This window comes from Natronorubrum sediminis, from assembly GCF_900108095.1.
Taxonomy (GTDB): Archaea; Halobacteriota; Halobacteria; order Halobacteriales; family Natrialbaceae; genus Natronorubrum; species Natronorubrum sediminis.
This window is the reverse complement of the sequence record NZ_FNWL01000002.1, coordinates 962,402-1,017,208: the sequence shown is the minus strand read 5'-3', so window position 1 is coordinate 1,017,208 and position 54,807 is coordinate 962,402. Positions and strand designations below refer to the sequence as shown.

Sequence of the window (54,807 nt, the reverse complement as noted above, 5' to 3'; positions counted from 1 at the left end):
CAGTTGGTCGTCGATATCCTCGAGTACCGTCGCCAGCGGCGCGAGGTCCTCGGTGACGGCGTCCTCGCCCGCGCCGAACTTCGCGATGCCATTGAGCGTCCGATCCCACGACTGTTCGTCGTAGTTCTCCGCTCCCTCGATGTACTCGAGGAGGTGCTCGACGTCTCGCTCGAGGTCGATTTCGCCGGGATCCCAGTGGCGTTCGACTGCGTTTCGATAGTAGCGATTGGACCGGGACTCCCGGTTCATCATCTCGGTCGGTGTGTACGATGTTGTCATAGTACAACATCCCTGCCCTATCCCTTAACTGTGATTACACGATCAACTGATAGGAACCGTGGCGCCGTTGTCGAGTACGGAAATCAGTCGACGTGCCGGTGTTCTTCGTGGTTGTTCCCGTGATTCGACTTCCGTGTGTATTCGTCCGAGTGCAAGAGCGTCTCCTGTTCAATTTCCACTGTGCTCAATCGTCACCGTGTTCTCCCGACGTATCGACTCGTTCGTGGACGTCGAGCGTCGTCATCGTCCGGTAGACCGCCGCTCGGTCGCTATTCCGCAGCCGATAGCGATAGTAGCAGTACGCGAGGATGAACCAGCCGATCAAGACGATGCCGACGACGGGTTGCTGGAAGAGCGTGACGAGCCAGAACGCGCCCGTAACGACCCCGCCGCCGACGACGGCGAACAGGAGTCCGCGGTATCGGCGGAGTCTGAACGGGGCGTTCGCGTAGTGCTCGGGGAATTCTCGAGGAAGGTTCCAGAGGCCGATCGCACAGAAGAAGTACGCCGTGAGACTGGCGAGACCGATGAACGTCGATAGGCCGACGATTTCGCCGGCGAGGGGCACGAGCACGAACGGCGGGAGACCGAGGACCAAAATCGCGTAGTGGGGCGTCTCGAAGCGCGGGTGGATCGTCGCGAGGAACTCGGGGAAGATGCCGTCGCGACTCGCTCGCATGAGCGTTCTCGAGAAGACGAGCAGCGTCGTGTTCACCGTGGTCACGACCGCGAAGAGTGCGCCAGTGGCGACGACGTACTCGCCCCACCAGGGGAGGAACGTCGCGGCGGCGAGCGCGAGGTCGGCTTCGCTGCCGAGATTCGTGTAGGGGACGACGCCGACGAGAACCGCGATGAGCGACACGTAGAACAGCGCGACGATCCCGATTCCGAATCCGAGGACGAGGGGAATCGTCCGGCCGGGGTCTTCGATCTCCTCACCGAGTTCGATGAGCAAGCCAAAGCCCAGAAACGGGTAGAACAGGGCGACGACGGCGAGCGCGAACGCGCCGTAATCGGGGAAAAATGGCGTGTAATTGGCCGTCTCGACGGACCCCAGCCCCGGGACGATGAAGACGAGCAGGGTGACGACGAGTCCGAGGAAAAATAGGATCTGTACCTGTGCGACCATCCTGAGTCCGATCAGGTTGATCACGAGTACGAACCCGAGCAAGACGTAGATGAGCAACAACGACGGCACGTCGAAGAAGATGCGCGTGTACTCGGCGAACCCCGTCGCCGTGATCAGAAGCGACGCCCACGCCACGAGCGGGATCGTAAACGGAACCAGAAACCCCCAGTAGGGCGCTGTCAGCCGCGAAATATAGACGTACAGACCCCCAGCGACAGGCATCGCTGAGCCGAGCAACGCGTTGTACAACACGACGAAACTCGCCGGAATCGCCGCCAGCACGATGGCCAACACGAGCGAGGGTCCCGACGTCCCGGCCAGTGGACCCGGTAACACGAAGATCGGCACGGCGATCGCGTTTCCGACGAGCAACGCGAGCACGCCCACCAGCCCGATGCTCGAGGAGAGCGTCGTCGACCCGCTGTCAGTGGTGTCGCTCATGCTCGAGGCGGCGTTTTGCCAGCCGACGGCGTATCTTGTAGTCTCTGAGCCGACGCCCGAGTGCGAAACCGAGTATTCCTCCCACGAGCGGGGCGAACAAGAGAAGGATCTCGGCGAGTGCCAAGGGGAGCACGATGCCGATGCCGAGTCCGACGACGAGGCCACCTTCGGGGTACTGTGCAGCGGCGACTTCGCGCTCGATTTCGTCCATCTCGGCGGGGATGTCACGGTATCGGCCAATTGCCATGCCATGACTCACCATGATATGGGCCAAATACCTTTCGGACGATTTGACATGAGTTCTCCCCACGTCCGACTCGAGTCCGCGTTCGGACTCGAAAACGAGGGTTTCCTCGACCGAAACGGTCGTTCGAAGATAGGTGGTTGGGCCGTACGCAGATAGACGACTGCCCGGTTCGCAGATAGACGACTGCCCGGTTCGCAGATAGATGACTGCCCCGTTCGCCGATTACGATCGCTGGGGTGCCGAGCCGATCTCGAAGAGTTCCTCGTAGAGGCTCTCGGCCAACGCGTCGATGTTTTCTTCCGCTTCGCTCGCGGCCATCGAGTCGCCGACGCCCTGCCACTCGACGAAAAATTGCGCGACCGGAACCAGTGCGATTCCGCCGACGGTAACCTCGCCGTCGGGCGTCTCGATCGTCCACTCCGTCCGCATCCCCGCCGACGTGCGCGTCACGTCGGTAATCTCGCCGCCAGCGGCGACCCAGCGCTCGACGAGTTCGTCCGTAATTCGACGCAGTTTCCGCTCGCCGAGGAGGTGAACGACGACGCCCGCACTCGCGAGCAACGCGAAGGCTGCGAGGGCAACCATCACGCCACCAGCGGGGATGTTCACGGATGCAGCCACTCCCGCGGTCACTACCACGAGTCCGAGAATTCGCGCATCGATCGCGCTGGGAACCGTCCCGTCCCAGCGAGCCTGTCCCGACTGCGTCGGCTCACGTGCCGACTGCTCGAGTTCCATCGTATGCGTGGATGCACACGAATCAGGGGTAGTCGTTTCCCTGTCCCAGTGTCGGCTTTATCCGTGGGACTCGGGCGTTACTCGTCCTCGAGTAACTCCTCGTCTCCGTGCACCTCTCGGAGGCGCTCGAGTTCGGTTCGCTGTTCCTCGAGTCGCGGAGTGGGTGTCTCGTAGGTGTACTCGAATAGCTCTCGAGGATCCGCGTGGGCCCCTTCGGCCTGCTCGAGGAGATCCTCGAGCGTCGTGTCGATCTCCTCGTCGATCGATTCGATCCGATCGTCGGTGAGCAGGTCTCGATTGCGCAGGTAGGCTTCGAACCGGTCGATTGGATCGCGCTCGCGCCACTGTTCGACCTCGTCGTCGTCGCGATAGGCCGACGGGTCGTCGGCGGTCGTGTGCGCGCCGTATCGATACTGGATCGCTTCGATCAGCGTCGGGCGTAACTGCCCGTCGCCGGGTTCGAGCGCCTTTTCTCGGGCGGCTGCCGTGACGACGTAGCTCGCGAGAGGGTCCATGCCGTCGACCTGGACGCCCGCGAAACCGTAGGCGTCGGCCTTCTGGGCCAGCGTTGCGCTGGCTGTTTGTGCCCCTCGCGGGACCGAAATCGCCCACTGGTTGTTGTTACAGAAGAAGACGGTCGGCGTATCGAAGACGCCCGCGAAGTTCATCGCCTCGTGGAAGTCGCCTTCCGACGTAGAGCCGTCTCCGAAGTGGACGACGCTCACGCGCTCGTCGTCGTTTCGCTTCGCCGCCCACGACCAGCCGACGGCGTGTGGGAGGTGCCCGCCGATGGAGATATTGAGCGGGAAGACGTCCAGTTCGGCGAGCGCCGTGTTGCCGTCCTCGTGCCCCATCCAGTAGAGCAGGTACTCCCAGGGGAGCTCTCGAGCGATAACTGCGCCGTGTTCTCGGTACTGGTAGGACAGCAGATCGTCGTCCGCGAGCGCGTACGTCGAGCCGATCTGGGAGCCTTCCTGGCCGGCGAGCGAGGCGTACGTCCCCAATCGTCCCTGTCGCTGCAGGCTGATCATTCGCTCGTCGAATCGACGGGAGAATCGCATATCCCGGTACATCCAGAGCAACGTTTCGACGTCGAGATCCGGCTCGAGGTCGGGCGAGACGACCTCGCCGTCGCTGTCGAGCACCCGAATTGGGTCGTCCGGGGCTCGCTCGAAGAGCCCGCTCTCGAGGACGTCCTGTGACATACCTCGACCGTGGTGGTCGGAGACCATAACGGTACCCGTCGATTCGTCCGCGTCTCGGCTGGGTTTTAGGGAGGTCTCGAAGGCCCCTCGAGTGTGGATCGAACGCGCCTTTGTGCCGAATCGAGGTGACAGAATCACCGACGGGTGGTTACGCCACCGTATCGCAGTAGACGAATCGCTCGAGCACGAGTACGACCTCGTCGTCGCTTCGGCCGTCGTTTGCTTTCGTCCGTGTGGACCGTTTCACTCGATTCTTGCCGGGATTTCCGTCGCCTTTCGAACGGCCACGCCCCGGTTCAGCGTCCTCGTGCTTGCCACGGTCGATATCGACGCTCTCTCCGTCGGTTTCCTCAGCCTCGAGGCCGTTGTCTTCGGCCTCGAGCGAGGCGACGGTCGTCGCCTCGTCGGGTTCCTGGTCGACCGTGATTGGGACCGATGCAGAACGCGACTCCGTTCCGTCCTCGAATGGCACGTCGACGCGGCAGGTGAGCGACTCGTTCTCGCCGGACTCGAGGCGAATCACGCGGTGATTCGGGAGCTGGTCCCGAGGAACGCTTCCGCTGACCGACCCATTTTGCAGGGGTTCGGGCATCCGTGGAACGCGAACCGTTCGTTCGTCGACGACAGAGTCGTCCTCGTCGTAGGGTGTCAGTAACACCGTCACCGTCCGCGGGTGAGCGGTGTTGTTGAACACCTCGAGTTCGATCGGATTTGGATTCATCGTGCGTCACCCCAGTAGGAGATGCTACAGCCAGTCCAGCGCATCAAGAACGCGTCGCGGTCGCCGATTCCACAGCCACACTCGCTAGTCGATGCGGTCGGATCGGCGAGCGGACTGACCGCCGTCGTCGGAACGAACCCGCCCGAGGCGGTCGTCGCGCCGCCGACGTTGTGCACGTCGTAGCCGTCGTTCCCGTGTGTGGCCCCCGCCTCGCCGTTCGTCATCTGGAGCGTGTGACCCAGTTCGTGAAGCACCGTGTGCATGCCGTTTGCGCCGGCATTCGGTGCGGAGACGATCTCGCTGTACGTCTCGCCGGCGTCCGCCGCCGCCCGACCGGTGTACGCGACGGCCATATTACCGCCGCGGTAAGCCCGGCCGCCGCTCAGCAGTCGATTTCCAGCGGTGCTCAGCGCCGCCGTGAGCAACACGTTCGAATCGGCCGCGAGCGGCGACTCGAGTTGACACGCGTAGTCTCGCCACCACTGGAGCACCGACGGGTAACACGTCGTTGTCGAGCCACACGGGTTTTGCACGCACACTGCATCCGAACCGCGGATAATCTCGGCCGGCGCGGGGATCACTTCGTTGGTCGAGAGAACCGTGACCTCCTGGTTGACCTGATCGAAGGCACCTTCGATCCAGGTCTCGGCCCGGTCTCTCGCGCGGAATCCGTCGCCGTACTGTTGAGCGCAGTGCTCGTAGAGCGCGTCGGTGACGAACACCTGTACCTCGTAGCGTTGTCCCGCAGGTTCGGGTTGGCAGGTTGCACTCGCGGTTCCGGCGACGCCGGCGAGACCGAGGCCGCTAGCGCCGACTGCTCTGAGTACGTTTCGTCTCGAGTGAGGGATCATCAGACCGAACGATCACGCCTTCTGTGGATAGTTGTTCAGTGACTTCCCACTGTTGCACCAATTCCGACTGTCGTGTCACTCGATCAAGCGGTATTTACACTGAGGGTGGTAGCGACCCACGGCCCAACGATCAGCGTGTGACGTGACGTGTTAAAACACGCTACGTGCTGGCCCCGAAATCCCGGCGTCTGTCGAGACCATCGTGCGCCAGTACGACGGCCCGAACGCCCTCGAGACCGACTCGTTCGACGTCCATCGAGCGGCAAGATTCAACGCCGCGCGCTTCGCGACGAGAAGGAACGAGACGCTCGCACTTCCAGCGACGTGACAACTGAAGTCGGTTTTATTAGCTCGCTGTGTGAATGCTTCGCTATGCACCGCGTTCTCATCCCCGTCGACACGAACGAAGATCGAGCGCTCGAACAGGCATCGTACGTCGCCTCACTGCCCGACGCGAGCGAAATCGTCGAGGCCTACGTCCTCTTCATCTTCGACGAGGAGAGTGCGGACTTACCACAGGAGTTCGAGCAGTACAAATCCGCGTCCCGGATCGGATCCGTTCGACGGGCAAACACCCACCTCGAGGACAACGGTGTCGACGTCACCATCCTCGAGAAAAGCGGTACCGTCGAAGACGGCGACATCCTCGAGACGGCCCAGGAGTACGACGTCGACTCCATCGTTCTCGGCGGCCGCAAACGCTCTCCCGTCGGAAAGGCCGTCTTCGGCAGCGTCACCCAGTCGGTGATCTTGAACACCGACCGTCCGGTCGTCGTGACGGGCGGCGGATAGGGCTCTCAGGTACACGTCACGCTACTTCTCCGGGTGGGAACGACACCACAAACGGTCGGTACCAACCCTCGAGTACGCCCAGCGCGCCGCTAGAACTACGTCGATCGGTCCCGTCGTGGGAAACGAGGATCGATGGGACGGAGAGAGACCGACCGGATCTTCGGCTATCCCCGCCGGAGCGTCGTGCTCGAGTCGACTCGAGTAGCCTATTCGGTCGGGATTACCGCCGCGGTGATGATTCTGGTCGTATTCAGCGTTTCCTGGCTCAGACCGGAGGTGCTCGAGTGGGTCGATCCCGCGATCAGTGCGGCCGTCGTGGTGATCTTCCCGGCCGCCCTCACGCTTGGACTGTACATCTACGACCGTCGCCACGAACGGGACCTGGTCATCGCCGACGCAGCGTTGTACGTGGTCCGCCCCATCGCCGCGGTGATTCGACTGTTTCGGGGCGGCGGATCGTGACCGTCCCGACACCCTCGAGGCGAAACCGCGTTACTCCTGAACGGAAATCGCGTCCGAATCGAGCGACGAGACACCACCCTCGAGCAACGGCGAGTCCGTCTCGAGCGACGAGACACCCGGCTCTGGGGCCATCACCGCTGCTGGTTCAGCGGGACCTGTGCCCCCGCTCTCGGTGTCACCGTCCGTCTCCTCGATGACGTAGCGCTGGCCGAGCATCGGATCGAGCAGCGTGTCGACCTCGCCGCGGTCGTCCCGGAGCACAGGCGCGTCGGCGTCGTGGTCCCCGAGTTTGTTGTCGATGGCGTCCGCGAGATCGACGCCGATCTCTCGCTCGTCGTTTCGCTCGCGGAGGTCGTCCGCAGAAAGGCCCGTTTCGTCGTTGGTCGCGACGACCTGAATGTTCTGGATGGAACTCGAGTCTGACGTCCGAAATGCGTACGTATCGGGGAAGACGGCGTCCATCGTCTCCTGTTGTGCGTGATAGAACTCGGCGGCTGAGCCACTCGGTGCGGCGATCACGTTCGCGTGTAAGACGCCGTCATCGGCCAGTCGATCGGAGACGAGTTCCATGAACTCCTCCGTCGTCAGGTGAAACGGCACCTGATCTTGTTTGTATGCGTCGAGGACGATCACGTCGTACGTCTGGTCGGTATCCTGGAGGAACTGCCGGCCGTCTTCGGCGTGGGAGGTCATATTCTCGCCGTGCTCGAGGCCGAAGTAGTCCTCGGCGGCGTCGGTGACTTCGGGATCGATTTCGACCACGTCGACGTCCGCATCGTAGTGTTCTTCGAAGTCCTGTGGACCAGTGTAGCCGCCGCCACCGATGAACAGGACGTCGTCGACGTCGTCGGGATCGTCGTTCACGAGCATCGGCAGGTGAAAGTACTCGGTGTAGGCGAAGACGTGTCGGTCGGGATCTTCGAGGTCCATCGCGCTGTGGCGGGCCCCATCTAAGTACATCGTTCGCTCGTCGCCGTCGTCGACGACCTCGAGTTCCTGGTGGGCCGTCTGGGTCTGGTAGACGACGTCCCCGCGGTGATCGATCGCGACGGGGCCGGCACCGGTCGCGGCGACGAGTAAGACCACGACGACGACGCTCGTGAGGACGGGCTTTCGAGGGAAGGAAGGCGAGACGAGGATCAGTGCGGTTCCGACGAGCATCACGCCGAAGAGGAGGCCGATGCCGTCGATGCTGAGCTGTGGGATGAGGACGAACGTCGTCGCTCCGGATCCGAGGATGCTTCCGATCGTCCCGAGGGCGTAGACGTGGCCCGAGGCTTCGCCGGTTCCGCGTTTCTGTGAGAGTTCGGCAGCGTAGGGGCTGATGAACCCGAGTAAGTACGTCGGCGGGCCGAAGAGGATGATCGCGGCGGGGAGCGACGCGTACCGGGGCGGCAACGCGAGCGTCGCCGTGTACTGCATGAGGAACTCGCTCGCGTAGATGACGACGGCGACGTAGACCGCCGTGGCGAGCATGAGCCACGACATCTCCCGGTTCGTCGCGGTGGCGGCCCGTTTGCCACCCTGCCAGTAGCCGAGGCTCAACGCAGCGAGGACGACCGTGAGGATGCCACCGACCGTGTAGATGTGATTGCCAAACTGCGGGGCGATGAGGCGAACGGCGAGAATCTCGAGGCCCATACTGGTGACACCCGAGACGAAGACGGCGAGTTCGGGTTTCGTGGGCCGATAGTTCGCGACGGTCCGCGCGTCCATTGCCTGTTCGAAAACGGTCGGGCGGTGAGTACCTGTCGGCTCGACGCGACGGGCGCGAACGCGGTACTCGGGTATGACACCTCACCCCACCCCACCAGCTGCGCTCTGAGATCGGCGCTCAGCTACTTCGCGTCATGACGTGCGTGAGGAGGAACACGCCGATTGCGACGACGATCACGTTCGTGGCGGTGAGCGAGGCGATGCCGACGATATCGCTCGCGAACACCGCGAGCCAGGCGAACAACGTCGAGAGGATCGCGTTGATGACGGCCAGTATGCGAGGGTCGCCTCGAGAGGACTCGAGCCCGTCGCGAAAGCCGCGTTGGTTGTTGTCGGCACTCGTCATGGCTGAATACGGGTCCGTCTCCCACTTAGCCGTTTCCCTGCGCGGATTCGGCCGCCGGCATTTATATCGGCCGAGTCGAATAGTGACGATATGCGGGAAGTTACGGTGTCTCGAGCGGTCGACGCTTCAGCTGCAGCGGTTTCAGCGTGGCTCGAGCCGGAGACGATCGTCGAAGCGGAGGGGAGTTTCACCGTCGACCACGTCGAGGACGCCGACGACGAGGACGCGACGCTCGTCGTCGCCAGTGGGCCGGGAATGCAATTGCCGCTGCGATTCGAGGACCGTGAGGGAGCCATCTACTACACGCAGGAGGGCGAACGCGGGCCGTTTTCGCACATGGAGACGTGGATCGAACTCGAGGAAGAACGGGCCGGAACCGTCGTCACGATTCGCTCGTCGGTCTCGCTCGCCGCTCCGCTGCCCTTTGGCGACCGAATCGCTGCCTGGAAGCGCACGGGCGAGTTGAACCGCGCACTCGAGGAACTCGAGGCGGCGTTCAGCTAAGTCCGGGTCAGCGGCCGAAAGCGAGGTGGTGGATACCCGTCCTCAGGGCTCGCGAACGACCACTTCTTCGTCCGCCTCGCCGGGGAACGGGTTCTCGAGGTCACTCGCGTCGTTCCACTCCTCGTCGATGACAAGACAGTCCTCGAGGTGGGCTCGCAGCGCGTCTTCCTCGGGTTCGGTGCCGATGAAGACCAGTTCTGTCTGTCGGTCGCCGTGATCGTCGTGCCACTCGAGGCCGGGTCGATTCGATCGATAGAGCTGTTGGTCGGCATCCGAGAGCGAGGCGATCCACGGACCGATGACGCTCGCGCGGATGGACGGCCCAGCCTGCGAGAGTTCGACTTTCACGTCTCGGCCGGCGATCCACGCGGTTCCCTTGGATCGAACGATCTCCTCCGGGAGCGCTCGGAGGAAGGCGTCGAATCGGTCCGGGTGGAACGGGCGACGCGATCGGAAGACGAACGATTCGACGCCGTAGACTTCGTCGGGGTGGCGGTGGCCGTGATCGTCGTGGTCGCTATGGCCCTGCTTGGAATGGTCCTCATGACCGGGCTTGGAGTGGTCGCCATGCTCGTGGTCGTCGTCCCCATTTTCCTCGAGCGCGCGTTGCCAGCCCGCCAGTTCGCCCATTCGGTCGGCGTCGAACAAGTCGACGCCGAGGAGGCGATCCGGATCGACGGCGCTGAACTCGGTGCGAATCGTCTCGATATCGGGCTGGAGCGCTCGGACGAGCGCCGTGGCTTCCTCGAGTTCGTCGTCGGTACAGAGATCGCTCTTGTTGAGCAAGACGAGGTTCGCTACCTCGAGTTGCTCGATGAGGAGGTCCGAGAGGGGACGTGGTTCGTTCTCGGCAGCCTCGGCGTTCGCATCGACATCGGCTGCCTCGGGGTCGACCTGCCGTTCTGGGACGTCCTCGCCCGCGAAGGCGTCGAGAAAGAGCCGGGTGTCGAGGACGGTGACGAGCGCGTCGAGGTCGTAACTCGCGGCCACGCGTGAGGACGTCGTAAACAGTCGGGCGACGGGTTCGGGCTCCGAAATGCCTGACGATTCGACGAGCAGGTGGTCGAACTCCCTGTTTCGGGCGAGTCGAACGACGGCGGTCTCGAGGTCGTCCTGAAGTTCACAGCAGATACAACCGTTCGAGAGTTCGGTGACGCCGTCCGTATCGAGGTCGGAGCCTTCGGCGACGAGTTCGGCGTCGACGTTCACTTCACCCATATCGTTGACCAACACGGCGAGGTCGTGATCGCCTGCGGTTTCCAACAGGTGATTGAGCAGCGTCGTCTTCCCCGCACCGAGGCTGCCCGAGAGCACGGTGACGGGAATCCCACCGGAGTCGAGTTGCATACCGTGGCGGTTGTGACTCGAGCGTCAAGAACTGTGGTATTCGTGTCACCGTCTTTTCACCTCGACGGTTTCGGTTTCGACGCAGTGGCGCGTCTCTGGCCCTCGAGGCCGAACGCACGCGACATCTTTTTGTCTTCGGGGCCGAGCATGACCGACGATGACACTCGCCAACCGGATCGCCGCGTTTCGAACCGACCTCGAGGAGTGGCTCCGCGGGCTCTATCACGGAATGTTCTCTCACCCTGCCTACGAGAAGATCGAAGCGGCAGCCGAGGATCACGAGGATACGTTCATGTTGGCCTGTTTCCCGGACGCCTTCGGCGTTCCGTCGCCCGTCTCCTACTACACGTCGGAACTGCTGCCGTACTTAGAGGACGAGTTCGAAGCCTGGGAGCGTCGACTGTGGGATCGAGGGTCGCTCGTCGAGCGCAAAGGTCGCCAGTATCACTTCTAATGGACCGACACGTCTTCTTCGGTGGGAAGGGTGGTGTCGGGAAAACGACGGTTTCGGCCTCGTACGCACACAAGTGTGCCGATGCTGGCCTCGAGACGCTGGTCGTGTCGACCGATCCGGCGCACTCGATGGGGGACCTCTTCGAACAGTCGTTCGCCGACGAACCGCGAGCCGTCGACGGCGTCGAGAACCTCCACGTGATGGAGATCGATCCGGAAGAGGAGGTGTCGAATCATCTCCAATCAGTCAAGCGACAGCTCTCGGAGCAGGTGTCTGCGGCGATGGTCAACGAAGTCGACAGACAGATCGAGATGGCCCACGGTACGCCGGGAGCGTACGAAGCGGCCCTGTTCGATCGGTTCGTCGACGTGATGCGCGAGGCCGACGCCTTCGACCGAATCGTCTTCGACACGTCGCCGACCGGGGGGACGTTGCGCCTCCTTTCGCTACCCGAATACCTCGAGGGCTGGATCGACCGGCTGATGGCCAAACGCCGCAAGAGCATCGATCTCTACGAGAAGGCCGCACTGGGGAATCGAGAGCCCCGACGAGTGCTCGAGGGTGATCCCGTCCTCGCCCATCTCCAAAATCGAAAGGAGTTCTTCGAGTACGCCGGGGAGACGCTGCGCGAGGACGCCGCGTTCTTCCTCGTATTCAACCCGGATTCGCTCTCGATTCGGGAAACCGGCCGCGCGATCGACGAACTCGACTCACACCGCCTCGAGGTCCGAGGACTCGTCGCGAACAAACTGACTCCCGAGCCCGACTCCGACGAGGAGGGACGGGGTGCACGTTATCTCCGATCGCGAGTCGAAACCGAGCGAGATCGCCTCGAGACCGCCCGGACGACACTCTCGCCGCCGGTCGTGGCCGAAATCGAATCGCGCGTCAGCGAAGTACGCCGCGATTCGTTGGCGACTGTCGCGTCAGAACTCGAGATCGACACCTGAGCTCCGAGATTTCTGATTATTCCCCGATCGGTGTTTCTAGTATCAACTTCTGTGAGAGTCGAACGACTCGTTGTACCACACGATTTATATTGTGCTACTCTAATCCACTGTGTGGAAACCTATGACAGGGGTAATCTGGATCGTCGCGACGGTGGTCGTGTTGTTCACCGTCGGCTACATCGGATACGGGAGGTATCTCTCGCGATTCGTCGAACTCGACGACTCACGTGAGACGCCGGCCCACAAGTATCAAGACGGACAAGAGTACGTTCCGGCGAAAAAACCGGTCTTGCTGGGACACCACTTCTCGAGCGTCGCGGGTGGGGCACCGATCGCTGGCCCGGTCACCGCAGCACTCGTCTGGGGATGGCTCCCAGCGCTGTTGTGGGTCGCGATCGGAAACCCGCTGATGGGTGCCGTCCACGACTTCATGGCACTGTCCTCGAGCATTCGCCACGAGGGGAAGTCGATCGGATTCGTGATCGGCGAGTACATCGGGGAACGGGGGAAGAACATGTTCCTCTGGTTCGCGTTCCTCGTGATCATCCTCGTCGTCGCCGTGTTCTCACTGCTCGTCGCAGTGATTCTGGACGCCTACCCACCGGCGGCGACCGCGAGCCTGTTGTACATCACGCTGGCGCTGTTCGCCGGCGTTTGGCTGTACCAGCTCAACCTCTCGTTCATCGGCGGGACGGTCCTGTTCGTTCTCGGTGTGTTCGCGAGCATCTGGGCGGGGATTCAGTTCCCGATTGCACTGTTCGAGCCGTCCGGATTCGCCGGCGACACCACGGTACTCCTGCCGGCCGACCTGGCGTCGTGGGTGCCCGGTGAAGCGCTCTTCGGCGCGAACACCGCCGCGTGGATTATCGTCTCGCTGGGCTACGCGTTCGTCGCGAGTATCCTTCCCGTGTGGATCCTGCTCCAGCCGCGAGATTATCTCTCGTCGTTCCTGCTCTACGCGGGTGTCGGCGGAGCGATCACCGCAGTCTTCGTCGGGACGGCGTTCGGAACGTCCGAGGAACCGCTGACGGCCGAACTTCCTGCATATACGAGCTTCATGGGCGGCGACCTCGCACCCGCTGCGATGCCGTTGTTCCCCCTGTTGTTCATCACCATCGCCTGCGGGACGATCAGTGGCTTCCACTCGCTGGTCTCCTCCGGGACGACGGCGAAGCAACTCAACAAGGAGAGCGACGCACGTCTGATCGGTTACGGCGGCATGCTCGCCGAGGGGCTGCTCGCGGCAACGGCGCTCGCAGCGGTGTCCGTCGTCGCGATTACGGACGTCGACGACATCGGCGGCATCGACGCCGCACTCCCGAACTTCGCGGAGGGTGGTGGACTCATCCTGACGAGTCTCGGCATCCCCTTCGAGTACGGTGAGATTTTCATGGCGCTCGTCTTCGTGAGCTTCCTGTTGACCAGCCTCGACACCGGCCTTCGACTCGGTCGGTACATGATCGAAGAACTGGTCGGCACGCCCGAGACGGGAGTCGAAGAAACGGCCGCGAACAAGTACGTCAACACCGGCCTGGCGACGTTCGCCGCCTTCTTGCTCGTCTCGAGTGGACAGTGGGAAGAACTCTGGCCGCTCTTTGGCGGTGCGAACCAGCTCCTGGCCGCACTTGCCTTGCTGACAGCGACCATCTGGCTGGCGAACTGGAAGGACACGAAACAGCTACTGAGCACTGGGATCCCGGTTGCCGTGATGACGGTCATCACGATCATCGGACTGCTCTGGCTCGTCGTCTACGAGAACCTCTTCCAGATGTTTCTCGACGCCGACGCACGGGCCGACGCGACGATACTCGAACTCGTCTCGAGTGGCCTGCGAATGGCTATCGCACTCGTGTTAATCTGGCTCGCGATCGCGATCATCCGACTGGGATATGCGAACCTGCAAGAACAACGAGACGACCTCCTCGACTCCGATCCCGGTAGTCAAGCGCCGGGTGCAGACGACGACGACTAACGGAAGACAGCTGCTCGCAGCTGTTCGAACACGCTTCTTTTGTTGTCGATTCGCTCCCAGAGTCGAAACGCGTCGTCGATCTCCGTGCGTTTGCTCGCGACGAGTCGTTTTTCCTCGGGTGCGACGACACAGCAATGAATCTCGTAGTGACCGTGAAACCCGAAACGAAGGAGCGTTCGGTCCGTAAATCCCCTGACGAACGAGTGGACGTCCTCAGAAATTTCCGGCACGATTAGGACGAACGTAAACTCCGTCGCTCGATGTTGGTCGTTGGGTTCGACGCGTTCGTCCGCCAGTTCGTGGCCGAACTCGACGAGGCGTTCGAGGTCGGCGAGCGAGACGCTCGAGCGACGATCCGCGTAGAGATACTCACGCATGTGGTGGTTCGCGTACTGAACTGAGGGGTGAAACAGGTGTTTGCTGCTCTCGACGCGAAGTTCCCCATACAGGTCGAATGACTCGCCGTCGACTTGGACGTCCTTCTCGAGGTCGTAGGTGTGCATGAGCCGGTCGCTGACGCGATCGAGGTACTCGTCGTCCCAGACGGGGACGTTTTCGACGACTTCGGGTGGGACCGTCGACTCGTCCCACTCGGTTTCCTCAGACCCAGTCTGCTCGGACGCCTCGTGTTCGACCGGCGAGTCGCGGTCGGTTCCGTCCATGGCTGGTGATACCACGGGGAGGGGAAAAGTGCGTCGGCGTCGGGGCTTAAGGGAAATCTAAAATGTAGTTGACAGCTATTGTTGTCGTGATCGTCTGGGAATCGATACAGAATGTTGACTGGGACACAATGGTTTTGCTTCGAGCGAGCGTACGTCCGATATGGCACCCGACCGTGAATCGTGTGGCCGCTGTTCAATGTCGGTTGCGGTCGACGTCGTGCGTGCACACCAGGGGACCGACGAGGAAGGTGAGTACGGCCCGTACAGTGGTGAGCGAATCGAGGTCGAGGAACGAGAACTCCGCTACGTTTCTCCGGGATTCTGGCTCTCGAAGCTGACGAGCAAACTCGAGCGGGCGACGACCCGTTTCGTCTGGAATCGGTGAGCGATTCGCGCCCGAGGCTATTATCTGCTAACGAACAGTTAGTGGAGGCCAGTCAACACTTTCAAACTTTGCAACTGTTTGCAGACGTTGATACAATTTTCGTATGTTCGCTTATCTCGTTGATAGCAATGACTAACTTTGCCGACGATCCGGTAATGTCACTCCGAAATAGCGGCGTCGGATCGGCGACAGACGGATCGCGCATCTCGTCTGCACTCGCTTCGGCGTTTGCGAAGTACGCCCCACTTATCGGGTTACTCGCGACTATTGTCATTCTTGGTGTCGAGTTTAGATACCAACTCGATTTCGCACAACAGCCACTCGAGCCCTATCGTATCTTCTTCGAGTTGCTGATTGCCGGCCTCATCATCGCCGTTCTCCGGAGTAAGGTCGGACTCGTCACGTATGGCATGTTCGGGCCGATCATTATCTCGTTCATCCTGGTCGAAAGCGGAATCTTCTGGGGACTCGTCTTGTTTACCAACGTCTTCTTGCTCGCGCTCGGAACGTACCTCATCCTCGAGCCGTTCCGACTCGGGACGGCCCACCGAATCGGTGGGCTCGTCATGGTCGTCTCCATCGGGATCACGTCGTTTCACGTCATGAGCGATACGGGCGTATTGCCACAGCAGATCGACGCCCTACAGGTGTTCTTCCCAGCGATCGTCACCGCCTGGTACGCGGACCGCTTCGCGCGTGAACTCTCCGAACGCGGCTGGCGTGCACCCGCAGTACGGTTTTCCTGGACGGTCGTCTCGATCATAATCGCCGCAGCCATCATCGGCAACGAGACGCTGATCACCTGGATTATGGACACGCCGGAGACGTGGGCCGTTATTCTCGCAGCGAACGTCTATCTCGGCACGCAGTCGTCCATGCGCGTCAAGGAGTACCTTCGATTCTCGAACGTATACGGCGGCTCACGGCTCGGAGCCGTCGCCAGTACAATCCGCGCGAAACTCCACAATATTACGGTTCCCGTCCGACGGCTGGTCGGCAGTGACGCCTCGCGCGTCGAACCTTCCGAAGTCATGTCGATGAACCGGCGGAACCGACTCATCAAGGAGTACAATCCGCCCCACCTCAATCCGGAACTCGACAAGGCCTCGATGAAGCGCGCGTTCCACGGTACCGGCGTCCCAACGCCGGAGACGTACGCGCTCGTCGAATCTCCGTCCGAACTCGAGGACGCCGAAGCGATCTTCGAGACGAAAGACGAGTTCGTCATCAAACCGGACAGCGGCTACGGCGGTGAAGGGATCATCGTCGTCACGGACCGAACCGACGCCGGCGACTTCGAGACCTCGAAGGGACTCAAATCGCCGGACCAGTTGCTCGCTCACGTCCGGTCGATCACTGAAGGGCAGTACGACCCGATGGGACTCGAGGGAGTTGCCGTCATCGAGGGCCTGATCCATCCGGACGATCACCTGCTCTCGATCGCCGGACAGGGTGTTCCGGACATCCGCGTGATCATCTTCAAAGGGTTCCCGATCATGGCGATGACCCGGCTACCGACCGAAGAGTCCGAGGGTGCGGCGAATCTCCACATGGGTGCCGTCGGCGTCGGTCTCGACGTTGCCAACGGCCAGGCACAGGGTGGTTACCAGAGTACGAACAAGTGGTTCAACGAGCACCCCGACACCGAAGTCGACCTCGAGTCGTTCGCTATCCCCGGTTGGTCGTCAGTGCTCTCGACGGCCGTCAAAGCGGCCGAAGTCTCCCGACTCGGCTACACCGGTGTCGACATCGTTATCGACGAGGACGAGGGACCGATGGTCCTCGAGATCAACGCTCGACCCGGCCTCGGGATCCAGAACTCGACGTTCAACGGACTCCTCAAGCGAACCTCCTTCATCGAGTCGCTGCCGGATTCCTTCGATCTCAAATCCCCCGAGGAGAAGATCGAACTGGCGCGTCAGTGGGACGCGGCGAACTGGCACGAAAACGGTATCGAGTTGGCCAAACGCTGGGACGCCCCCGAGTGGGAACGCGACGGTGACCTTCCCGTCGAACCACCCAGCGACATGGTCGGCGGCGTCTACGCCGACCTCGACGACGACGGGCGAGGCCAGCCCGCGGTCGAACTCACCATGTACGGTGAACACGGAAGCGCCGACGAGTCGTCCTCGAGCGAGGCGACCGATTCCGCCCCAGAGAACACCGTCGGCGACTCTCGAGGGGTGAACGACCGATGAAACGAACCTTCGGCGCGGTCGCGATGCTCGCGTTGTTGTTGCCCGGCGTCTGGCTGATGAACGGACAGACGGTTTCGATTCCGATACCGGCCGAACTGCCACTCGAGATGGCCGGAACGATCGAAGTCGGCCTCCCCGTCCTCATCTTCGCCGGCATCCCGACGCTGTTCACGCTCGTGATGTTCCTCGAGGCAACCGGTCACGTTCGCGAACGAAAGCCCCCGTCGTAGTCGGATTCGCTACTCGAACACCGTCGCTCGCCGTTCGCGTTGTCCGAGCGAGTCACGGTCGGTCCATCCTCTTTTCGAACACCCGATATACAGCCACTCGAGGAACGAGACCACCCGTTTACGCGGAACCGGTTTCGTTGGCATCGTCTCAGTGGCGGTAGAAGGCCTCCGGTTAGTTGGTCGTGATGATCTCGATGACGTCTCGAGACTCGACCTCGTAGTCCTTCCCGAGTTGGCGGTTGCTCCGACAGTCGATGGCGTGGAGGAAGCCGTCGCCGATGTCGGAGTGGAGGCTGTACGCGAAGTCCTCCGCACTCGAGTTCGGCGGGATCAGGTAGCAGTCGGGAAGCACCTCGCCGCGTTCGTTCCCCAATCCGTTCGCCCCACCGGGGAACACCGGCGTTACGCCGAGTACGTCGAAGAGCGCAGTCTCGAGGGCCGCCTGGACGCCCGTCGCGCCGTAGGCGTCGAGGAAGTCGCGGATCTGCTCTAAGCCGTCTTCCTGTTCGCTCGAGACGTCGCCCAGAATCTCGAAGTCGTCGTCACCGGGCCGGTAGTCGATAACGCCGGCTTTCTCGGCCGATTTGAGCGCTTTCTCGGCGTGTGCGCTACAGGGGACGATCGTCAGGTGCTCGTAATCGGGGTCGCTCGTGATCTCCTCGTAGTTGTCCTGTGCGTCGGGCGTATCCATCTTGTTCGCCGCGATGACCATCGGCTTGGTCTCCTTGCGAATCTCGCGAGCCAACTCGAGTTTGTCCTCGTCGTCCCACTCTTCGGGTTCGAAGCCGACGTCCGTGCGCCGGATCAGGCGCTTGATCTCGTCTTCGTTCGTCTTGAACGCGCTCATCTGCTCGGCGAGTTCTTCCTCGATGGCGTCGTCTTCGGTCGTGTACCCCGACTCGTATCTATTGATCCCCTTCTCGAGGACGCCGAGGTACCACTGGTCGAGTTCCTCCTCGAGGAAGGCGATGTCGTCGCGCGGGTCGTGGCCCTCGGTGGGTTCGCCCTCGAGGTCGGTCTGGCCCGAGAAGTCGACGACGTGGACGAGCACGTCGGTCTCGTTGAGATCCGAGAGAAACTGGTTGCCAAGCCCGTTTCCTTCGTGAGCGCCGGGGATCAATCCGGCGACGTCGACGAGTTTCGTCGGAACGAAGCGGGTACCGTGCTGGCAGTAGCCGACGTTCGGCGTGCACTCCTCGTCGAATTCAGGGGCCGCACACTCGACGCGGACGTAGGCCTCGCCGACGCTCGGGTCGATGGTCGTGAAGGGATACGCGCCCTCGGGCACGTCGTTCATCGTCGCCGCGTTGAAAAAGGAGGACTTGCCGACGGAGGGTTTGCCGACGAGTCCGATCCGGTAACTCTTGCTCATTAGCCGTCTCTCGTACGCCCTCGCTAAACGCGTTTCCTTCCGGTAGCAGATTGCTACGGGGACCCATAGCACGAACGGGGCTATTGACGACTACTCGAGTTCGGTCTCGAGGATCCGGTAGCGATACGCACCGCTGTATCCGCGCGACCACAACTCCAGGTAGGGTCGACTCTCACAGAACATGCCGAAGAGTTCGACCGAGAATCGCTCGTCGATCTCTCCCTCGACGTCCTCGTACAGCTTTCGAGAGGTGACGTACGGGCCTCGCGTCGGGTGGTCGACGAACGCCGTCTGCAGGTGGGCTCTTACGACCGCGTCCGTCGCGTCGATATCGAAGCGTTTCAGGATGTCTGGTGATGTATCCATGTGTCGATAACGGGTGTATTTTCGTGTACGATACCTGTGAAGCGGAAAACGAGCGGATTCGTGAACGGCGCTCGCCTCCTAAGGCGGGCCGACCGGATTACGGGACGGTAAGAACGAGCAAGAAGCCGGCAGTCAGTACTAATCCCAGCCACAGGAAGAATACCGTGGCCGCCTGTTTTCCAGTCATACTCTCTCCATTGAGGATCTCACTCAACGACATCGAGTAAACGTACGAATCACAGGTAAGTGAAGCGTCGGTCGTTTCTATTGCGGTGGGAATCGGCTATTCGCTCTTAACACCGTTGACACTACTCTTACGGATGGCGCGTCGAACGATCCTCGAGCGGTTCGAGAAATCAGTATCCCTATCACGAACCGGTACTGACAGGCGACCATGAAGGTCGGCGCACACGTATCCATCTCCGGCTCGCGCGTCTCGTCCGACGACGAAACACCGCCATACGACGACATTCGGAACGCGGTCCACCGACAACTCGCCTTTGGCGGCAACTGTGGACAGGTCTTTACCACCTCCCCACAGGTCTGGGCACAACCCGAGATCAGCGACGAAGCCGCCACGGGCTTTCAAGCAGAAACCGACGAGGAACTCGAGGGACCGTGGGTGATCCACTCGTCTTATCTTGTGAACCTCTGTACGCCGAAAGACGACCTCCGACGAAAGTCCAAAGAGAGCATGCAGGCGGAACTCGACGCCGCCGAGCGACTGGACATTCCGTACGTCAACGTCCACCTCGGCGCACACACTGGTGCCGGCGTCGAAGGCGGCCTCGACAACGCGGCGAGTCTCATCGACGAACTCGACGTTCCTGAGGGTGTCCAGATCCTCATCGAATCCGACGCGGGAAGTGGCACGAAACTCGGCGGCGAGTTCTCCGAACTCGCGGGTATCATCGATCGCACCGAGACCGATATCGGTATCTGTATCGACACCGCTCACACGCTCGTCGCGGGCAACGACCTCACGACCCCCGAGGCCGTCGACGAGACGGTCGGCCGCTTCGACGACGAGGTCGGCCTCGAACACCTCGAGTACATCCACCTCAACGACTCGAAACACGATGTGGGCACGCACAAGGACGAACACGCCCACATCGGCGAGGGCTACATCGGCGAGGACGGCATGAAAGCCATCGTGAACCACCCCGACCTTCGCGAGTTGCCGTTCGCGCTCGAGACGCCGACCGAGGATGGCCGCGGCTTCGCCTGGAATATCGAGACGGTCAAAGAGCTTCGGGACGACGGCTGAACCGTCCGTTGATGGCTGATTCGACGGGTCTCTCCTCCGTTTACTCAGCTGTGTGCCCGAGTCAGCTTCGAAGGGTTCGTACGACCCCGTCGGCGAGAGGTTTTATCACGGTTGGATACCGTACACGTAGCAGATTACCGTGTTACCCACGCTCACGAGCGAGCGAGCGCGACGATACCGACGGAAATTCGACGAACTCGACGCCGCGATCGCAGCTCAGATGGACCGCTGGGGAATGACGATACTGCGTGGCGCGGTCGCGATCGTCTTCATCTGGTTCGGCGCGCTCAAGATCTTCGAGGTATCACCGGCGGGAGATCTCGTCGCTGCGACCGTCTATCTGGTTCCGGCAGATCTCTTCGTTCCGATCCTCGGCGTCTGGGAGGTGCTGATCGGACTGTGTCTCCTCTATCGCCCGCTGATCCGAGTGGGGCTCTTCCTCCTTTTCTTCCAGCTTCCGGGGACCTTTCTGCCGATTATCCTCCTCCCGGACGTTGTCTTCGTCTCGTTCCCCTACGCGCTCACGGTGGAGGGACAGTACATCGTCAAGAACCTCGTGATCATCGGGGCCGCGCTCGTGATCGGTTCGACCGTCAGGGACGATTATCGAGGCCACCTCGAGGACTCTCCCGACTGATCGATGACTCACTGCCCGAGGCGATACCGTACTCGCCTCTGGAACCGACGCGGAACCGACCCGTTTTTACTCACGACACTCGAATTCCCGGCCGTGCGCGAGTTCTCCGAGGACTACCTTCGCCGAACCCGCGAGGGCATGTGGGACGACTCTCGCGAAGCGCTCGAGGCCCTCTCGCTCGAGTCCCACGACCGAATCCTCGACGTGGGCTGTGGGACCGGCGAGTTGAGCCGCGTGTTGCGTACGGAGGCGGCCCGTGGGGCAACTCTCGTCGGCTGTGACGTCGATACGGATTTACTCGAGGTGGCTGCCGACCGCGGGGCCGACTCGAGTTCGTTCGTCGCGGGGAACGCACTCGAATTGCCGTTTCCCGACGACACGTTCGACCTCGTCGTCTGTCAGGCGCTGTTGATCAACCTCCCCGATCCCACGGCCGCACTCGCCGAGTTCGCCCGCGTCTCACGTGACCTGGTCGCGGCCGTCGAACCGAACAACGCCGACGTGAGCATCGACTCGAGCGTGCCCGCGGAAGATTCTCTCGAGCGACGAGCCAGACGAGCCTATCTGGCGGGCGTCTCGACCGACGTGGCGTTGGGTGCCGACGCGCGCGAGGCGTTCGCGGCCGCCGGACTCGAGGTGTGTAGAACGCGACGCTACGATCACGTTCGAACGGTCGAACCGCCCTACAGCGAGGGCGCACTGCTCGCGGCGCGACGAAAAGCGACCGGGGCTGGATTAGCCGACGACCGCGAGACGCTCCTGTCGGGACCGCTGACCGAACCCGAATATGACGAGTTGCGCGGTGCGTGGCGAGAGATGGGCCGAACCGTCGTCGAGCAGATGGACGACCGTGCGTATCGTCGCAGCGAATCCGTTCCGTTCTACGTCACCGTTGGTCGCGTCTAACGTCACTGTCGGTCGCGTCTAACGTCACTGTCGAGGTTTACTCGTTCGTCTGCGTTTCGCGTTGTCCGAGTAACGACGCCGCGATGCCGACGAAACCGATGGAAACGAGGATGATTCCGGTGACGATGTCGACGAGTGCGAACAGGGCGAGCACCGACCCCGTCATGACGAGAGCGACGTTCGCGAGCAACGCGACCTGTGGCGAGCGAACCCACTCGAGGGCCGACGAATCGTTCATACACGCAGCAGTGGGCCAACGGGTAATAGCCGTTGTTGTCGTCAACGACTCGAGTAACTCAGGAGTGAGTGAGTGTCAGGATACATGTGAACGGGGAACGTGGGTGGAGTATGGCTGCGATCGAACTCGAGGGGTTGTCGAAACACTACGGAGACGTTCGTGCGAACGACGACGTGACGTTCAGCGTCGAGCGCGGCGAAATCTTCGGCTACCTCGGGCCAAACGGTGCCGGGAAGACCACGACGATACGCACGCTCTTGGGCTTACTCTCGCCGACGTCCGGCACGGGTCGATTGCTCGGTCACGACGTAACGAACGAAGCCGAACTTATCGAAGCGAAACGAAAACTCGGCTATCTCCCCGACACCCCGTCGTTCGACGAAACCGCGACCGGGCGAGAGATCCTCGAGTTACACGCCTCGATCACCGGCGACGAACGCAGCGACGACCTCCTCGAGTTGTTCGATCCGCCACTCGATCGGCTCGTCCGCGAGTACTCACACGGAAACGTTCGAAAACTCGGGTTGGTGACCACGTTCATGCACGAACCGGAACTCGTGATTCTTGACGAGCCCACGAGCGGCCTCGACCCGCTGATGCAACACCGATTCGCCGAGTTTCTCCGACGCGAGCGCGAGCGGGGCGTGACGGTCTTTTTCTCCTCGCACGTGCTCGGCGAAGTTAGGCGGCTCTGTGATCGCGTCGGGATTATTCGAAACGGTCGTCTCGTCGCCGTCGAACCGGTGGAATCCCTCCTTGATCGAAGCGGGAAGGTCGTCCGGGTTCGTGCCGTCGAGGGAATCCCGATCGAGACGTTCGCGTTCGACGGCGTCCACGACCTCGAGGCGACGACGAACAGACTCGACGGACAACGCGACGATGTCGACGGAGGCGATTCGGAAGCGACGATTACCGAGTGTACGTTTACGTTCACTGGCGACGTCAACGCGTTGCTCGAGCGCGTTCGAGAGTATCCGCTCCAGGACCTCTCGATCGAAGAAGCGCCGCTCGAGGACGTTTTCATGCGATTTTACGGTGAGGAAGCGGAGGGAGCGAGTGAGGGGGCGAACGCCGAGCAGCACTCGGCCAACTCGGGGGTGAGCGACGATGCTTGAACTCGCGCGATACGACGGCCGTCACCGGCTGAAGGGAAGTATCTACCTCTCGATCGCGATGTCGCTGTTGGCCGTCGTCGTCATCTGGATCTATCCCTCGTTCAGCGACTCCTTCGAGGACGTCGACGAGGAGTTTCTGCAGGCGTACCCCGATCAGATCATCCAACTCTTCGACATTCAGACGATGACGTCGCTCGAAGGATTTCTCGCCTTCGAACTCTACATCTTCGGGTGGGTTATTCTGCTCGGCCTCTACCTCGCTTACCTCGGCGCAGGATCGATCGCCGACGACGTTGAACGCGGACGCATGGACATTCTGCTTTCGATGCCGGTCTCCCGGACTCGCGTCGTCACCGAGAAGTTCCTCTCGCTTTCCGTTCCGATCGTTGCCGTCAACGTCATCACGCCGGTCGTCGTCTACGCGGCGGCACTGGCCGTCGGTGAATCGCTCTCCGCCGCGGATCTCGCTGCGCTCCACGCGCTCTCGATTCCGTACCTGTTCGCCTGTGCCGGCATCGGCGTGATCGCCTCTGTCGCCGTCGATCGGACGAGCATCGCCCAGCGCATTGCTCTCGGCGCCACGTTCGGCCTCTTCATGCTCGAGTCGCTCCTCGTGGACACCGACTACGAATCGATTGGAGCGATCGCTCCGATGCGCTACTTCGATCCGAACGAGGTCATCCTCGAGAGCACGTACGACCTCACGAACGTCGTTGTGCTCCTCACGATGACGCTCGCCTGTCTGCTCGTCGCCCAGTACTGGTTCAGTCGACGAGACATCAACTGACCGTCGATATCGTCGACGGCGATCGGGTTCCGCGTTCGTAGACGTCTGCAATGACGCTAATTTGGGCTCGAACAGGGTGCACTCGACGCCGACTCGTGCCGTCAGTATCGATGGGGACTCGAGGACGGATGAATCGTGTTCTCGACGAGCGTGCTCACGCCGCGCCGAAAGCGCTCGGAGGCTGCGTTTGAGGAGATACTGAACTCCGCGCCGAGTTCCTCGAGTGAGCACGCTCGCGGAATGTCCAGATACCCCTCGTCGACGGCTCCGACGAGCAGTTCGCGTTGTTCTTCGGTTGTGCCGTGGCACATTCGTCCGCTCGCCTCCCGTTCTTCGTACAGCCGACGGAGTTCGATGCCAGAATCACGTTCACGAAAGAAGCGATGGAAGCGCTCGAGGGCGTCCTCAGATGGGAATGCCGCCTGAAATCGCCACCCGTCGTGATCTGCCGTCACTTCTTGGAGTACCCCACCAACCTCGACGACGAGCGGATAGACGCTCGCCTGGTGGCCTTCACACGTCAATTCGAGGCGATAGAGTCGACGGTCGTCTAAGCAGACGATTTGGTGTGGCTCTTTGATCGTCGAGTCGCCCTCGAGTCCCGCTTCGAACGCCTCGTACTCATCGGCGTGCACCCAAACGAGCAACTGGTGGACACCATCGACGGTGATGTCGGACTTCTCCCATCGGACGGTTACGGACGGCGCAACTGAAAGCGTATGACGCAAAATTGGGTTGTCGATCCAAAAAACACTGAGCAACATTCGAGATACCGTTGGTAAGAACCAATACTATAACTCGGTTACGGCCACGTTATAAACGACGTGAATACTTACGCGATGGCCTTATCCGACAGATCTCACCACTAGTGACCAATGCCGGATACTGGTATGACATCGCACGGCGAGGACGAGTTGCTCGAAACTGCAGTCGTCGTACTCTCTCATCCGTGGCGTCGATTTTTCGCCCAATATGCCACACGATACCGATCGGGCACGTTTCTCGTCGACGAGTTCGCTACCGCACTCACAGATCGTGTCGTCGGTCCTCTCGACCTCACTGACGTGCAAACGAAACTTCGTCACGTGCACCTCCCGAAACTGGCCGACACGGGACTCCTCGAGTACGACGTGGTTGCGGAACGAATCAGTCCTAACTACGAACTTCTGGACGGTGCGCTCGATTCGATTCGACTGACGGTCGAGGAGATACAACACGAACGCGCGGATACCGATTGGACGGGGATCGATTGATTACACGACGTCGCCACGAACCGTGATGCCGTCTTGGTCTTTCCGCCACGCGTGTACTTCTCGTGCAGCCGTCGTCGCTTCGTCCTCGTCCATGCCGAGCATCTCGAGTGCTGCCGACAGTGTCGGCAACGCCAGTTCACTCTCCCGGAGCTTTCGGAATGCCTCCTCGCTGCGCGTCCCTGCCGCCCAGAGGCAGACGCCGCGCGGGTCGAGGAGTTGGGTATAGTCCTCGCGTAGCTTCGCCCCGCGCAGGCGCTGAGTGACGTTGTCCTCGAACGAAGCGTTGCAGACCTCGAGGTGAATCGGCTCGTCGTCCTCGAGTAGGTGCGCTGCAAGACACTGCTCCGGCGCGGCGTGGCCGTTCGCGTTCGCCCGGAGGTACTCGGGGTACTCGGCGGCCCAGTCAGCACGCACCGACTTCCCGACGCCCTCGACACCGTCGACCTCCGAGGTTGAGGCAGACTCGAGGACATCGTCGGCCGCACTCTCGTCGCCCAACAGGATATCCTTCGTCAGGTAGACGTCGAGGCGCTCGACGGGGTCGAGTCCGAGTGCAACGTCGCCGACGGCCCAGACCTCTCGCACTGGAACCGGCATCCGCTCGTCTTCGACCGTGTCGACCAGCGTCTCGAGACGGTCGACCGCGTCGTGGCGGGCAAAGCCAGTCATTGGCGAAACTCGGACCTCGAGTCGCAAAACGGTTTCTTCCCCGTCCAGCCGAACGGCGAATGTATGACATTGTCTGACAACCTATCGGGTCGTGTCGTATCTACCGACCAAACTGCTCGCAGTGGGTCGTACTCCGACGGACTCGCTACTGCTCGGTTCGACTCACCATTGAGTCTCGAGTGGCGTCCGTTGGGTGGGGTATTGTTCTCGACGTGTTGTCGGTCGGCCCACACTCACGAGTTCGGTGTGCACTCGAGTTCTCGACCGACCGACGCGCCCTCGTGTCAGGAGAGCACCTTTTTTATCGGTTCGTTGCGAAGGGAATCGTATGAGACACCGGATCTTCAACGAAGACGGCGAGTCGGAACTCGTGTTCGTTATGGGCTGGGGCAACCGCTGGACCCACGAGAACGTGAGTTGGCTCATCGGGAAGTTGACTGACGCCGGCTACCGGGTCCACGCGTTCGAACTCCCGACGAACATCGGCGACTTCAAAGCCGACTGGCTCGAGCCGATCGCCGAATACGTCGTCGAGTTCGACGAGGAGTACCAACTCCTCGGCCACAGCGCAGGCGCGCTCGTCGCTCAGGCCCTCGACGGCGCGGAGAATCACGTTTATCTCAGCCCGTGGTGGGGATACAGCGACGCCTACCCAGAACCGTTACTCGAGGCCGTCTCGACAGTCCCGACGACGTTGCCGTGTCTGCCGGTCGGTGAGATGGATCGGGAGGCACTCGGCGAACGCGCGACCGACCACCAGATCGCGACGACGCCGTCTTGGGTCTCGCCCGCGTTCGTCCGAGAGACCCGTCTCGCCCAGCAGGATCTGCTGACGATCGATCACGATGCTGTCGTCTTCTGCTCGCTTCGTGACCCGGTCGTCAGTCTGCGACCGATTGGAACTCGCGTTCCCGCCGAGCACGTTGTCCTCTACGACGGCGGTCACGAACTCTTCTCCTCCGCGAGCCGCGAGCGACACATCGACACCCTCCTCGCCGCACTCGAGGACGGTGCCGTCGTCGTCGAGGAGCCCGACGACACGGACGAGCAGGCTCACGTCCCCGCCTAAGACGATTTTACGTTCGCGCGAGTTCTCGAGACGAAACGGACATACGCATCCGTCGGTAACGTCCCCCCGATGGACTGCAACCGGTGTGGGGAGGACGCGATCATGCACGCGGCGTACTCCGGGGCACATCTCTGTCCCGATCACTTTCGCGAGTCGGTCGAAAAGCGGGTGCGAAGACGGGTACGTCGAGACGACCTCGTCCCTCACGAGGCGACGCCGGAGAACCCCCAGACGTGGGTAATCGGCCTCTCCGGTGGCAAGGACAGCGTCGTCCTCACACAGATACTCTCCGAGACGTTCGCCGACGATCCCCGTATCGAACTCGTCGGGTTGACGATTCACGAGGGTATCGAGGGCTATCGCGATAAGAGCCTCGAGGCCTGTGTCGACCTCACCGAGGACCTCGGGATACCCCACGAAGTCGTCAGTTACGAAGAGGAGTTTGGCATCCAGATGGACGACGTGGTCGAAGACGACCCCGAAAACATGGCCGCCTGTGCCTACTGTGGTGTCTTCCGGCGAGACGTGCTCTCTCGCTACGCCGACGAACTCGAGGCCGACTTGCTGTTGACCGGGCACAATCTGGACGACGAGGCCCAGACCGCCCTGATGAACTTCCTCGAAGGAGACGTCGAGCAGGTCGCGAAACACTTCGACGCGAGTCTCGGGCCACTCTCAGAACGCGACGAACAGGACGAGTTCGTCCCGCGTGCCAAGCCCCTTCGTGACGTTCCAGAGAAGGAAGTCGCCCTGTACGCCCACGTCAACGACCTTCCTGCCCACATTACCGAGTGTCCCCACTCGAGTGAAGCCTACCGCGGCGAGATACAGCAGTTACTCTACGATCTCGAGGAGAATCACCCCGGTACTCGCCACTCGATTCTCTCAGGCTACGAAGAACTCGGTGCGATCACCTCCGAGGAATTCAGCGGCGAGGACGGCGCTGATTTGCGCGAGTGTGGCGAGTGTGGGTCGACCACGACGCGAGAGATTTGCCGAAAGTGCTCGCTTCTCGAGTCACTCGTCTAATGTCACACGAACTTCGTTTCGAGGCCCGTATACGCCCGTAAACGAGGTATGTGGTTTGTTTAGCACTGGTAGTTGACTGGCGAAGGCGATGTTTCCTCGAGATCTCGTCGAATCGAGCGGTCGCTATTCGACTCGTGGAGAACGGAAAAATCGACGGCGAGGAGAGCGCGGTGGTGTGTCAGTGGTGTGTCGATGGTGTGGTGTGGCTCTCCGAACGCCGGTCGAAGTCCGCCTGCGGTTACCGGATCACGTCGACGCCGTTTTCTTTCTCGAGTTCGTCGCGTCCGCCGTCGCTGTGGGCGTTGTAGCCGGCTTCTTCGGCGTTCTTGCTCGCGTCGAAGTCGGCACTACTGACGCCTTCGATACTCTGTCGGGACTTGTCCGCTTGCTTTTGGGTCGTTGGACCGAGTACCTGGGCACTCTGGACGCCGGTCATGATCGCCATGACGCGAACCTTGCCCTTGTAGTTCTCCTGAATGCGAGCGCCCCAGATGACGTTCGCGGAGGCCTCGAGACGTTCCGTGATGTTGTCTGCGATGCCCTCTGCCTCTTTGAGGGTGAGGTCGGGGCCGCCAGTGATGTGGACGAGACCACCGGATGCACCGCGATAGTCGACGTCCAGCAGCGGGTGGTTCATCGCGTCCTTGACGACTTCGTCGGTCTTGTTCTTGTCCTGGGTCTCGCCGACGAGCATGACGGCGACGCCACCCTGATTCATGATCGTGGACATGTCCGCGTAGTCCAGGTTGATCAAGCTCGGTTGGGTGATCGTCTCCGAGATACCCTTGACGGTTTCGGCGATGATCTGGTCCATGACCGAGAACGCCTTGCCGATTGGCAGGTTCGGGACGTAATCGAGCAGCCGGTTGTTGTCGAGGACGATGATCGAGTCCGCCTGATCGCGGAGTTTCTCGAGACCCTCTTCGGCTTTGACCGTCCGGGCACGCTCAACGTTGAACGGCGTCGAGACCATGCCGACGACGATTGCGCCCTGCTCTTTGGCGATTTTCGAGACGACGGGGGCGGCACCGGTACCGGTTCCGCCACCCATACCTGCGGTCACGAAGACGAGGTCTGCGTCACCGAGGACTTCTTTGATCGTTCCCTGAGCCATCTCAGTGGCGCGTTCGCCCATCGATGGGTCGCCACCAGCACCGAGTCCGTTGGTGAGCGACTTGCCGACGAGGATCTTCGTGTCGGCTTCGATCATCTTCAGGTGCTGTTTGTCCGTGTTGATCGCCACGGTATCGGCACCGTCGACGCCGATGTTGTACAGTCGGTTGATCGTGTTGTTCCCCGCGCCACCGGCACCGACGATGACGATTCGTGGATCGCCGAACTCGTCGCCATCCATGTCGGCGTCCATCTCTTGGGCCTCTTCTTCTGCATTCTCGAGTGCGTCTTGTACGATATCCTGCATCGTTTAAACCTTGGCCCAGTTACGTTTGCCAGTGCGCTCGCTCGTGGCGTCGTGTTGTTCGTTGATCATCTCTCGGACGGCCGACCGGATTGCCTCGCTCCGGTTTGGAAACTCGCCCGAGTCGACCAGCTGTTCGACCTCGTCGATCTGCTGTTCCGGAATTCGCAGTGTCACACGCTCCATTATTGTATTCCCTCTGGGGTAAGACGGCGCGCGCCCCTGTCAGACGCGGTCTGTCTTACACGCGATGCCCGCCATCGGGCGATTTCGGCTTTCACCGAACGTTGTAAGACGACCGTCTTACGCGAATAAGTCGAATACTGGCTTAGATAATAAAGGTTTCGGCGACAGTGACTGTCCGTGTCTTACACTGGTCGTTACGGCTGTGTCTCACGCGTGAGTACGTCTGCAGCCGGGGTCCGACGACCGCAACCGGGGCAAAAGGACCAGTCCGAACGGATTTCGTCGCCACACTCACAAAAGAGTCGCCGCGAGGTTTTCTCCCCACAGTTCGGGCAGTAAACGTGCTCGTCGTCGACGTGCTCGCCACACTGATTACACTCACACGTCGATTCGTCCTCGAGAGATCGACGATTGGCGTCGTGGGACGTCGTGTCCGACGACGTGTCCTCGCGCGTGGGCGAAGACTCCTCGGTGACTCGAGTCGTGGCTCGCTCGTCCTCGAGTGTGACGGTAACGTTTACGTCGGGTGTGTGTGTTTCCGTGCGTGCGTGTTCGCTCGTGTCCGAACGCGCTGTGAGGAGTGTGTCGACACGGTGGCGGATCAGGTCGTCGATGGCCTGCGTCGCGTCACGCTCGGCCATCGATGAGTCCGCGCCTCGAGTGCCCTCCGTCTGACTCGACGCGGTGAGGTACTCGCGAAGAGCCTCCCGCATCGCCTCGCTCTTCGAGAGTTCGAGGGCCTCGAGTTGCTCGACGAGGTCGTCGTCGGCGCGGAACGTAATCTTACTCATGCTCGAGAGTGTACTTGTATTCAACATACTCCTATATCAATCATACTCCCGATTCGGTGGTGAGTATCGCATTTTCGGCTTCGAATAATAACCCTTATGTTACACAGAGCGGCTACGTTGATATGCGACCGCCCTTAGCTCAGACTGGTAGAGCAGTCGACTGTAGATCGACTTGCCCCCCGTTCAAATCGGGGAGGGCGGACTTTTCGTGATTCAAACCGACGAGCGAAGCGAGTCGCTGGAATCACGAAACGGAAATCACGACCCGATTTTGAACATGAGAGTCGCACGCTCGCGAACGAAGTGAGCGAGACCGTCTCTCACCTGTTCAAATCGGGGAGGGTGGACTTGCTTTTTCGCTCGAGTGAACTCATCTCACGGCGGTTTACTCGAGATACCTCACAAACACCTCAAAACCCGTAGAACGACCGAGAGTCACCGCCTACCCAGACAATTCCAACGAAGACACTGAATCGACTCCTACCTAACCCGGCGAGTCCACTCCGTATCGCCGTCTGAGTAGGGTTATCACGGCGAGTAACGAGACGATCGCACTCACCACGCCGAAACCTGGGATTCCATCGTCACTATCGTCGTCCGAACCGGTATCGTCTCCTTCATCGTCGGTGGTGGCTTCAGCATCGTCAGCATCGGAATCGAATGAATCGGCTTCTTCGACCGATAACGTGTCCGTCACGCGATCACTATCGCCCGCGTGAGTTGAGACCTCGAGGTGGATGTCGATCGTTCCGTCCGCTGAGAAGCGCTCGGTTACCGTTTCTCCGTCGTACGTCTCTCCGTCGATTTCCCAGGTATATTCTGCAATGTCTCCGCCGTCGTACGAAGAGTCACTCGCCGAGAACGTTACCTCGTCGTCTACGGTTGCCGCCTCTTGGTCGATGGTTATCTCCGCCGAGGGGTCGTCATCGTCGTCGTCTGACTCGTCCGGAGCTGGTAGGGGCATGCCGCCGCCACCGCTATCGTCATCATCGTCATCGCCGTCGTCTTCTGAGGCAACGTCGAACGTGGTCTCGAACCCGTCGTCGGGGCCGGCTTCGTTACCGGCGTGGTCGGAAACGGTGAGTGTTGCAGTGTACGTCGAGTTGGGTTCGACGTCGAAGTCATCGTGAACGGTTTCGGTAGTGGTGATCTGCGTCGCGTCGTCGTCTGTGAGATCAGTCGACGACCCCTCTTTTGGAGTGACGGAGAGGTCGACCGAGGAGGCGTCGATCCCAGTGACGTTATCTTCGTACGCGAACCCGATGTTCACCGTTTCCTCGGCTTTGTCGATCGTAGTTCCGTTTTCCGGTGTGCTCTCGACAAAATTCGGCGAACTAGTGTCTTCGACCGTAATCCCGTACGTTGACACGTCGTCAACGGTTGCAATCCAATACTCACCATTGACCGAGTCGGTACCACCAACTGGCCCCTGGTCGTTTTCGAACGATTCTATGTCGACACTCCGTTCATCCCACTGGCCGGTCTCTTCGTCGTACTGTTGTACCCTAACGGTATCGTCGTCGACACTGACTCCCTCCGGGAGTTGCGCTTCGTCGGTCGGAATCCCAATCGTCGCGTTCTCCATGTTTCTGTCTACTGTGACACCTGCTCCGGCGGTTAGAAACTCCACGCCGAGTCGACTCGAGTCGAGATTGGTCGGTGCGGAGTCGGTCTCTGAGAGAGCGAGGGGCGACGCTGAAACGTCCTCCGTCGTGTTCATTGTGAGGAAGGCACCCGATTGCTCGTTGTAGATGGTCACCGTTCCGTCGTCTGTCGTTGCGTTCGTCTCGAGTGACACCGTCGTCGTTTCGTTCCCGGCGTTTCCGGCGAGATCGGTACCGGACGCCGTCAGGTCGTAACGGCCGTCTGAATCGACGTCGATCGAGCCATTCCACTGGTGGTCGGACTCCTGCGTGAGATTCTCGACCGTCGTGTTCGTCTCGTCGGCGTCAGTTACGTCGACCGTCGGATCTCCGTCGAGCGCTTCGCTCGAGTGGACGTCCACCACCGCTTCAGAGTCGTCGACGTCGGATACTACTGCGGTCAACGCTGGCGAGGTTCGGTCGATGTCCACTTCCGGCCCGTCAGCGCGCTCTCGAACCGTATTGTTCGCCGAGTCCTCCGTGGTGGCGGCGAGTACGTACCGGCCGTCGTCCGGGATGTCGGCGGCTTCGATCGTCGCGTTCCACTCGTGGGCGGCTTCGTCGTATTCAGCGGGGACTTCGTGTCGGTACGTCGTGTCTGTCGACTCGAGGCTCACTGACACATCGGAGACGGACCCCGTGGTACTTCGTCCGTCAGTCGTCTCCCCCGTTACCGTTATCTCACTCGAGTCGTTCGCGTGTACGACCTCTCCCGATTCGTCGCCCGATTCGTCGACGATGGTTTCGAACGAAAGGGTCGGTTCATCGGTGTCGACAGTCACCGATTCCGACGTGGCGTTTTCGTTACCAGCGATATCGGTTGCTGAGAGCGTGATCGTGTAGTTTCCGCTGTCGACCGGTTCGTCGCTCGAGTCGGTTGCGGGCCACTCGATCGCTGTCGATTCCTCCCCGCCGGTGGCGTCGCTGAGGTCCCACTTCTTAACCGCCGCTTCCGTGTCTTCCGTGTCTTCCGTGTCTTCATCGGCGGGAGTGATTTCGACCGTTGTCGACTCGGGATTCTCGTCCGTAGCGTTCACGTTCATCGACGCTGGATTTGCTGAACCAATTTCGTCGTAACTCTCGTCAGCCGGGTCGACATCGAGGGTGACGGTCGGTGGGGTCGTGTCGACGGTCACGGTCCGACTGTCAGTTGCGTTTTCGTGGGGCAGTGGTGTTCCCTCCTCGTCGACCAGGCGAAGTTCGATTTCGTAGGTTCCATCGTCCAGGTCGCCAGTGGTCGCGGCGAACGTGGAGGTGTTCGACGTGCCCGTTTCAGTGAACTCGCCGTCCGTCCACTCGTCGGCAGCGTCGTCGGTGCTATTGGCGTCGAGTACTCGATGTTCGACGCCGGCTGCGTCGGCCACGTTCGTGTTCTCGAGGCCGTACTCGACGGTGACGTTCGACTCGTTCGTCGCCGCATCGTTCGCAGGCTCCGTGAGAGAAATCGACGGTGGGTCGTGGACTCGAACCGTTTCTTCGACGGCAGCATCGTTTCCGCTCGGGTCGGCGGCGGTTACGTTCACCGTATGCGAACCGACGTCGTCGAACGAGTGATTCTCGACGGCGTCCGTCGTGGTCGTCGTCGTTCCGTCGCCGAAGTCCCACGTGTAGGTATCTATCTCGTGATTGTCGGTCGAATCGCTCGCATCGAACGGCGCGTCCCAGTCGGCGCTGACGTTCTCCGGCGCGTCCAGCGCCGGTGTAGGATCGGTCGTGTCCACGACGTCGACGGGGACTGATGTCGTGTTCTCGTTCCCTGATTCGTCGATCGCAGTGACGTTTACGGCGTGCGTTCCAGGTTCGTCGAACGCGTGATCGATCGTCGGATCCGTCGTGTTCGAGAAACGTTCGCCGTCGACCGACCACTCGTACGCCGCGATTCCGTGGTTGTCTGTTGACTCGCTTGCATCGAATTCGACAGCGTCAATCCCTACTTCGACGTCCTCGGTCCGGTTGCCCTCGAGAGCCGCGGTGGGTGGGCGTTCGTCGATCACGTCGATCGCTGTGGATGTCGTCAGTTCCAGGTCTGCCCCGTCCGACATGGTCACGTCGATCGATTCCTCACCCACCTCGTCGAACGTGTATTCGATTTGGGATCCGTCTTCCTCGGTGGATTCGCCGCCGACCTCCCAGTCGTAGGACTCGAAGGTGTGATCGGCTTCGACGGAGACGGCCGTCGACTCGCCGACCTGGGCCGTTTCGACCTCGATTTCGGGGTCGAGGGTATCCTCGAGCGTCTGTAACACGGCTTTGTAGACGTCGATCTGCCCGGCGCCCGCTCTCTCCTCGTCTTCGTCGAGCGAAGTCGCAGTGTCTTCGAGCGTCGACCGGAGTTCTGCGGGCGAGCGTTCGTCTTCGGTCGACGACTGGACGATCGCTGCGGACCCAGAGGCGTGGGGTGCGGCCATACTGGTTCCGCTCGTTGATCTGTACTCGTCGTCGAATTCCGGGTGATCCACGGGTACCGCGCTTCTGATGTCCTCACCCGGTGCGGTGACGTCCGGGACGGTGTACGATGCCGGCCAGTCGAGGGGCGCAACACTTCCCCAGTCACTCCTCGTATCGATCGTTTCGCCACTCGAGAACCCCGCGACGTCCCCCTCCTCAGTAGACGCGCCGATGCTGAACGCCTCGTAGACATTTCCGGGTGAGCCACTCGTGTCCGGGCCGTCGTTTCCGCTCGAGGAGACGACGAGCGTTCCGGCGGACTCGGCGTTTCGGATGGGGTCGATGTACAGGTCCGTGTAGCCTTCCGACCCCAGGCTCAGGCTGATCACGTCGGCATCTTCCTCGAGCGCCCACTCCATCCCGTCTAAGATTTGGGCGACGGTGCCCGAACACGCCCCATCGTCGCAGTTGGTCAGGACCGCCCCGTGGAGTAACTCCGTCTCGGGCGCGACGCCGATGGATTCGCCGCTCTCGTTTCCGCCGGCGACGGTTCCGCTGACGTGGGTGCCGTGGCTATCGTAGTCGTGGGGGTCGCTGGCGGGTTCGTCGTCGAAATCCCGCCAGTTCTCGTCGTCGATATCGATGTCCGGGTGGTCTCCGTCGACGCCGGTGTCGAGGACGGCAACGCTCGAGCCCTCGCCGCGAGTATCGAACGTCTCCCACGCGTCGGGGGCGTCGATCTGCTCGAGCCCCCAGGTGTGGTCTCCGGTGTGTGGAGTCACATCGTCGTCCGGCTCGGGATCGGGGACGTCGACGGTCTCATCGTCATCGGTTTCGTTGCATACCGTGGCTCCGTCGGGTGGGTAAGTGCTGTGGTGACTCTCCACCTCGAAGTTGTCGTGAATGTCGGTAACGTGATCGACCGTTCCGAGGCGCTCGAGTGGCACGCGATCGGTGTCGACGGTGACCAGTGCGGCGTTCGTGATCCAATATTGGCGTTCGATTTCGACGTGTGGATTGCCCGCGGCGAATCGCTCGAACGGCGTCTGCGTGTCGTTCGCGTGCGATTGCATCGACTCGACCTGGTGTTCGTCGGCCGTCGTCTGCACCGCGATCTCGGATCGATCCTCGAGATGGACGAGGACGGTTGTTTCGCCGTCGCCCTCCTCGAGTGTGGCGTCGATCTCGATATCGTGGTCGCTCGCCTCCAGTTCGGACTCGTTGTCACTCAGATTCAGCGTGTCGCTGCCGACGACGCCGGTTACTCCACCTAACAGGATGATGAGAATCAAACAGGTGATTCCAAGACCGCCAACTCGCATTTAGTTGTCTACAGAGAGTATCACTGTACGTTAAATGTCTTCTTGAAATTGATAAACAAACAAGGTGATTAGGTTGGGTAGTGGTAGCAGACTTGAGGCCCCTGTTTCTGCATAGGATGTATATGTCAATCTCTTGTTCTTGACTAGTATGTGTTCGTCTTGTGTTACCGGGGTTCTCTCATCAAATGGTCGAGAAGCCTTTCTGGGCGCGAATCGTTTTGTCCACCGTCTACGGCTACAGATTTCGACTACTGGCTCAGACTCGAGGCATGGTGTGTTTGCGACGGTGCACTCAAAGCCCCCAGCATAACGAGAGCGAACTGAATGGATGACTCGAGAGAAGTTACTATTGGACCACAGACACGAAGAAAAGGAAGTTCAATTCGAGACTAGCTGCTGGTTTCTGGTGCAGTGAATTCAGTCTCGTAAATGATGCTGTCACTCGAGTCGTGGATGAGAGTGACTTCGTAGTCTTCACCTGCAATGACTCCTTCACTTGGTGTGTCATCAGCATCACCGAGGTTTTCCGTTTCTTCGTCAAAGGAGATCTCCTCAGCAAAAATGCCGATTGAATCGCCAGTGCTCAGTTCACCATCTGGGCTAGCGATGGCAACATCATCTTCATCAATATCATCACTCCAATCGTCTGTTGTGGGATCAACAAATCCTTCGCTTTCATCTAATGTTACAGTTCCATTAGCACCCTCAATTTGTATTTGGAGTTCGCTTTCATCGACTGCATCACCACCATCATGACTTAGTGTAGCAACAGGTTCGGCGTCATCATCGTCAAAATCACCATTCCAACTTGAGTCGGCCTCCACATCAAAATTTGCACTCGGTGCTGAGTCACCCATATCGTCACCCATGTCCATCACAAACGCAGCGATCACTGCAGCGAGGATAACTGTGATTGCAACCATCAAGACAACACCAATTACCGGCGATACTGCTCGTTCGTCTTCGTCCCCAACTAGTTTCTTTTGGTATTCTTTTAAATCCATATTTTCACACCTTAGAGGTCCGTATCGTAGATAATACTGTCACTTGGGTCGTGAATAACACTCACTTCTTCTATATCACCGTCAAAGTTAGTGATATCATCACCCTCACTTTCATCAATAATTATTGTGTCTCCAGCGCTAACTTCTTCACCATTTTCTACACCATCGTCGGAAAAGGTCTCACTTTGGAGATTATCACTATCACCATTTGAAATTTGAACTGTAATATCATCAGCTTCGAATGAATCACCACCATCGTGGCTTAGGTGTAGTTCATCGTCACCGTCTCCAGCTATCTCAGCATCCATTGACGGCGCTGGCGCAGATTGCCCCATGTCGTCGCCCATATCCATCACGAACGCCGCGATCACAGCGGCGAGGATCACGGTAATTGCGACCATCAATACGACGCCGATAACCGGGGAGACAGCACGCTCCTCCTCGTTTCCGACTAACTTGTTTCGGTATTCTTTCAAATCCATGTTTTGTCACGCACCCGGAACAGCCCGAACGCTTCGTCTCGAGGGAACCCGCCCCTCGCGTGCCCACCGCGGGTGATAACCACACCACCTCGTCGTCAGCACACGTCAGCCATCCGTTCCGTTCGCAGTTGGTGCTCGAGCAACTGTCGACAGTAAGTGCATAAATAAGTACAGTATCGTGAAAGTCCCTCCGACTGATGTGACTTTCAATGTTGAGAATCAGGCGACCGTAGAGCGGTTCCAGTAACGCCTTGAAGTCCCTCAGGTGGTCGAAATATCCCGTCTCAAGCGATGGAGTCGCGAGAACCGATTTCTGAGCCCAAACACACCGCTTCTGATTGCTCAGAAAATTAGACCGGAATAAACGCTCCGCGTAGCTTCCAAGGACGGGTTGAACGAGTCCCATCGAGCCCGTTTCCGAGAGGGTTTCTCTCGACCAAAATGGCCTAAATCGTCCGTGAAACTATCGTTTCCGGCCACAACGCCTTTGTATCCGAACCGAATTCTCGCCGGATCGCTCCGAGCTCGAGCGACGGCCGATTTCGCCGCTGCTCGAGTCCCGCTGGTGGTCCACTCGGATGTGATCCGCTGGAGGCTAACCCCGTCTGCTCGAGTCTCTCCCAACTCGTCCACCGACGCAAACACGATCAGGTACCGACGAGAGCCGACGATTCCCCGACCACCCCGCCACAGGCGAGCACAGGCCAGTCGCTTTTCCCTTCCCTCAGGATAGCCACGCACATGAGCAACGACGGCCCGAGCCGCGACCGCGCACAGGATCGCGCCGAATCCCGAAAATCCGAGCGTGCCGACAACGCCGAATCCATCCTCGAGTCCGTCGAACGCGACCTCGGCAGCCTCGAGTATCCCGTCTCGAGTGAGGAACTCGCCGCGGAGTACGCGACCGATCCGATCGACATGCCCAACGAAACCGAATCACTCGGCAGCGTTTTCGACCGATTGGCCGGCGAGCAGTACGACTCGCCCGAGGAGGTCCGCGAGGCGGTCCACGGCGAGGTCACCGGCGAAGCCGGCAGCCCGAACGAGGCCAACCCCGAACGCGACCTTTCGAGTCTGGACGAGGAGACACAGGGCTCGCCCAGCGACCGCGGGAGTGACGCGCTCTAAGTCACTCCGTCGCGGCTGTCCGGACCCATTACTCGCTGGGTCGTCCAGACTCACTCGAGGCACTCCCCGGGCGCTATCGACGGGCGGTTTAGTCGCCCGATTCTGATAGCAGAACGGATTTACGTCACCGTCGCCTGGTTTCGCGTATGGATTACGAAGCGAGCCTCGACCGAGCGATGGACGACGTACCCGACATCGCGGGCAGCGAAGAGCGACTGCAGATTCCCGACGCCCAGACCCAAAAGGACGGCGCGTTCACCCGATTTACCAACCTGGGGGAGATCGCGGACGTCCTCTCGAGAGAGGACGAACACCTCCACCGATTCATCCAGCGTGAGATGGGGACCAGCGGCAAGTTCGAGGACGGCCGCGGTCGTTACAACGGCACCTTCTCCGAGCGGGACTTCAACATGGCCGTCGAGGCCTACGTCGACGAGTACGTCCTCTGCTCGGAGTGTGGCCTGCCGGACACCCGCCTCGTCCGCGAGGATCGCACCCCGATGCTTCGCTGTGACGCCTGTGGTGCCTTCCGTCCGGTTACGAAGCGCTCCTCGAGCAGCCAACAGCAACAACAGGCCGAAGCAGTCGAAGAGGGCAAGACCTACACCGTCGAGATCACCGGTACCGGCCGCAAGGGCGACGGAGTCGCCGAGAAAGGCAAGTACACGATCTTCGTCCCCGGCGCAGAGGAAGGCGACGTCGTCGAGATCTACATCAAGAACATCTCCGGGAACCTCGCGTTCGCTCGCCGCGAGTAATCGCGTCTCCCTCTCGCTCCGCACTCTCTGCGTTCTCCTTTCCTCGTCGCACTCTCTGCATTCTCCCTTCTGCTGTGGTGCGCTCTCGATCTCGAGTTCCAACTCCTTCGAGATCTGTCGACGATCAGCGACCCAGCGGAACCAACCGCGAAATTAAAGGTAGATTGGGCTAGTCACATAGCCGTGGGAGTATCGTTCGACCTCTTCGGGACGCTCGTCAGCGCCGAGAAGCCAGCCAATCCAGCCGCCGCCGTCGCGACCGAACTCGAGGCTCGCGACGTGGCCGTCCCCGACGACTGGGCCGACGCGTACGCGGAGGCCCACGTGGACGCCCCCGAGGGCGCGGAGATTCCGCTCCCGGCACACGTCTCGAGAGCGCTTGCGAGTCGCGGCGTCGACTTCGACGGAAACGCCCCGCGACGGGCGGTCGTCTCCGCGTTCGATCCGACGGTCGAGACCAGAGACGGGGCCGAGGCGGCCGTCGAAGCCGCCCGCGAACGCGGCCCGGTCGCGATCTGCTCGAACTGCAGCGTTCCCGAACTGGTCGGTCGCACGCTCGTTCGCTCCGCGTTCGACCGATCGGACTTCGACGCCATCGTCACGAGCGTTGGCTGTGGCTGGCGAAAACCCGCGCCCCAAATTTTCGAACTCACCGCGTCCCAACTCGAGATTCCGCCATCGACGCTGATTCACGTCGGTGACGACGCAGACGCAGACGGCGGCGTCGAGGCTGTCGACGGAACGCCGCTGTTGCTCGAGGACCACCCTCTCGAGACGATTCCGGCGGCACTGGCGACACGATGGCCACCGAAGTCATGACGCCGACGACTATCGAAGACACGACGCGTTCGACGGAACCGACTCGAGAACGCACCTCGTCGCCGACCGACGCTGAGAGCCGGTGGCTGGGATGTTGACGACGATCGCGTTGTTCGTGCTGGCGTTCAGCCTCGACGTCCTGATCGGCGAGCCACCGAACACGCTCCACCCCGTGGCCTGGTTCGGCCGTCTCGTCGCGCGACTCGATCGACCCTACGCAGAGAGCGACCGCGGCCAGCGACTGGCCGGCGTCGCGATTGCACTTTTCGCGCCATTGCTGCCGGCGCTACTCGCCGGTGTGGGCGTGTTCGCCCTACTCGTGTACTCGCCGTTCCTCGGAACCGTCGCCGCGGCCGTCGTGCTCTTCGCCTCGACGAGCCTCCGCTCATTGCTCGAGTTGACGCGGACGGTCGTCGACGCGACGGAGCCGACGCCCGACGGCGAATCCGACGCCCTCGAGCCGGCGCGCGAGCAGATCCGTGGTCTCGTCGGCCGAGACACCACCGATCTCTCGGCCGCCGAACTCCGGAGCGCGGCCGTCGAGAGCGTCAGCGAGAACCTCGCAGACGGGCTGATCGCCCCGCTCTTGCCGTTTGCACTCCTGGCACCGATTTCGCTGCCGGCAGCGGCAGCAGCCGCCGCGTGGGTCAAGGGCGTCAACACCCTGGACTCGATGCTCGGCTACCCGTCGAAACCCCACGGCACCGCGAGCGCACTCCTCGACGATCTCGTCATGTGGCTCCCGGCTCGATTCGCGGCGCTCACGATTGCGATCGCCGGCAGTGACGCGTTCGCCCTCGGCGACGCTCGACGCTGGGCACGCGCCCCGCCGTCGCCGAACTCCGGGTGGCCGATGGCGACGCTCGCCACCGTCCTCTCGGTCCGACTCACGAAGCCGGGCGCGTACGACCTGAACCCGAGTGCCGACTTGCCGACCGTCGAGGACGGCCAGCGCGCGGTTCGGGTCGTCGCCACGGCCGGCGTCGTCACGATCGTCGCCGCAATCGTCCTCGCACTCGCCGTGACGAGGGCACTCGAGTCCCTCGAATACGAACTATTCGGCTCGTCTCCCCTCTTGCTCGCACTCGACTCGTTCGCCCTCGAACCGGCTCTCGAGGTGATCCGGTGAGCCCAGCATCGAGTGCAGCCCTCAGAGGGGCACTCGCGTTTTTAACCCGACTGCCCGTCACTACGTGCGAGGGCGACTGGGACGCGTTTCGCGCACGGCCGGTCGTCTTTCCGATCGTTGGCGCAATCGCAGGCGCGATCGCAGCGATTCCACTCCTGGCAGCAAACGCGCTCCCCGCTCCAACCATCGCGTTCGGCTACCTGCTCGCAGTCTACGCCGTCACGGGGATCCACCACCTCGACGGTGTCGCCGACCTCGGTGACGCATTCGTCGTCCACGGCGACTCGGCCCGAAGACGCGAGGTGCTGAAAGATACCACGACCGGTGTCGGGGCCCTGCTCGCCGTCTCGCTCGCCGTCGCCGGCCTCGCACTCGGTGCCCTCGGCGTCGCCGCCCTCCCCCTCGCCGCTGCGCTCGCAGTCGTCGTCGCCGCCGAAGTCGGCGCGAAACTCGGGATGTCCGCGATGGCCTGTGGCGCTCGAGCGAGCCACGACGGGATGGGCAGCCAATTCACGGCCGAAGCCGCCCCCGCTTCCGTCGTCGCACCCGCCGTCGCAGCCGTTCCCGTGGCCTTCCTCTCGTGGCCGGAGCCGGTCGCCGCCGCGACGCTGCTGGGGGCCACCGCCGGGGCGTGTCTCCCCTGGCTGTGGGCGAGACGACACCTCGAGGGGGTTACCGGCGACGTTTTCGGCGCGGCGAACGAAATCGGCCGCCTCGCCGGGCTTCACGCGGGGGTGATCGCGTGGACGCTCTTGTGATGTGCGGGGGGCGAGGCACACGCCTCGACAGCCAATACGAAAAGCCTCTCTACCCGATCGACGGCGTCGAGATGGTCGATCGCGTTTGCCAGGCCCTCGAGCAGAGTCGAATCGAGACGATCTACGCCGCCGCCTCACAGAACGCACCCGAGACGCGAGCACACCTCGAGAACGATGCCTCGCTTACGACTATCGAAACGCCGGGAGACGGCTACGTATCCGACTTACTGACACTCCTCGAGCGCCCTGAGATTTCGACGCCAGTTCTGACCGTCGCGGCCGATCTGCCCACGCTCGAGGCCGCTTCGATCGACCGAACTCTCGAGCGACACGCCGGACGCGACGCCTCCCGAACCGTTTGCGTCCCCGTTTCCCTCAAACGACGACTCGGTGTGAGCGTCGACTCGAGACTCGACTCATGCGATCACCTCGCGCCGACGGGGGTCAACGTCGTCGGCGATACAGCGACCGATCAGACCATGACTGACATCCACTACGATCCACGCCTCGCAATCAACGTGAACCGACGTGAAGACGTGCAGGTTGCCACCTGCTTCCTGTCCACTGACGAACCGAATCCAGATACCCCAGATACTGCAGGGGCCTCGGAGGGTCACTAACCGTGCGCCTCTTGCTTCCTGCCGGAACCACCGAGACGGCACTCGTCGACGGGATCAGCGCGGCCGGTGCGACGCCCGAGTTGATGAAGCACACGCCCTCGGCGGACGCCGAGATCCTCGCCTACGGCCGGCCCGTCACGGCACCCGTCACGCCAGTGAGTCCGAACGGCTGTCCGACGCCGGCGGCCGTGACGCGGGCCGTCCGTGAAATCCTCGAGTTCGACGTCTCGATCGTCGACGCGGGGCTCGCGGAGCCGACGGCGGCCCCGACCGTCGACCTCGGCGTCGATCCCGGCGCGGACATCCGAGAATCCGCTCCCGTCCCTGAGGCGGCGGCGATCTTCGATCGCGCGGCGACCTACGCCACGAGTCTCCCGGACGACGACCTCGTCATCGGCGAGACGGTCCCCGGCGGGACGACGACCGCCCTCGGGGTGCTCACCGCACTCGGCGAACCCGCCGCCGTCTCCTCCTCGCTTCCGGCCAACCCGATCGAATGCAAACGCCGCGTCGTCGACGACGCACTCGAGGCGAGCGATCTCAGTTCCGGTGGGCTCGACGGCCAGCCACTCCAGGCCATCGAACAAATGGGCGATCCGGTTCAAGCGACCGCCATGGGGCTCGTGACGGGTGCGCTCGAGGCCGATATCGACGTGACGCTCGCCGGCGGCACGCAGATGATCGCCGTCGCCGCCCTCCTTCGACACGCTGGGCTCGAAGGGCCGCTCTCGATCGCGACCACCTCGTTCGTCGCCGACGAACAGGGGGATCGACTCGGCGAGGCCTGCTATCGGCTGAACTGCGAGCTGACGGTGACCGATCCCGGCTTCGACGGACGCGAGCACGTCTCGATGGAGCGCTACTGCGCCGGCGAGGCGAAGGAGGGCGTCGCGATGGGCGGCGCGCTCTCGCTCGTCCCCGAAGACCGACTGCCCATGGTACTGGATCGATTCGAGGTCGTCTGCGACCGACTCGGGATCGACGACGAGCACGCACAGTCGCCGACGGAGGGCGACCGTGGACCCTGAGTCCATTCACACGGGCGAGCGCGTCCCACACGGCGGCGAACCCGACCAGCGGATCCGCGACTTCTCGGCGAACACCAACCCGAACACGCCCGCCGGCGTCTCGAGCGTGTACGAGGACGCACTCGAGGAGTCCCGACGGTATCCCGACGACGAGTACTCGGCGTTCCGGGCCGCTGCGGCCGAGTTCGTCGGCTGCGAGCCCGACCGAGTGATTCCGACGTCCGGCGGACTGGCTGCAATTCGCCTCGCGATGGAGTGCGCGCTCGAGCCCGGAGAGACGGCCGTGCTCCCCGCTCCGAGCTTCGGCGAGTACGCTCGCGAGGTGCACCTCCAGGGGGCGACGCCCGAGTTCGTCGCCCACGACGAACTGCTGGCGGTTCCCGAAGAGCGACTCAGGAAGCACTCGCTCGCGGTCGTGTGTACGCCGAACAACCCGACCGGCGAAGCGGCCGACCCGGACGCGCTGGCAGCGTTTGCAGCCCGCTGTGGCGAGAGCGAGACGACGCTGCTCGTCGACGAGGCGTTTCTCGGTTTCACCGACCTGCCCTCGGCGGCGACACTCGAGGCCGAGCACGTGATCGTCGCCCGCTCGCTGACCAAATTGTTCGGGCTGCCGGGGCTGCGCGCCGGGTTCGCGGTCGCTTCAGGGCAGAACCGAGACGACCTCGAGACGGCCCGTCGCGCCTGGTCGCTCGGAACGCCAGCCGCACGCGTCGGAACGTTTTGCCTGCGCCAGGACGAGTTCGTTCGCGACACGCGCGAACGCATCGAGCGCGAGCGCGAGCGCATTCGTGAGCACCTCGAGCGGCGATTCGCCGTCTCTCCCTCGGATGCGCCCTACTTGCTCTGCGCTGTCGACGACCGCGTCGGTGGCGCTGAGATGGGAGCCGCGTCGGACGCGGATGACGCCGTCGAGACACTCGTCGAATCCGCTCGAGCAGCGGGCGTGGCGATCCGCGACGCGACGACGTTTCGCGGGCTCGATTCGCACATTCGCGTCGCGATCAAGGACCGCGAGTCGAACGATCGATTGCTCGAGGCACTCGGCTGCACTCGAGGAAGGGGAACGGAATCGACCGACACACGCGGCGAAATCGGCGGCGACGGCTCTTCGGCCGATGGAGAGGCCCACGAATGACGGGTGAGACGGGTGAGACAGGTGAGGCTAATGCGTACGACGCGACTCGCAGCGACGGCGTGCTTCGGGTTCACCGACCCGACACCGAATGGCTCTCGACTGGCTGGAACGGCGGCCGTCGGGTCGCGTCGGCTGCGTACAACGTGTCGGTCCCGGAGGGATGGAATCGTACGGATCTCGAGGCCTACGTGGGCGAGCGCCTCGAGCGCGCCGGGTTCGACACTCCGCCCGAGGCCCCGGTTTTACTCACCGGCGTCGATCAAAACGACGCCCGCGGCGCACGATGTGGCTCCGTCACGGCCTACGCGACGGCTGGCATCTCGAATCCCGCCGCGTTGCCGATGGCCGACGACGACGCGTCGACTGTCGATCACGGCCCAGACGATGTCACCTCGAGTGTTCCACCCGGTCGCGGCACGGTCAACGTCATTATCGGGACGACCCGGGCACTCGAACCCGGCGCGCTGGCGAACCTGATCGCCGTTGGCGCGGAAGCGAAGGCGACGACGCTGCTCGCGGAAACCGGCTTTCCGGGGACGACGACGGACGCCATCGTCGTCGGGCACGATCCGACGGGCGAACGCGTCGCGTTCTCCGGAAGCGGTACTGACGTCGGCGCGGCGACGCGCGCCTGCGTCAGAGACGCCGTACGCGCCGCGCTCGAGGCACACTACGACGACGGTGACCACACCCTTCCCGAATCGGTCGCGGAGGCTCCCTACGGCGTCTCGACCGACATGCGAGCGACCGTCTTCGATCCGACTGAGGGGTCCTGAGTCGAGCGCCTCGAAACGTTAACCCGCTTCGGCACAAATGACTCTCCGATGAGCGAGGACGATACCGTCGACCTGTCGGCGATCCGTTCGATCGCACTCGCGCCGGCGGACGTCGTCGACGCGTTCGCGTACACGCAAGAGAATCCCGGCGCTGCAGTGCTTCGCGTCACGCCCCCGTTTCACGGGCGGATGCGCGCCCGAATCCACGTGTTCCGAACCGAGGACACCGAGGTAACGGGTGCGATACACCTCTCGCCCGAATCGGTTCTCGAGGAGCGCGTCGTCGCCGACTATCCCGACCTCGAGTCGACGCTCGAGGGGGCCGACGCCGACGAGACGGATGCCGTCCGAAAAGAACACGCGGCGGCCGTCGAGGCGTGGCAAGAACGCGCTCGCGAGTCAATTCGTGAGACGGTGACACTCGAGACCGACGAGGGGACGCAAACGGTCGACCTCAAACTAGTCGGGTAGCATCACTGTCGAAAACCGCGCCGGGCCGGTATCCATTCTCGAGACTGTCACCACTTCTGGTACCAGTCTGGACGCTATCTCTCGAAGTCCACAAATCAGCCCCGAGCGAGTCGCTCCGATGTGATGAATTAGTTCGAGACACCTCTTCTGTCGTACACTTTCACTTTCACTCCGGCTGGATCGCATTAAGGTACCTACCGTCGAATCTCCCTGTATGGCACTGATCGCAGCGACCGACCGACACGACCAACACGATCGTTACGACGCCGACCCGGGCCGTGAACCGACGGAACGACGCCGAATCGACGTCACCGACCTGCACGCTGCAGGTATCGAGGAGTACGTCGCATCGAACGTCGACACCGACGCCGTCTCGCTCGAGCACCGCGGCGCTCGAACGTTCCTCGTGCTCGAGGAGTGAACTGGGGATTCGATCAAAACGGTTCGCACAGCCAGTAGGCACTCGAGGGAAGGGCGGGCCTGGCTGAGTGGACGTGGAGTCAGAACGTAGGCGTGAGACACGAAACGGCTGAATCCGACGGGGGTCGGATGAGGGGGCCGGAAAACGGGGGATTGGTTGGGTGGTGAAGCGGTAGTTCGAAATCCGGGACGTTTCGACGGTTAGAGTCGCTGGAGTCTGATTTCGTCGTCCGTAATCTCGTCGACGTGCGCTTCGTCGAGGTGGTACTGTTCCATCCCGTCTGTGATCTCGCGGTCGCGCTCGAGGCGAGATTTGATCGCATCGGACATCTCCGGACCGGGTTCGACGTACGCAATTTCTGCCTCGACGTCTCGAACGACGCCGATTTCCTGTCGGTTCGTATCGAGGACTCGTTTCCCCTCGTCGTCGACCGTCAAATTAGCACACATCAGTTGACGGTACCTTCTCGAGAGTGGAATACGACGGCCTTTCAGTTGCCGGTTAGACTCGAGTAGACGAAGGCCCGGTGCCCGAAAACCGATATCACTAATCGGCCGGCTGCGAGATGCCCGACAATGAAACTCGCACGAATCGCGACTGAGGATGGGACGATCACCGGACGGTACGAAGACGGCGTCGTCCACGGCGACGACGGCGTGTACGAAGTCGGCTCTGAGGGGGAACTGTTGGCTCCCTGTGAGCCCTCGGCGCTGTACTGCGTCGGCCGAAACTACGCGGCGACGCTCGACCAGATGGAGTACGAACGACCCGACGAACCCGACTTCTTCATCAAACCCCCTGCGTCGGTGCTCGGCCACCGAGACCCGATTCCCTATCCCGAGTTCACGAACGAACTGACGTACGCTGGCGAACTCGCGGCCGTCATCGACGAACCCTGCCACGACGTCTCGAGAGACGAGGTTTCGGACGTCGTGCGCGGCTACACCATCATGAACGACGTGGACGCACTCGACCAGCAGGGCCGAACGGCGCGAAAGGCCTTCGACGGCTCCGGGCCGCTCGGGCCCTGGATCGAGACGGCCCTCGAGCCGTCGACCATCGACATGTGGACCGACGTCGCCGGCGAACGACGCCAGGAGGCGAACACCGAACTGATGTTGTTCGGCCCCGAGGAAATCGTCTCGTACCTCTCGCGGCGGTTCACCTTCCAACCCGGCGACGTCATCGCCTTCGGTAGCCCGGCGAATCCGGGGCTACTCGAGCCCGGCGACACCGTCGAAATCACCTACGAGGGCGTCGGCACGCTGCAGAATACGGTCGCAGACTCGAGTGACTAACGACCCCTCGTCGGCGAATCTTCGGGTTTCTTCCTCGAGCCTCGCCGCCGGGTGTCGAGCACGCAGGGAGAAAGGCACTTGAGTTCGCTGTCCCTCCATAAACTCGTGAGCGCGAACGCTACGCGACGCGTCGAAGTCTACCCCGACCGCGAGGTCGTCGTCGAGTTCGATCCCGGCCTCACCTTCGAGTGCGTCGAGGAGTGTACGTGGTGTTGTCACCACGGGGTCCTCCTCTACGACGACGACTTGATCGGCCTCGCCAAGCGAGCGAACCTCGCCGAGACGACGACCGACTTCCGCGGCGAGAAGTTCGTCACTCGAGAAGAAAAGAGCCGAGACGACCACGTCGCCGAGGACGGGTGTGCGTGTGCGTTCCTCCGCGAGGACGGCCTCTGTACCCTTCACCTCGAGGAAGACTGGAAACCGACACGGTGTTCGGTCTTTCCGCTTTCCGTCTGGCTCGAGGATGGCGACCTCCACGTCGACATTCGTGAGTCGGCCCACGAGCACTGCGAGGGACTCGACGTCAGCGACCGCAGCGTTATCGACAATCTCGAGGCGTTTTTGCCTGAAATTCTGTGGGACCTCGACGATCCCGATTCGAACAGAGAACTGTAGTATTCTTGATTTGGATCGCCGAAAAGGAGAGTATTACAGAAAAGGAACTGCGAGTCAGAGAAATGAATAGTGTCGGTAGTCAAACAGATACTGCTGCGTTCTGGCGTTGGGGTGGAGTTGCAACTGCCAGACCGGGCGACATACCTTCGTGATGTGGTATCACGCCTCTCCAATGGTTTAACCGTCTCGCGTTCGTAGGTTACCTGTGACAGAAGACTCCGGGCGTCGGAATCTCCGCATGCCCAACAGCGATGAAGTATTCGCCGTCGTAACCGAACATCTGGGCGGAAATCACGTCCAACTCCGGTGTGAGGACGGCAAGGAACGCCTCGGCCGCATTCCCGGACGAATGAAATATCGGACGTGGATCGAGCAAGACGACATCGTCGTCGCCGAACCCTGGGACTGGCAGGATGAGAAGGCGACGATCGAATGGCGCTACACTGGCCAGGACGCAGATCAACTGCGTCGCGAAGGCCACATCGATTGATCTTCGGACCCGGTCACTGAACGATACTTCTCCGCGCACTCTCCAGTCTGCTCGAGCGAACGCTCCGCCTCGAGGAGCCAGACTTCCATCGCGTAAACGGGAACGACACCTGCAAGCGTATCGCTCATCACTCGCTGTCTCGACCACTGAGTAGATGCATTCGCTCGCTGGCGAGTCCGTCGTGATAATCGGGGCCGGCGTCGGCGGCCTGTCGACGGCCTGCCACCTCGCCGATGCCGGTGCCGACGTTCGCGTCATCGAGAAAAACGAGCAACTCGGCGGGCGGGCGAGTCGACTCGAGGCCGAGGGATTCCGATTCGATATGGGCCCCTCGTGGTATCTCATGCCCGATGTCTTCGAGCGCTTTTTCGCCGAATTCGATCGTACTCCCTCGGACTACTACGAACTCACGCACCTCGACCCACACTACCGACTCTTCTTCACCGACGGCGATCGGATCGACGTGACGCCCGACCTCGAGCGAACGAAAGCCGTCTTCGAGTCCTACGAGACCGGTGCCGGTGAGGCGCTCGAGCGCTACCTCGAGAAATCGCGGGCGAACTACGAGGTCGGGATGGAACACTTCGTCTACGAGGATCGAACCCGACTCCGGGAGTACGTCGACCGCGACGTGGCCCGACAGGCTCGCGGTCTCTCCTTGCTCGGATCGATGCAAGACCACGTCGAGGGCTACTTCGATCACCCGAAACTGCAGCAGGTCATGCAGTACACGCTCGTGTTTCTGGGTGGTTCGCCCACCAACACGCCGGCGCTTTACAACCTGATGAGCCACGTCGATTTCAATCTCGGCGTCTGGTACCCCGAGGGCGGGATCGGTCGAGTCATCGACGCGTTCGTCGATCTCGGCCGTGAACTTGGCGTGACCTACGACACGAATCGACCGGCGACGGCGATCAAGGGTCGCGAGGGTGGCTTTCTCGTCGAAACGCGACAGGGGCCACTCCAGTCGGATCTCGTCGTCTCTAACGCGAGCTATCCTCACACCGAACAGGAACTGTTACCCCCCGAACGTCGTGGGTACGACGCCGACTACTGGGAGTCACGAACCTACGCACCATCGGCGTTTCTCCTGTACCTTGGCATCGAGGGCGACGTTCCGGAGTTGGCCCACCACACGTTAGTTCTCCCCACCGACTGGCACGGTCACTTCGAACAGATTTTCGACGACCCGCAGTGGCCCGACGAGCCGGCTTACTACCTCTGTACCCCCTCCAAAACCGACGAGACGGTCGCCCCCGACGGCCACAGCGCAATGTTTGTCCTCGTCCCCGTCGCACCCGGACTCGAGGACACGCCCGAGATTCGCGAGGCGTATCGAGACAAAATGCTCGAGCACGTCGCCGACACGACGGGTGTCGACGTTCGCAACCGCATCGTCTTCGAGGAGCGCTTTTGCATCGAGGACTTCGCCGATCGCTACAACAGCTACGAGGGAACGGCGCTCGGGCTGGCACACACCCTTCGTCAGACCTCGCTCTTCAGGCCACCGCATCGGGCGAAGGGCGTCGACGGGCTCTACTTCGTCGGGGGCGACACTACGCCCGGTATCGGCGTCCCGATGTGTCTCATCAGCGGCCGACTGACCGCCGAGGCGATACTCGAGGACCACGCCCAATCGCACTCGCCGTAACCGATCGAGGACTGCTGCGCTATGGAATCAACGACTACAGGCGAGAGACGCCCCAGATCGCGGCTGTCGTACCTGCTGACACTCTCACGTCCGCGATTCTGGCTCTATCTCGCCGGCCCCGTCCTCGTCGGGGTCGCGTACGCAGCGCCGTCGGTCGACGAACTGGTCACGCCCGTCACGGTTGCGTTGTTCGCCTATTTCCTCGTGCCGGCGAACATCTTCCTCTACGGAATCAACGACGTTTTCGATCGCGAGATCGACGCCGTGAATCCGAAGAAAGAGCGGAAAGAAGCCCGCTACCGAGGGCAACGAATCGTTCCCGTCGCCGTCGCCGTCAGTGGGCTGTTAGCGTTGGGACTCGTCCCGTTCGTTCCGCGTGTTGCGTGGCTCTGGCTGGCCGTCTTCGTCGTTCTCGGAGCGGCCTATAGCGCGCCACCGATCCGTCTCAAGACGACGCCGCTCCTCGATTCGGTTTCGAACGGGCTCTACATCGCCCCCGGCGCAGCGGCGTATGCCGCCGTCGCGGGTGTTCACCCGCCCGTCCTCGCCGTCCTTGGCGGGTGGTTGTGGGCCATGGGCATGCACACCGTCTCGGCTATTCCCGACATCGATCCTGACCGCCAAACGGGAATCGAGACGACCGCGACCCTCCTCGGCGAAGGCAGAACCTACGCCTACTGTATCGGCTGCTGGCTCGCGAGCGCGCTCGCGTTCGCTACGTTAGACCTCCGCATCGGTGCGCTCATGGCCGTCTATCCTGCCTTTCTCGTCGGCGTCTGGCGGTCGAACGTCGCCATCGATCGGGCCTACTGGTGGTTCCCGGCCGTTAACACCGTTGTCGGGGCGCTTTTGACGATGGGGGGTCTCTGGAGACTCCTGTAAGGATGGATACGACGGACCACAACAGCCGGGGAGCGGATTTCAGGACAACCGTCCAGCGACGACTCGAGACGATCGTTCGCGAGAACCGAGTGACCATCGCGTTCATCTTTCCCGTCGTCGGTGCGCTGACGCTGATCGCTAGCGCCGAGGGGCTGTTGCCGGATCCGCTCGCGTACAACCCGCTGTTGATCCTCTTTGGGACGGCAGTCATGCGCTCGCCGCTTGTCGTCGGCATCTTACCCCGAATCGGGTGGCGAGCGCTCGCCTGTCTGGGCGTGTTGACGGCGTACACCTACGCGATCGAACTCGTCGGCGTCTGGACGGGCTGGCCCTACGGCACGTTCGAGTACACGATTCAACTCGGGCCGATGCTCGTCGATACCGTCCCGCTCGCGCTGCCGTTGTTTTTCATTCCGCTCGTGTTGAACGCCTACTTACTGACGCTGCTCGTTCTCGGCGAGTGGAGTCGACGGCCGCTCGTTCGGATTCCTGTCGCGATCGTTTCCGTCGTGGCGATCGACCTCGTGCTCGACCCCGCTGCCGTAGCGATCGGTTTCTGGGAGTTCGTCCCAGCAGGGGGCTTCTACGGCGTCCCGCTCTCGAACTATCTGGGCTGGGTGCTCTCGGGAACCGTCGCCGTTCTCCTCGTCGATTTCGCGTTTGATCGGTCCTCGCTACTCGAGCGTGTCGAGCGCTGTGAGTTCGTGTTAGACGATCTGGTGAGCTTCGTCCTGTTGTGGGGGACGATTAACGTCATCTACGGAAACTGGCTGGCAGCCGGTGTCGCGGGGCTGTTCTGTGTCGGCCTCTTTCGGACGGAGCGCTACGACCGAGACCTCCTCCGACAGTCTCTTTTCTCGAGTGGCTGACGCTCGTTTCGTTTCGATCAGACGAAGATACCGGTCAGTACGGTGCCGAACAGAAGCAAGAGGACCACGACAGCCACAGTCAGTGCCAGCCAGATTCCGAGTCCGAGAGCAGTCGTCCGTGCGTTGCGACGATCGATCTCGAGTGGCTTGTGCGGGTCGCTTGTCGACATACACGTCGTATTCGACGTGCAGAGACGACAGTTCGTCAGCCACGATATCGAGGCCATTGAAGAGCGCTCGATGAATCGATTCGGTCTCGTGACGGCGTACCGACCGTTCTCGAGTCGTTTGTCACTGTTTCTGTCGCTGTCGCTGTTTCTGTCTCTTGTCCGCGGTGAGGACTACTGCGTCGGCATCCGACTGGCGCGTTCTGGCTCCGGCCGTCCCCTCTCTGGTGTGGAGATAGCCGATACCTGGTCGAACACGGCTTCGGGGTCGGGGTTCCACTGCCAGTGCCAGCGCGTTCGTATCACACACCACAGCTTCCGTGCGGTCGAAAGCGACGGTTCACGGCTGAGCACGTCGTACCCTTGCGCCCGAATGAGCGCGTGGTGTTCGGCATAGAGAACAGCTGCGAGCAGAACGGGAAACTGACAGTCGTCCGGTAAGTAGCGGATGCCGGCGACGCCATCCCGATACAGTCGCTCGGTTCGGTCGAGTTCCGTCGCCATCGCCGCCGCGAACGCCGCAGAATACTCGAGGCGTTCGATCTGATCGCTCGAGACGCCGTAGCGCCCTAACGTTTCTTGCGGGAGGTAGATCCGTCCTCGCTCCAGGACGTCCTCGCGAACGTCTCGCAAGAAGTTCGTCAACTGGAACGCCTCCCCGAGAGCAATAGCGTGTGGAATCGCCGTCTCCCAGTCGTCGGGCTCCATGATCGCGGTCATCATCACCCCGACCGCAGCAGCCGACCCGCGCATGTACGACTCCAGTTCGTCGTACGTCTCGTAGCGGCTGGTGGAGATGTCCGACTGCATCGCGTCGACGAACGTCCGTATCTCCTCGTCGGGAATGTCGTGCTCCCGTCGAAGTTCGTCGACGGCTTCGAGTACGGGACCGTCGGGGGGCGACTCGCCGAGCGCCTGTGCGCGTAAGGCCTCGAGTTCGGCATGCTGCTCGGCCGGGGGAACGCCGTTTGCGTCGTCGACCACCTCGTCCGCGATTCGGAAAAACGCGTAGAGAACGTGCGTCGCGTGACGAACTCGTTTCGGGAGGAACGTCGTCGCGAGATAGAACGTTTTCCCGGTTCGTCGTTGAATCGCCTTGCTCGCGTCAACGTGTTCTCGTTGCATGCTCTCTTCGCCCCCAACAGCAACCCGTTGGATGTAACTCGAACAACAATTGCACACCCAATAGCTTCCCCGCTTGCAAAGCGGTAGCCGTTATCCGATCGAGAGCCGATTGCCGCCATCACGTACGCCGACGTAGCGTCGGGACGGCGACAATCCGAGGCATCTCACCTACAACGACGGCACAACCTCGTTGTTCTCACACTGCTCGAGGGCCCGCTCACCGTCCTCGAAGTACGAGTCGCCCGCAACCCAGTCTCCGTCTGCGTACTCCTCGGAGCCGAGAGCGTAGTATTCCGCACTCTCAGCGAGTGCGTTTACTTCGCACGCGAGATCGATCAGATCACTTCTGAACTCCGCCGGTGCGTCGTCCTCGGCATCCGTCACGACCGAGTAGGCATCGTCGAACGTTTCAGCCGCTGACTCGAAGGACGACGACGCAGACTGGAACTCCTCGACCTCGAGCGATTCGACGCCGTTTTCGAACGGCTGCATCGCTTCGGCCATCAGTTCGCTTGCGCTAAAGTACACGTCGAGTAGCTCGAGGACGTCCTCGATCTCTTCGAGTTCGGCCTCCATTTCCGCCGCGTCGACTTCGTCGACTTCCTCGAGTACAGACGTGTCGATCTCCTCGAAGGTGGATCGTGCAACCGTCGCGTGGTCTCTCGCATCGTCGTTGTGCGCAGCCGCTCGTCCAGCAGCGGTCTCCGCATCGTCCCACCGCTCCTGGTCGAGGTACTGCTCCCACGCGTCGAGTTCGTTCATCGCCTCGCCGAGATCGACGAACAGGTCGACGAATTCGCGTAGAAAGTCGGCGACGCCCTCGAGGGCGTCGATTACGTCGGTTTCGTCTCCGTCCGCCGCTTCGCGGGCTGTGGAGAGGTCGTCTTCGGCGTCGTCGATTCGTGCTTCGATTCCGGCGGTTTCGATGGTCCACGAACTGTCATCGAGTGGATCGTCGGCGTCGTCGAGTACTGCTTCGAATTCTGCGGCCGCCTCGTCGAGCGTTTCGTCGGCGGATTCGATTAGATCGGCTGGTTCTTCGTCCGTGCTCGCTGCCGAATCGTCGTCATCAGCACTTCCACCCGAATCGT

Annotated in this window: 61 protein-coding genes and 1 tRNA gene (2 of these 62 only partly in view); 36 read left to right on the top strand and 26 right to left on the bottom strand. The window is 61.7% G+C overall.

Going from position 1 to position 54,807, the window contains the following annotated elements; all coding sequences use genetic code 11:
* The 7 genes from BLW62_RS12240 to BLW62_RS12210 form a co-directional block, all read right to left on the bottom strand.
* On the bottom strand, positions 1-279 hold the beginning of the coding sequence (locus BLW62_RS12240) for a ferritin family protein (RefSeq protein WP_090507302.1). It extends 657 nt beyond the left edge of the window; only the first 279 of its 936 coding nucleotides appear in the window; it begins with the start codon at positions 277-279; the stop codon falls past the left edge of the window.
* Between the two features lie 184 nt (positions 280-463).
* A complete protein-coding gene (locus tag BLW62_RS12235; protein WP_090507301.1) occupies positions 464-1,849 on the bottom strand; it encodes an APC family permease in 1,386 nt (461 codons plus the stop codon).
* Positions 1,833-2,096 (bottom strand): hypothetical protein, encoded by a 264-nt coding sequence (locus BLW62_RS12230; protein WP_090507300.1) that lies wholly within the window; start codon positions 2,094-2,096, stop codon positions 1,833-1,835. The genes BLW62_RS12235 and BLW62_RS12230 overlap by 17 nt, the downstream gene beginning before the upstream one ends.
* 222 nt (positions 2,097-2,318) lie before the next feature.
* The gene (locus BLW62_RS12225; RefSeq protein ID WP_090507299.1) at positions 2,319-2,834 is read right to left on the bottom strand and encodes a hypothetical protein; all 516 of its coding nucleotides are present in this window, start codon (positions 2,832-2,834) and stop codon (positions 2,319-2,321) included.
* A 77-nt stretch (positions 2,835-2,911) separates the two neighbouring features.
* Positions 2,912-4,039 carry a pyruvate dehydrogenase (acetyl-transferring) E1 component subunit alpha gene (gene pdhA, locus BLW62_RS12220; protein WP_090507592.1) on the bottom strand — a complete coding sequence of 376 codons (1,128 nt, stop codon included), beginning with the start codon at positions 4,037-4,039 and terminating at the stop codon, positions 2,912-2,914.
* A 148-nt stretch (positions 4,040-4,187) separates the two neighbouring features.
* Positions 4,188-4,760, bottom strand: coding sequence for a hypothetical protein (locus BLW62_RS12215; protein WP_090507298.1), 573 nt, complete (start codon positions 4,758-4,760; stop codon positions 4,188-4,190).
* A complete protein-coding gene (locus tag BLW62_RS12210) occupies positions 4,757-5,611 on the bottom strand; it encodes a hypothetical protein (protein ID WP_090507297.1) in 855 nt (284 codons plus the stop codon). The genes BLW62_RS12215 and BLW62_RS12210 overlap by 4 nt, the downstream gene beginning before the upstream one ends.
* 202 nt (positions 5,612-5,813) lie before the next feature.
* Here BLW62_RS12210 and BLW62_RS19115 point away from each other — a divergent pair, with 202 nt between their 5' ends.
* The 3 genes from BLW62_RS19115 to BLW62_RS12200 all read left to right on the top strand — a co-directional run bounded on the left by BLW62_RS19115 (position 5,814) and on the right by BLW62_RS12200 (position 6,865).
* Positions 5,814-5,939 carry a hypothetical protein gene (locus BLW62_RS19115; RefSeq protein WP_281246651.1) on the top strand — a complete coding sequence of 42 codons (126 nt, stop codon included), beginning with the start codon at positions 5,814-5,816 and terminating at the stop codon, positions 5,937-5,939.
* Positions 5,940-5,983: 44 nt separating this feature from the next.
* Positions 5,984-6,403, top strand: a complete 420-nt coding sequence (locus BLW62_RS12205; protein ID WP_090507296.1) for a universal stress protein — start codon at positions 5,984-5,986, stop codon at positions 6,401-6,403.
* Between the two features lie 132 nt (positions 6,404-6,535).
* The gene (locus tag BLW62_RS12200) at positions 6,536-6,865 is read left to right on the top strand and encodes a hypothetical protein (protein WP_090507295.1); all 330 of its coding nucleotides are present in this window, start codon (positions 6,536-6,538) and stop codon (positions 6,863-6,865) included.
* A gap of 30 nt (positions 6,866-6,895) precedes the next feature.
* Here the strand turns inward: BLW62_RS12200 and BLW62_RS12195 are convergent, their stop codons facing one another.
* Together BLW62_RS12195 and BLW62_RS12190 are read right to left on the bottom strand one after the other, a co-directional pair.
* Entirely contained in the window at positions 6,896-8,581 is a 1,686-nt protein-coding gene (locus tag BLW62_RS12195; RefSeq protein WP_090507294.1) for a spermidine synthase, read from the bottom strand.
* 118 nt (positions 8,582-8,699) lie between these two features.
* Entirely contained in the window at positions 8,700-8,927 is a 228-nt protein-coding gene (locus tag BLW62_RS12190; RefSeq protein WP_090507293.1) for a DUF8107 family protein, read from the bottom strand.
* Between the two features lie 90 nt (positions 8,928-9,017).
* On the opposite strand from BLW62_RS12190, the gene BLW62_RS12185 reads away from it, so the two are divergent.
* Positions 9,018-9,431 carry a polyketide cyclase gene (locus BLW62_RS12185; protein WP_090507292.1) on the top strand — a complete coding sequence of 138 codons (414 nt, stop codon included), beginning with the start codon at positions 9,018-9,020 and terminating at the stop codon, positions 9,429-9,431.
* A 42-nt stretch (positions 9,432-9,473) separates the two neighbouring features.
* Here BLW62_RS12185 and BLW62_RS12180 read toward each other — a convergent pair whose 3' ends face one another.
* Entirely contained in the window at positions 9,474-10,778 is a 1,305-nt protein-coding gene (locus tag BLW62_RS12180; protein WP_090507291.1) for a CobW family GTP-binding protein, read from the bottom strand.
* A gap of 157 nt (positions 10,779-10,935) precedes the next feature.
* Here BLW62_RS12180 and BLW62_RS12175 point away from each other — a divergent pair, with 157 nt between their 5' ends.
* The 3 genes from BLW62_RS12175 to BLW62_RS12165 all read left to right on the top strand — a co-directional run bounded on the left by BLW62_RS12175 (position 10,936) and on the right by BLW62_RS12165 (position 14,154).
* Positions 10,936-11,232 carry a DUF7990 family protein gene (locus tag BLW62_RS12175; protein WP_090507290.1) on the top strand — a complete coding sequence of 99 codons (297 nt, stop codon included), beginning with the start codon at positions 10,936-10,938 and terminating at the stop codon, positions 11,230-11,232.
* Positions 11,232-12,182 (top strand): ArsA family ATPase, encoded by a 951-nt coding sequence (locus tag BLW62_RS12170; RefSeq protein ID WP_090507289.1) that lies wholly within the window; start codon positions 11,232-11,234, stop codon positions 12,180-12,182. The genes BLW62_RS12175 and BLW62_RS12170 overlap by 1 nt, the downstream gene beginning before the upstream one ends.
* A gap of 121 nt (positions 12,183-12,303) precedes the next feature.
* On the top strand, positions 12,304-14,154 hold the full coding sequence (locus tag BLW62_RS12165; RefSeq protein WP_090507288.1) for a carbon starvation CstA family protein: 1,851 nt from the start codon (positions 12,304-12,306) through the stop codon (positions 14,152-14,154).
* Here BLW62_RS12165 and BLW62_RS12160 read toward each other — a convergent pair.
* The gene (locus BLW62_RS12160) at positions 14,151-14,816 is read right to left on the bottom strand and encodes a DUF8052 family protein (RefSeq protein ID WP_245726716.1); all 666 of its coding nucleotides are present in this window, start codon (positions 14,814-14,816) and stop codon (positions 14,151-14,153) included. The two genes, BLW62_RS12165 and BLW62_RS12160, sit on opposite strands and share 4 nt — an antisense overlap.
* 160 nt (positions 14,817-14,976) lie before the next feature.
* On the opposite strand from BLW62_RS12160, the gene BLW62_RS12155 reads away from it, so the two are divergent.
* From BLW62_RS12155 to BLW62_RS12145, 3 genes are all read left to right on the top strand, one after another.
* Positions 14,977-15,201 carry a DUF8007 family protein gene (locus BLW62_RS12155; protein ID WP_090507287.1) on the top strand — a complete coding sequence of 75 codons (225 nt, stop codon included), beginning with the start codon at positions 14,977-14,979 and terminating at the stop codon, positions 15,199-15,201.
* A 128-nt stretch (positions 15,202-15,329) separates the two neighbouring features.
* Positions 15,330-17,399, top strand: coding sequence for a sugar-transfer associated ATP-grasp domain-containing protein (locus BLW62_RS12150; protein ID WP_090507286.1), 2,070 nt, complete (start codon positions 15,330-15,332; stop codon positions 17,397-17,399).
* Positions 17,396-17,629: a hypothetical protein gene (locus BLW62_RS12145; protein ID WP_090507285.1), complete on the top strand. Its 234-nt coding sequence runs from the start codon at positions 17,396-17,398 to the stop codon at positions 17,627-17,629. The genes BLW62_RS12150 and BLW62_RS12145 overlap by 4 nt, the downstream gene beginning before the upstream one ends.
* Positions 17,630-17,801: 172 nt before the next feature.
* On the opposite strand, the gene BLW62_RS12140 is transcribed toward BLW62_RS12145, so the two are convergent.
* Together BLW62_RS12140 and BLW62_RS12135 are read right to left on the bottom strand one after the other, a co-directional pair.
* Complete coding sequence (locus BLW62_RS12140) at positions 17,802-19,001, bottom strand: redox-regulated ATPase YchF (RefSeq protein ID WP_090507284.1); 1,200 nt, start codon at positions 18,999-19,001, stop codon at positions 17,802-17,804.
* A 90-nt stretch (positions 19,002-19,091) separates the two neighbouring features.
* Positions 19,092-19,367, bottom strand: coding sequence for a hypothetical protein (locus tag BLW62_RS12135; RefSeq protein WP_090507283.1), 276 nt, complete (start codon positions 19,365-19,367; stop codon positions 19,092-19,094).
* 394 nt (positions 19,368-19,761) lie between these two features.
* Between BLW62_RS12135 and BLW62_RS12130 the strand changes: the two genes are divergently transcribed.
* From BLW62_RS12130 to BLW62_RS12120, 3 genes are all read left to right on the top strand, one after another.
* Complete coding sequence (locus tag BLW62_RS12130) at positions 19,762-20,634, top strand: deoxyribonuclease IV (protein WP_090507282.1); 873 nt, start codon at positions 19,762-19,764, stop codon at positions 20,632-20,634.
* A 139-nt stretch (positions 20,635-20,773) separates the two neighbouring features.
* Positions 20,774-21,271 (top strand): hypothetical protein, encoded by a 498-nt coding sequence (locus BLW62_RS12125; protein WP_090507281.1) that lies wholly within the window; start codon positions 20,774-20,776, stop codon positions 21,269-21,271.
* Positions 21,272-21,364: 93 nt separating this feature from the next.
* Positions 21,365-22,177 carry a class I SAM-dependent methyltransferase gene (locus BLW62_RS12120; protein WP_090507591.1) on the top strand — a complete coding sequence of 271 codons (813 nt, stop codon included), beginning with the start codon at positions 21,365-21,367 and terminating at the stop codon, positions 22,175-22,177.
* 37 nt (positions 22,178-22,214) lie between these two features.
* Here BLW62_RS12120 and BLW62_RS12115 read toward each other — a convergent pair whose 3' ends face one another.
* Entirely contained in the window at positions 22,215-22,415 is a 201-nt protein-coding gene (locus BLW62_RS12115; protein WP_090507280.1) for a hypothetical protein, read from the bottom strand.
* 110 nt (positions 22,416-22,525) lie between these two features.
* On the opposite strand from BLW62_RS12115, the gene BLW62_RS12110 reads away from it, so the two are divergent.
* Positions 22,526-23,530, top strand: coding sequence for an ABC transporter ATP-binding protein (locus BLW62_RS12110; RefSeq protein WP_090507279.1), 1,005 nt, complete (start codon positions 22,526-22,528; stop codon positions 23,528-23,530).
* The gene (locus BLW62_RS12105; protein ID WP_090507278.1) at positions 23,523-24,317 is read left to right on the top strand and encodes an ABC transporter permease subunit; all 795 of its coding nucleotides are present in this window, start codon (positions 23,523-23,525) and stop codon (positions 24,315-24,317) included. Before BLW62_RS12110 ends, BLW62_RS12105 begins: the two co-directional genes overlap by 8 nt.
* 101 nt (positions 24,318-24,418) lie before the next feature.
* On the opposite strand, the gene BLW62_RS12100 is transcribed toward BLW62_RS12105, so the two are convergent.
* Entirely contained in the window at positions 24,419-25,081 is a 663-nt protein-coding gene (locus BLW62_RS12100; RefSeq protein ID WP_090507277.1) for a helix-turn-helix domain-containing protein, read from the bottom strand.
* Between the two features lie 126 nt (positions 25,082-25,207).
* Here BLW62_RS12100 and BLW62_RS12095 point away from each other — a divergent pair, with 126 nt between their 5' ends.
* Entirely contained in the window at positions 25,208-25,570 is a 363-nt protein-coding gene (locus tag BLW62_RS12095) for a DUF7344 domain-containing protein (RefSeq protein WP_139305411.1), read from the top strand.
* Here the strand turns inward: BLW62_RS12095 and BLW62_RS12090 are convergent, their stop codons facing one another.
* A complete protein-coding gene (locus BLW62_RS12090; RefSeq protein ID WP_090507275.1) occupies positions 25,571-26,239 on the bottom strand; it encodes a DUF7095 family protein in 669 nt (222 codons plus the stop codon). It abuts the gene before it with no gap.
* A 328-nt stretch (positions 26,240-26,567) separates the two neighbouring features.
* Here BLW62_RS12090 and BLW62_RS12085 point away from each other — a divergent pair, with 328 nt between their 5' ends.
* Both BLW62_RS12085 and ncsA read left to right on the top strand, forming a co-directional pair.
* Positions 26,568-27,308: an alpha/beta fold hydrolase gene (locus tag BLW62_RS12085; protein ID WP_090507274.1), complete on the top strand. Its 741-nt coding sequence runs from the start codon at positions 26,568-26,570 to the stop codon at positions 27,306-27,308.
* 69 nt (positions 27,309-27,377) lie between these two features.
* Positions 27,378-28,337, top strand: a complete 960-nt coding sequence (gene ncsA / locus BLW62_RS12080; protein WP_090507273.1) for a tRNA 2-thiolation protein NcsA — start codon at positions 27,378-27,380, stop codon at positions 28,335-28,337.
* A 238-nt stretch (positions 28,338-28,575) separates the two neighbouring features.
* Here ncsA and ftsZ read toward each other — a convergent pair whose 3' ends face one another.
* The 3 genes from ftsZ to BLW62_RS12065 form a co-directional block, all read right to left on the bottom strand.
* Entirely contained in the window at positions 28,576-29,757 is a 1,182-nt protein-coding gene (gene ftsZ, locus BLW62_RS12075) for a cell division protein FtsZ (RefSeq protein WP_090507272.1), read from the bottom strand.
* A gap of 3 nt (positions 29,758-29,760) precedes the next feature.
* Positions 29,761-29,940, bottom strand: a complete 180-nt coding sequence (locus BLW62_RS12070; protein WP_076581017.1) for a ribbon-helix-helix domain-containing protein — start codon at positions 29,938-29,940, stop codon at positions 29,761-29,763.
* A gap of 194 nt (positions 29,941-30,134) precedes the next feature.
* The gene (locus BLW62_RS12065; protein ID WP_090507271.1) at positions 30,135-30,731 is read right to left on the bottom strand and encodes a double zinc ribbon domain-containing protein; all 597 of its coding nucleotides are present in this window, start codon (positions 30,729-30,731) and stop codon (positions 30,135-30,137) included.
* A gap of 128 nt (positions 30,732-30,859) precedes the next feature.
* On the opposite strand from BLW62_RS12065, the gene BLW62_RS12060 reads away from it, so the two are divergent.
* A tRNA-Tyr gene (locus BLW62_RS12060) sits at positions 30,860-30,933 on the top strand.
* Between the two features lie 282 nt (positions 30,934-31,215).
* On the opposite strand, the gene BLW62_RS12055 is transcribed toward BLW62_RS12060, so the two are convergent.
* The 3 genes from BLW62_RS12055 to BLW62_RS12045 form a co-directional block, all read right to left on the bottom strand.
* Positions 31,216-36,084: a S8 family serine peptidase gene (locus tag BLW62_RS12055; protein ID WP_090507270.1), complete on the bottom strand. Its 4,869-nt coding sequence runs from the start codon at positions 36,082-36,084 to the stop codon at positions 31,216-31,218.
* Between the two features lie 389 nt (positions 36,085-36,473).
* On the bottom strand, positions 36,474-37,088 hold the full coding sequence (locus BLW62_RS12050) for a type IV pilin domain-containing protein (RefSeq protein WP_090507269.1): 615 nt from the start codon (positions 37,086-37,088) through the stop codon (positions 36,474-36,476).
* 11 nt (positions 37,089-37,099) lie between these two features.
* Positions 37,100-37,570, bottom strand: coding sequence for a type IV pilin domain-containing protein (locus BLW62_RS12045; RefSeq protein ID WP_090507268.1), 471 nt, complete (start codon positions 37,568-37,570; stop codon positions 37,100-37,102).
* Between the two features lie 741 nt (positions 37,571-38,311).
* Here BLW62_RS12045 and BLW62_RS12040 point away from each other — a divergent pair.
* The 11 genes from BLW62_RS12040 (at position 38,312) to BLW62_RS11990 (ending at position 46,616) form a co-directional block, all read left to right on the top strand.
* Positions 38,312-38,698: a DUF5789 family protein gene (locus BLW62_RS12040; protein WP_090507267.1), complete on the top strand. Its 387-nt coding sequence runs from the start codon at positions 38,312-38,314 to the stop codon at positions 38,696-38,698.
* Positions 38,699-38,844: 146 nt separating this feature from the next.
* Positions 38,845-39,456, top strand: coding sequence for a translation initiation factor IF-2 subunit beta (locus BLW62_RS12035; protein ID WP_076581007.1), 612 nt, complete (start codon positions 38,845-38,847; stop codon positions 39,454-39,456).
* A 183-nt stretch (positions 39,457-39,639) separates the two neighbouring features.
* Positions 39,640-40,275 (top strand): HAD family hydrolase, encoded by a 636-nt coding sequence (locus BLW62_RS12030; RefSeq protein ID WP_090507266.1) that lies wholly within the window; start codon positions 39,640-39,642, stop codon positions 40,273-40,275.
* 91 nt (positions 40,276-40,366) lie between these two features.
* Positions 40,367-41,404: an adenosylcobinamide-phosphate synthase CbiB gene (gene cbiB / locus BLW62_RS12025; RefSeq protein ID WP_090507265.1), complete on the top strand. Its 1,038-nt coding sequence runs from the start codon at positions 40,367-40,369 to the stop codon at positions 41,402-41,404.
* Positions 41,401-42,162, top strand: a complete 762-nt coding sequence (cobS, locus tag BLW62_RS12020) for an adenosylcobinamide-GDP ribazoletransferase (protein WP_090507264.1) — start codon at positions 41,401-41,403, stop codon at positions 42,160-42,162. Before cbiB ends, cobS begins: the two co-directional genes overlap by 4 nt.
* On the top strand, positions 42,162-42,782 hold the full coding sequence (locus tag BLW62_RS12015) for an NTP transferase domain-containing protein (RefSeq protein WP_090507263.1): 621 nt from the start codon (positions 42,162-42,164) through the stop codon (positions 42,780-42,782). Before cobS ends, BLW62_RS12015 begins: the two co-directional genes overlap by 1 nt.
* A gap of 2 nt (positions 42,783-42,784) precedes the next feature.
* Positions 42,785-43,810: a nicotinate-nucleotide--dimethylbenzimidazole phosphoribosyltransferase gene (locus BLW62_RS12010; protein WP_090507262.1), complete on the top strand. Its 1,026-nt coding sequence runs from the start codon at positions 42,785-42,787 to the stop codon at positions 43,808-43,810.
* Complete coding sequence (locus BLW62_RS12005) at positions 43,800-44,948, top strand: aminotransferase class I/II-fold pyridoxal phosphate-dependent enzyme (RefSeq protein WP_090507261.1); 1,149 nt, start codon at positions 43,800-43,802, stop codon at positions 44,946-44,948. Before BLW62_RS12010 ends, BLW62_RS12005 begins: the two co-directional genes overlap by 11 nt.
* Positions 44,945-45,724 (top strand): adenosylcobinamide amidohydrolase, encoded by a 780-nt coding sequence (locus BLW62_RS12000; RefSeq protein WP_090507260.1) that lies wholly within the window; start codon positions 44,945-44,947, stop codon positions 45,722-45,724. The genes BLW62_RS12005 and BLW62_RS12000 overlap by 4 nt, the downstream gene beginning before the upstream one ends.
* Before the next feature lie 48 nt (positions 45,725-45,772).
* Entirely contained in the window at positions 45,773-46,195 is a 423-nt protein-coding gene (locus BLW62_RS11995; protein WP_090507259.1) for a DUF8009 family protein, read from the top strand.
* Positions 46,196-46,409: 214 nt separating this feature from the next.
* Positions 46,410-46,616, top strand: coding sequence for a hypothetical protein (locus tag BLW62_RS11990; protein ID WP_090507258.1), 207 nt, complete (start codon positions 46,410-46,412; stop codon positions 46,614-46,616).
* Between the two features lie 200 nt (positions 46,617-46,816).
* Here BLW62_RS11990 and BLW62_RS11985 read toward each other — a convergent pair whose 3' ends face one another.
* A complete protein-coding gene (locus BLW62_RS11985) occupies positions 46,817-47,065 on the bottom strand; it encodes a hypothetical protein (RefSeq protein ID WP_090507257.1) in 249 nt (82 codons plus the stop codon).
* Positions 47,066-47,191: 126 nt separating this feature from the next.
* Between BLW62_RS11985 and BLW62_RS11980 the strand changes: the two genes are divergently transcribed.
* The 6 genes from BLW62_RS11980 (at position 47,192) to cruF (ending at position 52,424) form a co-directional block, all read left to right on the top strand.
* Positions 47,192-47,914: a fumarylacetoacetate hydrolase family protein gene (locus BLW62_RS11980; RefSeq protein ID WP_090507256.1), complete on the top strand. Its 723-nt coding sequence runs from the start codon at positions 47,192-47,194 to the stop codon at positions 47,912-47,914.
* Positions 47,915-48,019: 105 nt separating this feature from the next.
* Complete coding sequence (locus BLW62_RS11975; RefSeq protein WP_090507255.1) at positions 48,020-48,532, top strand: YkgJ family cysteine cluster protein; 513 nt, start codon at positions 48,020-48,022, stop codon at positions 48,530-48,532.
* Positions 48,533-48,737: 205 nt separating this feature from the next.
* Positions 48,738-49,022, top strand: a complete 285-nt coding sequence (locus BLW62_RS11970) for a translation initiation factor eIF-1A (protein ID WP_076580984.1) — start codon at positions 48,738-48,740, stop codon at positions 49,020-49,022.
* Positions 49,023-49,176: 154 nt separating this feature from the next.
* Positions 49,177-50,673: a phytoene desaturase family protein gene (locus tag BLW62_RS11965; protein WP_090507254.1), complete on the top strand. Its 1,497-nt coding sequence runs from the start codon at positions 49,177-49,179 to the stop codon at positions 50,671-50,673.
* A gap of 21 nt (positions 50,674-50,694) precedes the next feature.
* Positions 50,695-51,555 carry a prenyltransferase gene (locus BLW62_RS11960; protein WP_090507253.1) on the top strand — a complete coding sequence of 287 codons (861 nt, stop codon included), beginning with the start codon at positions 50,695-50,697 and terminating at the stop codon, positions 51,553-51,555.
* 2 nt (positions 51,556-51,557) lie between these two features.
* Entirely contained in the window at positions 51,558-52,424 is an 867-nt protein-coding gene (gene cruF / locus BLW62_RS11955; RefSeq protein WP_090507252.1) for a bisanhydrobacterioruberin hydratase, read from the top strand.
* Positions 52,425-52,441: 17 nt separating this feature from the next.
* Here cruF and BLW62_RS18715 read toward each other — a convergent pair whose 3' ends face one another.
* From BLW62_RS18715 to BLW62_RS11940, 3 genes are all read right to left on the bottom strand, one after another.
* On the bottom strand, positions 52,442-52,594 hold the full coding sequence (locus BLW62_RS18715) for a hypothetical protein (RefSeq protein ID WP_175459734.1): 153 nt from the start codon (positions 52,592-52,594) through the stop codon (positions 52,442-52,444).
* Positions 52,595-52,765: 171 nt separating this feature from the next.
* A complete protein-coding gene (locus BLW62_RS11945; protein WP_090507250.1) occupies positions 52,766-53,716 on the bottom strand; it encodes a phytoene/squalene synthase family protein in 951 nt (316 codons plus the stop codon).
* Positions 53,717-53,884: 168 nt separating this feature from the next.
* Positions 53,885-54,807, bottom strand: the 3' portion of a protein-coding gene (locus tag BLW62_RS11940) for a hypothetical protein (protein WP_139305410.1). Its footprint extends 82 nt past the window's final position; 923 of the gene's 1,005 nt are visible here — the last part of the coding sequence; its start codon lies off the right edge, out of view; the stop codon is at positions 53,885-53,887.

Excerpts from the sequence above, each read along its gene's own strand:
- BLW62_RS12145 (WP_090507285.1), top strand. The coding sequence starts at position 17,396 with ATGAAACGAACCTTCGGCGCGGTCGCGATGCTCGCGTTGTTGTTGCCC.
- BLW62_RS11965 (WP_090507254.1), top strand. The coding sequence starts at position 49,177 with ATGCATTCGCTCGCTGGCGAGTCCGTCGTGATAATCGGGGCCGGCGTC.
- BLW62_RS12200 (WP_090507295.1), top strand. The coding sequence starts at position 6,536 with ATGGGACGGAGAGAGACCGACCGGATCTTCGGCTATCCCCGCCGGAGC.
- ncsA (WP_090507273.1), top strand. The coding sequence starts at position 27,378 with ATGGACTGCAACCGGTGTGGGGAGGACGCGATCATGCACGCGGCGTAC.
- BLW62_RS12170 (WP_090507289.1), top strand. The coding sequence starts at position 11,232 with ATGGACCGACACGTCTTCTTCGGTGGGAAGGGTGGTGTCGGGAAAACG.
- BLW62_RS12150 (WP_090507286.1), top strand. The coding sequence starts at position 15,330 with ATGACTAACTTTGCCGACGATCCGGTAATGTCACTCCGAAATAGCGGC.
- BLW62_RS11980 (WP_090507256.1), top strand. The coding sequence starts at position 47,192 with ATGAAACTCGCACGAATCGCGACTGAGGATGGGACGATCACCGGACGG.
- BLW62_RS12000 (WP_090507260.1), top strand. The coding sequence starts at position 44,945 with ATGACGGGTGAGACGGGTGAGACAGGTGAGGCTAATGCGTACGACGCG.
- cruF (WP_090507252.1), top strand. The coding sequence starts at position 51,558 with ATGGATACGACGGACCACAACAGCCGGGGAGCGGATTTCAGGACAACC.
- BLW62_RS12140 (WP_090507284.1), bottom strand. The coding sequence starts at position 19,001 with ATGAGCAAGAGTTACCGGATCGGACTCGTCGGCAAACCCTCCGTCGGC.
- BLW62_RS12155 (WP_090507287.1), top strand. The coding sequence starts at position 14,977 with ATGGCACCCGACCGTGAATCGTGTGGCCGCTGTTCAATGTCGGTTGCG.
- ftsZ (WP_090507272.1), bottom strand. The coding sequence starts at position 29,757 with ATGCAGGATATCGTACAAGACGCACTCGAGAATGCAGAAGAAGAGGCC.
- BLW62_RS12165 (WP_090507288.1), top strand. The coding sequence starts at position 12,304 with ATGACAGGGGTAATCTGGATCGTCGCGACGGTGGTCGTGTTGTTCACC.
- BLW62_RS12235 (WP_090507301.1), bottom strand. The coding sequence starts at position 1,849 with ATGAGCGACACCACTGACAGCGGGTCGACGACGCTCTCCTCGAGCATC.
- BLW62_RS12100 (WP_090507277.1), bottom strand. The coding sequence starts at position 25,081 with ATGTTGCTCAGTGTTTTTTGGATCGACAACCCAATTTTGCGTCATACG.
- BLW62_RS12130 (WP_090507282.1), top strand. The coding sequence starts at position 19,762 with ATGAAGGTCGGCGCACACGTATCCATCTCCGGCTCGCGCGTCTCGTCC.
- BLW62_RS12105 (WP_090507278.1), top strand. The coding sequence starts at position 23,523 with ATGCTTGAACTCGCGCGATACGACGGCCGTCACCGGCTGAAGGGAAGT.
- BLW62_RS11995 (WP_090507259.1), top strand. The coding sequence starts at position 45,773 with ATGAGCGAGGACGATACCGTCGACCTGTCGGCGATCCGTTCGATCGCA.
- BLW62_RS12210 (WP_090507297.1), bottom strand. The coding sequence starts at position 5,611 with ATGATCCCTCACTCGAGACGAAACGTACTCAGAGCAGTCGGCGCTAGC.
- BLW62_RS12185 (WP_090507292.1), top strand. The coding sequence starts at position 9,018 with ATGCGGGAAGTTACGGTGTCTCGAGCGGTCGACGCTTCAGCTGCAGCG.
- BLW62_RS12135 (WP_090507283.1), bottom strand. The coding sequence starts at position 19,367 with ATGGATACATCACCAGACATCCTGAAACGCTTCGATATCGACGCGACG.
- pdhA (WP_090507592.1), bottom strand. The coding sequence starts at position 4,039 with ATGTCACAGGACGTCCTCGAGAGCGGGCTCTTCGAGCGAGCCCCGGAC.
- BLW62_RS12090 (WP_090507275.1), bottom strand. The coding sequence starts at position 26,239 with ATGACTGGCTTTGCCCGCCACGACGCGGTCGACCGTCTCGAGACGCTG.
- BLW62_RS12180 (WP_090507291.1), bottom strand. The coding sequence starts at position 10,778 with ATGCAACTCGACTCCGGTGGGATTCCCGTCACCGTGCTCTCGGGCAGC.
- BLW62_RS12085 (WP_090507274.1), top strand. The coding sequence starts at position 26,568 with ATGAGACACCGGATCTTCAACGAAGACGGCGAGTCGGAACTCGTGTTC.
- BLW62_RS12190 (WP_090507293.1), bottom strand. The coding sequence starts at position 8,927 with ATGACGAGTGCCGACAACAACCAACGCGGCTTTCGCGACGGGCTCGAG.
- BLW62_RS12040 (WP_090507267.1), top strand. The coding sequence starts at position 38,312 with ATGAGCAACGACGGCCCGAGCCGCGACCGCGCACAGGATCGCGCCGAA.
- BLW62_RS12115 (WP_090507280.1), bottom strand. The coding sequence starts at position 22,415 with ATGAACGATTCGTCGGCCCTCGAGTGGGTTCGCTCGCCACAGGTCGCG.
- BLW62_RS11945 (WP_090507250.1), bottom strand. The coding sequence starts at position 53,716 with ATGCAACGAGAACACGTTGACGCGAGCAAGGCGATTCAACGACGAACC.
- BLW62_RS12230 (WP_090507300.1), bottom strand. The coding sequence starts at position 2,096 with ATGGCAATTGGCCGATACCGTGACATCCCCGCCGAGATGGACGAAATC.
- BLW62_RS12055 (WP_090507270.1), bottom strand. The coding sequence starts at position 36,084 with ATGCGAGTTGGCGGTCTTGGAATCACCTGTTTGATTCTCATCATCCTG.
- BLW62_RS12065 (WP_090507271.1), bottom strand. The coding sequence starts at position 30,731 with ATGAGTAAGATTACGTTCCGCGCCGACGACGACCTCGTCGAGCAACTC.
- BLW62_RS12225 (WP_090507299.1), bottom strand. The coding sequence starts at position 2,834 with ATGGAACTCGAGCAGTCGGCACGTGAGCCGACGCAGTCGGGACAGGCT.
- BLW62_RS12160 (WP_245726716.1), bottom strand. The coding sequence starts at position 14,816 with ATGGACGGAACCGACCGCGACTCGCCGGTCGAACACGAGGCGTCCGAG.
- BLW62_RS11990 (WP_090507258.1), top strand. The coding sequence starts at position 46,410 with ATGGCACTGATCGCAGCGACCGACCGACACGACCAACACGATCGTTAC.
- BLW62_RS18715 (WP_175459734.1), bottom strand. The coding sequence starts at position 52,594 with ATGTCGACAAGCGACCCGCACAAGCCACTCGAGATCGATCGTCGCAAC.
- BLW62_RS12035 (WP_076581007.1), top strand. The coding sequence starts at position 38,845 with ATGGATTACGAAGCGAGCCTCGACCGAGCGATGGACGACGTACCCGAC.
- cbiB (WP_090507265.1), top strand. The coding sequence starts at position 40,367 with ATGTTGACGACGATCGCGTTGTTCGTGCTGGCGTTCAGCCTCGACGTC.
- BLW62_RS12195 (WP_090507294.1), bottom strand. The coding sequence starts at position 8,581 with ATGGACGCGCGGACCGTCGCGAACTATCGGCCCACGAAACCCGAACTC.
- BLW62_RS12015 (WP_090507263.1), top strand. The coding sequence starts at position 42,162 with ATGTGCGGGGGGCGAGGCACACGCCTCGACAGCCAATACGAAAAGCCT.
- BLW62_RS11960 (WP_090507253.1), top strand. The coding sequence starts at position 50,695 with ATGGAATCAACGACTACAGGCGAGAGACGCCCCAGATCGCGGCTGTCG.
- BLW62_RS12110 (WP_090507279.1), top strand. The coding sequence starts at position 22,526 with ATGGCTGCGATCGAACTCGAGGGGTTGTCGAAACACTACGGAGACGTT.
- BLW62_RS12070 (WP_076581017.1), bottom strand. The coding sequence starts at position 29,940 with ATGGAGCGTGTGACACTGCGAATTCCGGAACAGCAGATCGACGAGGTC.
- BLW62_RS12205 (WP_090507296.1), top strand. The coding sequence starts at position 5,984 with ATGCACCGCGTTCTCATCCCCGTCGACACGAACGAAGATCGAGCGCTC.
- BLW62_RS12215 (WP_090507298.1), bottom strand. The coding sequence starts at position 4,760 with ATGAATCCAAATCCGATCGAACTCGAGGTGTTCAACAACACCGCTCAC.
- BLW62_RS12095 (WP_139305411.1), top strand. The coding sequence starts at position 25,208 with ATGACATCGCACGGCGAGGACGAGTTGCTCGAAACTGCAGTCGTCGTA.
- BLW62_RS11985 (WP_090507257.1), bottom strand. The coding sequence starts at position 47,065 with ATGTGTGCTAATTTGACGGTCGACGACGAGGGGAAACGAGTCCTCGAT.
- BLW62_RS12050 (WP_090507269.1), bottom strand. The coding sequence starts at position 37,088 with ATGGATTTAAAAGAATACCAAAAGAAACTAGTTGGGGACGAAGACGAA.
- BLW62_RS12045 (WP_090507268.1), bottom strand. The coding sequence starts at position 37,570 with ATGGATTTGAAAGAATACCGAAACAAGTTAGTCGGAAACGAGGAGGAG.
- BLW62_RS12175 (WP_090507290.1), top strand. The coding sequence starts at position 10,936 with ATGACACTCGCCAACCGGATCGCCGCGTTTCGAACCGACCTCGAGGAG.